The sequence below is a fragment of the Pantoea sp. X-Soil-ISGK-259 genome (assembly GCF_059730705.1).
Window position 1 is genome coordinate 634,152 of sequence record NZ_AP035986.1, and the last position, 57,671, is coordinate 691,822.

General features: G+C 55.4%; 46 protein-coding genes and 1 riboswitch (2 of these 47 cut by a window edge). Of the genes, 26 read left to right on the plus strand and 20 right to left on the minus strand.

What is annotated here, in order from left to right; all coding sequences use genetic code 11:
* Window positions 1-620, plus strand: partial view of an MFS transporter gene (locus tag AC6I77_RS02850; protein WP_039658808.1) — the 3' portion only. The gene continues 688 nt to the left of window position 1, outside the view; the window shows 620 of its 1,308 coding nt (coding positions 689-1,308); the start codon falls outside the window, past its left edge; it ends in the stop codon at window positions 618-620.
* Window positions 621-670: 50 nt separating this feature from the next.
* On the opposite strand, the gene satP is transcribed toward AC6I77_RS02850, so the two are convergent.
* Entirely contained in the window at window positions 671-1,240 is a 570-nt protein-coding gene (satP, locus tag AC6I77_RS02855) for an acetate uptake transporter (protein ID WP_497816707.1), read from the minus strand.
* Window positions 1,241-1,542: 302 nt separating this feature from the next.
* Here satP and dnaK point away from each other — a divergent pair, with 302 nt between their 5' ends.
* The 4 genes from dnaK to nhaR all read left to right on the plus strand — a co-directional run bounded on the left by dnaK (window position 1,543) and on the right by nhaR (window position 7,029).
* Window positions 1,543-3,453 carry a molecular chaperone DnaK gene (dnaK, locus tag AC6I77_RS02860; protein ID WP_003854836.1) on the plus strand — a complete coding sequence of 637 codons (1,911 nt, stop codon included), beginning with the start codon at window positions 1,543-1,545 and terminating at the stop codon, window positions 3,451-3,453.
* A 104-nt stretch (window positions 3,454-3,557) separates the two neighbouring features.
* A complete protein-coding gene (dnaJ, locus tag AC6I77_RS02865; protein WP_003854835.1) occupies window positions 3,558-4,703 on the plus strand; it encodes a molecular chaperone DnaJ in 1,146 nt (381 codons plus the stop codon).
* Between the two features lie 198 nt (window positions 4,704-4,901).
* Complete coding sequence (gene nhaA, locus AC6I77_RS02870) at window positions 4,902-6,080, plus strand: Na+/H+ antiporter NhaA (RefSeq protein WP_154926457.1); 1,179 nt, start codon at window positions 4,902-4,904, stop codon at window positions 6,078-6,080.
* Window positions 6,081-6,111: 31 nt separating this feature from the next.
* Window positions 6,112-7,029, plus strand: a complete 918-nt coding sequence (nhaR, locus tag AC6I77_RS02875; RefSeq protein ID WP_497816708.1) for a transcriptional activator NhaR — start codon at window positions 6,112-6,114, stop codon at window positions 7,027-7,029.
* Between the two features lie 36 nt (window positions 7,030-7,065).
* Here nhaR and rpsT read toward each other — a convergent pair whose 3' ends face one another.
* A complete protein-coding gene (gene rpsT / locus AC6I77_RS02880; RefSeq protein WP_008925553.1) occupies window positions 7,066-7,329 on the minus strand; it encodes a 30S ribosomal protein S20 in 264 nt (87 codons plus the stop codon).
* 306 nt (window positions 7,330-7,635) lie between these two features.
* Between rpsT and ribF the strand changes: the two genes are divergently transcribed.
* From ribF to AC6I77_RS02935, 11 genes are all read left to right on the plus strand, one after another.
* A complete protein-coding gene (gene ribF / locus AC6I77_RS02885) occupies window positions 7,636-8,565 on the plus strand; it encodes a bifunctional riboflavin kinase/FAD synthetase (RefSeq protein ID WP_033763252.1) in 930 nt (309 codons plus the stop codon).
* A gap of 29 nt (window positions 8,566-8,594) precedes the next feature.
* The gene (gene ileS / locus AC6I77_RS02890) at window positions 8,595-11,411 is read left to right on the plus strand and encodes an isoleucine--tRNA ligase (protein ID WP_003854829.1); all 2,817 of its coding nucleotides are present in this window, start codon (window positions 8,595-8,597) and stop codon (window positions 11,409-11,411) included.
* The gene (lspA, locus tag AC6I77_RS02895) at window positions 11,411-11,917 is read left to right on the plus strand and encodes a signal peptidase II (RefSeq protein WP_003854827.1); all 507 of its coding nucleotides are present in this window, start codon (window positions 11,411-11,413) and stop codon (window positions 11,915-11,917) included. Before ileS ends, lspA begins: the two co-directional genes overlap by 1 nt.
* Window positions 11,918-11,920: 3 nt before the next feature.
* Window positions 11,921-12,391 (plus strand): FKBP-type peptidyl-prolyl cis-trans isomerase, encoded by a 471-nt coding sequence (gene fkpB, locus AC6I77_RS02900; RefSeq protein WP_003854824.1) that lies wholly within the window; start codon window positions 11,921-11,923, stop codon window positions 12,389-12,391.
* On the plus strand, window positions 12,372-13,325 hold the full coding sequence (ispH, locus tag AC6I77_RS02905; RefSeq protein WP_003854823.1) for a 4-hydroxy-3-methylbut-2-enyl diphosphate reductase: 954 nt from the start codon (window positions 12,372-12,374) through the stop codon (window positions 13,323-13,325). Before fkpB ends, ispH begins: the two co-directional genes overlap by 20 nt.
* Window positions 13,326-13,547: 222 nt before the next feature.
* On the plus strand, window positions 13,548-14,363 hold the full coding sequence (gene dapB, locus AC6I77_RS02910) for a 4-hydroxy-tetrahydrodipicolinate reductase (protein ID WP_337028470.1): 816 nt from the start codon (window positions 13,548-13,550) through the stop codon (window positions 14,361-14,363).
* Between the two features lie 469 nt (window positions 14,364-14,832).
* Complete coding sequence (carA, locus tag AC6I77_RS02915) at window positions 14,833-15,981, plus strand: glutamine-hydrolyzing carbamoyl-phosphate synthase small subunit (RefSeq protein ID WP_033763250.1); 1,149 nt, start codon at window positions 14,833-14,835, stop codon at window positions 15,979-15,981.
* A gap of 14 nt (window positions 15,982-15,995) precedes the next feature.
* A complete protein-coding gene (carB, locus tag AC6I77_RS02920) occupies window positions 15,996-19,223 on the plus strand; it encodes a carbamoyl-phosphate synthase large subunit (RefSeq protein ID WP_003854816.1) in 3,228 nt (1,075 codons plus the stop codon).
* 242 nt (window positions 19,224-19,465) lie between these two features.
* Window positions 19,466-20,605, plus strand: a complete 1,140-nt coding sequence (locus AC6I77_RS02925) for a porin (protein WP_497816709.1) — start codon at window positions 19,466-19,468, stop codon at window positions 20,603-20,605.
* A gap of 497 nt (window positions 20,606-21,102) precedes the next feature.
* A complete protein-coding gene (gene folA, locus AC6I77_RS02930; protein WP_033763249.1) occupies window positions 21,103-21,585 on the plus strand; it encodes a type 3 dihydrofolate reductase in 483 nt (160 codons plus the stop codon).
* Between the two features lie 90 nt (window positions 21,586-21,675).
* Window positions 21,676-23,559, plus strand: a complete 1,884-nt coding sequence (locus AC6I77_RS02935) for a PhoX family protein (protein WP_497816710.1) — start codon at window positions 21,676-21,678, stop codon at window positions 23,557-23,559.
* Between the two features lie 34 nt (window positions 23,560-23,593).
* Here AC6I77_RS02935 and apaH read toward each other — a convergent pair whose 3' ends face one another.
* The 6 genes from apaH to lptD are packed head-to-tail and all read right to left on the minus strand — an operon-like array spanning window position 23,594 to window position 30,407.
* Entirely contained in the window at window positions 23,594-24,451 is an 858-nt protein-coding gene (gene apaH / locus AC6I77_RS02940) for a bis(5'-nucleosyl)-tetraphosphatase (symmetrical) ApaH (protein WP_008925561.1), read from the minus strand.
* 53 nt (window positions 24,452-24,504) lie between these two features.
* Window positions 24,505-24,882: a Co2+/Mg2+ efflux facilitator ApaG/CorD gene (gene apaG, locus AC6I77_RS02945; protein WP_003854807.1), complete on the minus strand. Its 378-nt coding sequence runs from the start codon at window positions 24,880-24,882 to the stop codon at window positions 24,505-24,507.
* A 3-nt stretch (window positions 24,883-24,885) separates the two neighbouring features.
* Window positions 24,886-25,707 carry a 16S rRNA (adenine(1518)-N(6)/adenine(1519)-N(6))-dimethyltransferase RsmA gene (gene rsmA, locus AC6I77_RS02950; protein ID WP_003854805.1) on the minus strand — a complete coding sequence of 274 codons (822 nt, stop codon included), beginning with the start codon at window positions 25,705-25,707 and terminating at the stop codon, window positions 24,886-24,888.
* On the minus strand, window positions 25,700-26,692 hold the full coding sequence (gene pdxA / locus AC6I77_RS02955; protein WP_497816711.1) for a 4-hydroxythreonine-4-phosphate dehydrogenase PdxA: 993 nt from the start codon (window positions 26,690-26,692) through the stop codon (window positions 25,700-25,702). The genes rsmA and pdxA overlap by 8 nt, the downstream gene beginning before the upstream one ends.
* Window positions 26,682-27,977 carry a peptidylprolyl isomerase SurA gene (gene surA / locus AC6I77_RS02960; protein WP_003854801.1) on the minus strand — a complete coding sequence of 432 codons (1,296 nt, stop codon included), beginning with the start codon at window positions 27,975-27,977 and terminating at the stop codon, window positions 26,682-26,684. The genes pdxA and surA overlap by 11 nt, the downstream gene beginning before the upstream one ends.
* Before the next feature lie 54 nt (window positions 27,978-28,031).
* A complete protein-coding gene (gene lptD / locus AC6I77_RS02965) occupies window positions 28,032-30,407 on the minus strand; it encodes an LPS assembly protein LptD (RefSeq protein ID WP_050540837.1) in 2,376 nt (791 codons plus the stop codon).
* 182 nt (window positions 30,408-30,589) lie between these two features.
* Between lptD and djlA the strand changes: the two genes are divergently transcribed.
* Window positions 30,590-31,399: a co-chaperone DjlA gene (gene djlA, locus AC6I77_RS02970; protein ID WP_003854797.1), complete on the plus strand. Its 810-nt coding sequence runs from the start codon at window positions 30,590-30,592 to the stop codon at window positions 31,397-31,399.
* Window positions 31,400-31,462: 63 nt separating this feature from the next.
* Here djlA and rluA read toward each other — a convergent pair whose 3' ends face one another.
* The 3 genes from rluA to polB form a co-directional block, all read right to left on the minus strand.
* On the minus strand, window positions 31,463-32,116 hold the full coding sequence (gene rluA, locus AC6I77_RS02975) for a bifunctional tRNA pseudouridine(32) synthase/23S rRNA pseudouridine(746) synthase RluA (protein ID WP_497816712.1): 654 nt from the start codon (window positions 32,114-32,116) through the stop codon (window positions 31,463-31,465).
* A gap of 39 nt (window positions 32,117-32,155) precedes the next feature.
* Window positions 32,156-35,062, minus strand: coding sequence for an RNA polymerase-associated protein RapA (gene rapA, locus AC6I77_RS02980; protein WP_003854794.1), 2,907 nt, complete (start codon window positions 35,060-35,062; stop codon window positions 32,156-32,158).
* Window positions 35,063-35,215: 153 nt separating this feature from the next.
* Window positions 35,216-37,576: a DNA polymerase II gene (gene polB, locus AC6I77_RS02985; RefSeq protein ID WP_497817212.1), complete on the minus strand. Its 2,361-nt coding sequence runs from the start codon at window positions 37,574-37,576 to the stop codon at window positions 35,216-35,218.
* 168 nt (window positions 37,577-37,744) lie between these two features.
* Between polB and AC6I77_RS02990 the strand changes: the two genes are divergently transcribed.
* Window positions 37,745-38,509, plus strand: coding sequence for a DedA family protein (locus AC6I77_RS02990; protein ID WP_003854790.1), 765 nt, complete (start codon window positions 37,745-37,747; stop codon window positions 38,507-38,509).
* Window positions 38,510-38,512: 3 nt separating this feature from the next.
* Here AC6I77_RS02990 and thiQ read toward each other — a convergent pair whose 3' ends face one another.
* From thiQ to sgrR, 4 genes are all read right to left on the minus strand, one after another.
* On the minus strand, window positions 38,513-39,214 hold the full coding sequence (thiQ, locus tag AC6I77_RS02995) for a thiamine ABC transporter ATP-binding protein ThiQ (protein ID WP_140033784.1): 702 nt from the start codon (window positions 39,212-39,214) through the stop codon (window positions 38,513-38,515).
* Window positions 39,201-40,808 (minus strand): thiamine/thiamine pyrophosphate ABC transporter permease ThiP, encoded by a 1,608-nt coding sequence (gene thiP / locus AC6I77_RS03000; protein ID WP_497816713.1) that lies wholly within the window; start codon window positions 40,806-40,808, stop codon window positions 39,201-39,203. Before thiP ends, thiQ begins: the two co-directional genes overlap by 14 nt.
* Complete coding sequence (gene thiB, locus AC6I77_RS03005; RefSeq protein ID WP_283543817.1) at window positions 40,784-41,770, minus strand: thiamine ABC transporter substrate binding subunit; 987 nt, start codon at window positions 41,768-41,770, stop codon at window positions 40,784-40,786. The genes thiP and thiB overlap by 25 nt, the downstream gene beginning before the upstream one ends.
* A gap of 46 nt (window positions 41,771-41,816) precedes the next feature.
* A riboswitch (TPP riboswitch) is annotated at window positions 41,817-41,919 on the minus strand.
* A 35-nt stretch (window positions 41,920-41,954) separates the two neighbouring features.
* Window positions 41,955-43,616, minus strand: a complete 1,662-nt coding sequence (gene sgrR / locus AC6I77_RS03010; protein ID WP_497816714.1) for an HTH-type transcriptional regulator SgrR — start codon at window positions 43,614-43,616, stop codon at window positions 41,955-41,957.
* Between the two features lie 253 nt (window positions 43,617-43,869).
* Here sgrR and AC6I77_RS03015 point away from each other — a divergent pair, with 253 nt between their 5' ends.
* Window positions 43,870-45,048: an MFS transporter gene (locus AC6I77_RS03015; RefSeq protein ID WP_003854780.1), complete on the plus strand. Its 1,179-nt coding sequence runs from the start codon at window positions 43,870-43,872 to the stop codon at window positions 45,046-45,048.
* Window positions 45,049-45,087: 39 nt separating this feature from the next.
* Here AC6I77_RS03015 and leuD read toward each other — a convergent pair whose 3' ends face one another.
* The 5 genes from leuD to leuL all read right to left on the minus strand — a co-directional run bounded on the left by leuD (window position 45,088) and on the right by leuL (window position 49,988).
* Window positions 45,088-45,693 carry a 3-isopropylmalate dehydratase small subunit gene (leuD, locus tag AC6I77_RS03020; protein ID WP_008925570.1) on the minus strand — a complete coding sequence of 202 codons (606 nt, stop codon included), beginning with the start codon at window positions 45,691-45,693 and terminating at the stop codon, window positions 45,088-45,090.
* Window positions 45,694-45,696: 3 nt separating this feature from the next.
* On the minus strand, window positions 45,697-47,103 hold the full coding sequence (leuC, locus tag AC6I77_RS03025; protein WP_013356753.1) for a 3-isopropylmalate dehydratase large subunit: 1,407 nt from the start codon (window positions 47,101-47,103) through the stop codon (window positions 45,697-45,699).
* A gap of 4 nt (window positions 47,104-47,107) precedes the next feature.
* Window positions 47,108-48,199 carry a 3-isopropylmalate dehydrogenase gene (leuB, locus tag AC6I77_RS03030; protein ID WP_003854775.1) on the minus strand — a complete coding sequence of 364 codons (1,092 nt, stop codon included), beginning with the start codon at window positions 48,197-48,199 and terminating at the stop codon, window positions 47,108-47,110.
* Window positions 48,200-48,201: 2 nt separating this feature from the next.
* The gene (leuA, locus tag AC6I77_RS03035) at window positions 48,202-49,764 is read right to left on the minus strand and encodes a 2-isopropylmalate synthase (protein WP_003854773.1); all 1,563 of its coding nucleotides are present in this window, start codon (window positions 49,762-49,764) and stop codon (window positions 48,202-48,204) included.
* Between the two features lie 89 nt (window positions 49,765-49,853).
* Window positions 49,854-49,988 carry a leu operon leader peptide gene (leuL, locus tag AC6I77_RS03040; protein ID WP_193555294.1) on the minus strand — a complete coding sequence of 45 codons (135 nt, stop codon included), beginning with the start codon at window positions 49,986-49,988 and terminating at the stop codon, window positions 49,854-49,856.
* Window positions 49,989-50,667: 679 nt separating this feature from the next.
* On the opposite strand from leuL, the gene ilvI reads away from it, so the two are divergent.
* The 7 genes from ilvI to AC6I77_RS03075 form a co-directional block, all read left to right on the plus strand.
* Complete coding sequence (gene ilvI, locus AC6I77_RS03045; protein ID WP_008925573.1) at window positions 50,668-52,392, plus strand: acetolactate synthase 3 large subunit; 1,725 nt, start codon at window positions 50,668-50,670, stop codon at window positions 52,390-52,392.
* Between the two features lie 2 nt (window positions 52,393-52,394).
* Window positions 52,395-52,886, plus strand: coding sequence for an acetolactate synthase small subunit (gene ilvN / locus AC6I77_RS03050; RefSeq protein WP_003854770.1), 492 nt, complete (start codon window positions 52,395-52,397; stop codon window positions 52,884-52,886).
* Window positions 52,887-53,082: 196 nt separating this feature from the next.
* Entirely contained in the window at window positions 53,083-54,093 is a 1,011-nt protein-coding gene (gene cra / locus AC6I77_RS03055; RefSeq protein ID WP_003854769.1) for a catabolite repressor/activator, read from the plus strand.
* A 489-nt stretch (window positions 54,094-54,582) separates the two neighbouring features.
* Window positions 54,583-55,041, plus strand: coding sequence for a division/cell wall cluster transcriptional repressor MraZ (mraZ, locus tag AC6I77_RS03060; protein ID WP_003854767.1), 459 nt, complete (start codon window positions 54,583-54,585; stop codon window positions 55,039-55,041).
* Window positions 55,042-55,043: 2 nt separating this feature from the next.
* On the plus strand, window positions 55,044-55,985 hold the full coding sequence (gene rsmH / locus AC6I77_RS03065) for a 16S rRNA (cytosine(1402)-N(4))-methyltransferase RsmH (protein ID WP_497816715.1): 942 nt from the start codon (window positions 55,044-55,046) through the stop codon (window positions 55,983-55,985).
* Complete coding sequence (gene ftsL, locus AC6I77_RS03070; RefSeq protein ID WP_003854764.1) at window positions 55,982-56,302, plus strand: cell division protein FtsL; 321 nt, start codon at window positions 55,982-55,984, stop codon at window positions 56,300-56,302. The genes rsmH and ftsL overlap by 4 nt, the downstream gene beginning before the upstream one ends.
* Window positions 56,303-56,318: 16 nt before the next feature.
* A protein-coding gene (locus AC6I77_RS03075) for a peptidoglycan glycosyltransferase FtsI (protein WP_003854762.1) crosses the window boundary here: on the plus strand, window positions 56,319-57,671 show its 5' portion. Its footprint extends 414 nt past the window's final position; only the first 1,353 of its 1,767 coding nucleotides appear in the window; it begins with the start codon at window positions 56,319-56,321; its stop codon lies beyond the right edge, outside the window.

Below are 57,671 nucleotides of genomic sequence, written 5' to 3' on the forward strand. Positions count from 1 at the left end.
CCCTGCCGCTGAAAACCGTGCTGGCGGAGCATAAAAAGTCGATTGTGATCTCCATGCTGCTGACCTGGCTGCTCTCCGCCTGCATCGTCGTGGTGATCCTGATGTCGCCGGTCTGGCTGCAGAAGCAGCAGGGCATCGCGCCCGCACTGACTCTGCAGGCCAACAGCATTGCCACCGTAATGCTCTGCATTGGCTGCATTATTGCCGGACTCGCTGCGGATCGCTTTGGTGCCAGTCGTACCCTGTGTGTCGGCAGCCTGCTGCTGGCGATCTGTAGCTGGCAGTTTTATCACCTGAGCGCCCTCTATCCGCAGCAGCTCTTCCTGCTCTATGGCGTGGCGGGGCTCAGCGTCGGTATCGTCGGCGTGGTGCCGTTTGTGATGGTGCGCGCCTTTCCGGCAGAGGTGCGTTTTACCGGACTCTCATTCTCCTACAATCTTTCCTACGCGATCTTTGGCGGCCTGACACCGATCCTGGTGTCGCTGCTGATGAATGTCTCCGTGATGGCACCGTGCTGGTATGTGATGGCGCTGGCGCTGGTGGGATTGCTGACAGGGATCTGGCTGCGGCGTGATGTCAGCCATGAGCCGGGACTGAATCAGGGGATTAAGTCGTTGTAAAGTAAGAACGCGGAGCCAGGCTCCGCGTTTTTTTATGGCTGAAAATATGCTTAACGTATTTTTGCGCCAATCGGCAAAAGGGTGCGGCCAAAGGTTTCATTCAGCACCTCGCCCATCGCCAGATAGCAGGCGCTGGCACCACAGATGATCCCGACCCAGCCCGCAGAGACCACCAGCGCAGGCAGGTGCATGAGATGAGCCACGGCCAGCAGCAGAAACAGCAGCGTAAGCGAGCCGAAAACAAACTGCAGCATCCGCGTACCTTTTAGTGTGCCGATAAACATGAACAGCGTGAAGATGCCCCACAGTGCCAGCCAGACACCCTGGAAGCGTTCATCAGGCGCGTTTGCCAGACCCATTTGCGGTAACAGCAGGATCGCCACGAAGCTTAACCAGAACATGCCGTATGAGGTAAAAGCCGTCAGCCCAAAGGTATTGTTCTTCTTAAACTCCAGCAGACCGGCCAGCACCTGCGCGATCCCGCCATAAAAAATCCCCATCGCTAAAATTGCGACATCCAGGGCAAACAGGCCCGTGTTGTGCAGGTTCAGCAAAATGGTTGTCATGCCAAAACCCATCAATCCCAGCGGGGCAGGGTTAGCCAGCGTTGAATTCGCCATAATTCCTCGGCAGTGAAAGAGTGTTGATTACATAAACGGATTCCATCCTGCTCCCCGGGAGGAGCAAGGGGACGCATCATATTCAGCGTTGTGTCAGCGTTCTTTGATCCCGGCAGGGCCAGCGATAAAAAATTTTTTTTGGTTTAACCCTTGATGCGCATCGAAGCGGCCCCATTTACTTGTCATCGAGCGTTGTGAACGTTGGAAAAAAAGCATGTGCTGGCAGGTTGAATGCAAACAACTCGCCCACATAAAAGGTTCACAACCCAAATTGGCAACGAATTTAAGTGGGAGATGTTTAGATGGGTAAGATTATTGGTATTGACCTGGGTACAACCAACTCTTGTGTTGCGATCATGGATGGCACCAAAGCACGCGTGCTGGAAAATGCCGAGGGCGATCGCACCACGCCTTCAATTATTGCGTATACACAGGATGGCGAAATTCTGGTCGGTCAACCGGCTAAACGTCAGGCAGTGACCAACCCGCAGAATACCCTGTTCGCAATTAAGCGTCTGATCGGTCGTCGCTTCCAGGACGAAGAAGTACAGCGTGACATTAAAATCATGCCGTACAAAATCACCGGCGCTGACAACGGCGACGCATGGCTGGAAGTAAAAGGTCAGAGAATGGCACCTCCGCAGATCTCTGCTGAAGTGCTGAAGAAAATGAAAAAGACCGCCGAAGATTACCTCGGTGAGCCAGTGACTGAAGCGGTTATTACCGTACCGGCCTACTTCAACGATGCGCAGCGTCAGGCGACCAAAGATGCCGGCCGTATCGCAGGTCTGGAAGTCAAACGTATCATTAACGAACCGACTGCAGCAGCACTGGCATACGGTCTGGATAAAGGCCAGGGCAACCGCACCATCGCGGTTTATGACCTGGGTGGCGGTACCTTCGATATCTCAATCATCGAGATCGACGAAGTTGACGGCGAAAAAACCTTTGAAGTTCTGGCGACCAACGGTGATACCCACCTGGGTGGTGAAGACTTCGATAGCCGCCTGATTAACTATCTGGTTGCTGAATTCAAAAAAGACCAGGGTATCGATCTGCACAACGATCCACTGGCGATGCAGCGTCTGAAAGAAGCCGCAGAGAAAGCAAAAATCGAGCTTTCTTCTGCACAGCAGACCGACGTTAACCTGCCATACATCACGGCAGATGCGACCGGTCCTAAGCACCTGAACATCAAAGTGACCCGTTCTAAACTGGAATCACTGGTTGAAGATCTGGTTGCACGCTCAATCGCGCCTCTGAAAGTTGCGCTGCAGGATGCCGGCCTGTCTGTTTCAGACATCAACGACGTTATCCTGGTCGGTGGTCAGACACGTATGCCACTGGTTCAGGCCAAAGTGACTGAGTTCTTCGGTAAAGAGCCACGTAAAGACGTGAACCCGGACGAAGCGGTTGCTGTGGGTGCTGCGGTTCAGGGTGGTGTACTGGGTGGCGACGTGAAAGACGTGCTGCTGCTGGACGTTACCCCGCTGTCACTGGGTATCGAAACGATGGGTGGCGTGATGACCTCGCTGATCAGCAAGAACACCACCATCCCAACCAAGCACAGCCAGGTCTTCTCGACGGCTGAAGATAACCAGTCAGCCGTGACCATTCACGTGCTGCAGGGTGAGCGTAAGCGTGCCAATGACAACAAGTCACTGGGCCAGTTCAACCTCGACGGTATCCAGAATGCGCCACGCGGTATGCCGCAGATCGAAGTGACTTTCGACATCGATGCCGACGGTATCCTGCACGTATCAGCGAAAGACAAGAACAGCGGTAAAGAGCAGAAAATCACCATCAAAGCCTCTTCAGGTCTGAGCGATGATGAGATCCAGAAAATGGTGCGTGATGCGGAAGCGAATGCTGAATCTGACCGTAAGTTCGAAGAGCTGGTTCAGACGCGTAACCAGGGTGACCAGATTGCCCACAGCACGCGTAAGCAGCTGGAAGAAGCAGGCGACAAACTGTCAGCTGATGACAAAGCGCCAATCGAAGCCGCACTGGCCGCGCTGGAAACTGCGCTGAAAGGCGAAGACAAAGCGGAAATCGACGCCAAAATGCAGGCGCTGATGGAAGTGTCTGGCAAACTGATGGAAGCAGCACAGCAGTCTCAGGCGGGTGCAGCAGATGCCGGTGACGCGTCAGCGAAGAAAGATGACGACGTTGTCGATGCTGAATTCGAAGAAGTGAAAGACAACAAGAAATAATTGCCCCTGACCGGGCGCGACGGTTGGCCTGACAGCCGTTGAAACCAGCACGGGCGTAGGAGATCTCTCCACGCCCGTGCGATCATGTTAAGGGCTAAATAAACATGGCGAAGAGTGATTACTACGAGATTTTAGGCGTCGCCAAATCCGCGGACGAGCGTGAAATCAAAAAGGCTTACAAACGCCTGGCAATGAAATTTCACCCGGACCGCAATCCAGGTGATAAAGAAGCCGAAGCTAAATTCAAAGAGGTCAAGGAAGCGTACGAAATCCTGACCGATGCGCAGAAGCGTGCGGCTTACGATCAGTATGGTCATGCAGCCTTTGAACAGGGCGGCATGGGTGGCGGTGGATTCGGCGGCGGCGGCTTTGGTGGTGGCGGTGCAGACTTCAGCGATATCTTTGGCGACGTGTTCGGTGACATCTTTGGTGGTGGACGCCGTCAGCGCGCATCCCGTGGCGCCGATTTACGCTACAACATGGAGCTGTCGCTGGAAGAAGCGGTACGCGGCGTGACCAAAGAGATCCGCATTCCAACGCTGGAAGAGTGTGATGTCTGCCACGGCAGCGGCGCGAAAGCGGGCACCCAGCCACAAACCTGTTCAACCTGTCACGGTGCAGGCCAGGTGCAGATGCGCCAGGGCTTCTTCACTGTTCAGCAGGCCTGTCCGACCTGTCATGGTCGTGGCTCGGTGATTAAAGATCCGTGCAACGCCTGTCATGGCCACGGCCGCGTTGAGAAGTCGAAAACGCTGTCAGTGAAAATCCCGGCAGGGGTCGACACCGGCGATCGCATCCGTCTGAGTGGCGAAGGTGAAGCGGGCGAGCAGGGCGCACCAGCGGGCGATCTCTACGTTCAGGTCTCGGTGAAGAAGCACCCGATCTTCGAACGTGAAGAGAACAACCTTTACTGTGAAGTGCCGATCAACTTTGCAATGGCGGCGCTGGGCGGTGAGATTGAAGTACCGACACTGGATGGTCGCGTGAAGCTGAAAGTGCCGTCAGAAACCCAGACCGGCAAGCTGTTCCGTATGCGCGGACGTGGCGTCAAATCTGTCCGTGGCGGCGCGGTCGGCGATCTGCTGTGCCGTGTTGTGGTGGAGACACCGGTCAGCCTGAACGAAAAACAGAAAACGCTGTTGCGTGAACTGGAAGAGAGTTTTGGCGGCCCAAGCGGCGAGCATAACAGCCCACGCTCAAAGAGCTTCTTTGACGGTGTGAAGAAATTCTTTGACGATCTGACACGCTAAACCATATCAGACTAAAAAACGGAGCCGCGGGCTCCGTTTTTTTTGCTGGATGCTATACGCCATCTGTTACTGGCATCAACCGGCGTTTCGCCCTTAATTCGGTTAAACCGAAGGAAAGGCGAGGCATAAGCTGCTTTTAACGAACTATATGAGCCGTTACACTCTTTATCTTTCTATCGCTGATCAGGAAGATAAACGTTGAATAAGCCTCGTAGTCTCAAAAACCTGCTTAAAAGCTTCATTGAAAGTGACGCCAGTAATGGCATGGTGTTAATCATGGCAGCTGTGGCGGCCATGATTCTCGCCAACTCTGCCGAAACCGCTCACGGCTATCAGGCGTTTCTCAATGAACCCGTTCAAATCCGCTTCGGTGCACTGGATATCAGTAAAAATCTGCTGTTATGGATCAATGATGCGCTGATGGCGCTGTTTTTCCTGCTGATTGGTCTGGAAGTGAAGCGTGAGCTGATAGTCGGCGAACTCGCAAGCCGTGACAAGGCGATCTTTCCCGTCATTGCGGCATTAGGCGGTATGGCACTGCCCGCGCTTGTTTTCCTCGGCTTCAACCATGGTGATGAGATAGCACGCAACGGCTGGGCTATCCCTACGGCGACCGATATCGCGTTTGCTCTGGGTGTCCTCGCCCTGCTTGGCAGCCGTGTTCCTGCTGCACTGAAAGTTTTCCTGATGGCGCTGGCGATTATCGATGATCTCGGGGCTATCGTTATTATCGCCCTGTTCTACACCAGTGGCCTCTCAATGCTCTCCCTGGGCGTTGCGGCAGGGGCGATTGTTGTGCTGGCACTGCTCAATTACTTTAATGTCCGTAAAATCTCGGTCTATATGCTGGTTGGGATCGTGCTCTGGACCGCCGTGCTTAAGTCTGGCGTCCATGCCACGCTGGCGGGCGTCATTGTGGGCTTCTTCATACCGCTGGAAAAGAGAGAAGGGCATTCGCCCGCAGAACATCTGGCGCACGGTCTGATGCCGTGGGTGAACTGGCTTATTCTGCCGCTGTTTGCCTTCGCGAACGCCGGTATTTCACTGAGCGGTATTACGCTGAGTGATGTCTTTTCACCGGAGCCGTCTGGCATCATCCTCGGCCTGTTAATCGGTAAACCTTTGGGCATTACCCTGTTCTGCTGGCTGGCTGTCAAACTGCGGCTGGCGGTATTACCTCACGGCACCACCATCCGCGATATCATGGCGATTGGCGTGCTGTGCGGCATCGGTTTTACGATGTCTATTTTCATCAGTTCGCTGGCCTTCGATTCGGCACATGAGCAGCTTGTGACCTTCTCTAAACTGGGGATCCTGACGGGTTCTGTGCTGTCAGCGGTTATTGGTTATACCCTGCTGCGGATTAAACTGCGTTAATGGAGAGGAGGCGAAAGCCTCCTTTTTTTCGATGAATCAGCTCAATTTTAACCATCTCTATTACTTCTGGCAGATCTGCAAAAGCGGCTCTGTGACAGCGGCAGCAGAGGTACTCTCTCTGACTCCCCAGACCATTACCGGGCAGATTAAGACGCTTGAGGAGCGCCTGCAGGGCAAGCTGTTCCGTCGTCAGGGCCGGGGACTGGTGCCGACTGAACTGGGGCAACTCGTGTTCCGCTATGCTGACCGCATGTTTATGCTGGGTCAGGAGATGCTGGATATCGTGAACTACCGCAAGGAGTCCCACCTGTTGCTGGATGTCGGAGTCGCCGATGCGCTCTCTAAGCAGCTGGTCAGTAAGGTGCTGGAAACGGCGGTGGTTGCAGAGGAGAAGACGCATCTGCGCTGTTTTGAGTCGACCCACGAAATGCTGCTGGAGCAGCTCAGTCAGCATAAGCTGGATATGATTATCTCTGACTGCTCCATCGACCCCACTCAACAGGAAGGGCTGTTTTCGGTGAAGCTGGGGGAGTGCCCGGTCAGTTTCTGGTCTGCTCAGCCGCTCACCGGTCTCACTTTTCCTGCCTGCCTGGAAGCGCGTCCGCTGCTGATTCCAGGACGCCGCTCAATGCTCGGCCGGAAAATCCTCAACTGGATTACGACTCAGGGGCTGCAGGTGGAGATTCTGGGGGAGTTTGATGATGCGGCACTGATGAAGGCGTTTGGTGCGCGTAAGAATGCCATATTTGTCGCGCCAGTGCTGGATGAGCAGGATAGCGGGCAGCGTGATGCGGTTACAGAGGTTGGTCGGCTTGATACCGTGTCAGAGGAGTACCATATCATCTTTGCCGAACGGATGATTCAGCATCCGGCGGTGCAGCGTCTCTGTCACGCAGACTTCAGCGGACTCTTTCCCAGCCAGAGTACAGACGAAAAAAAACCGGCGTAAGCCGGCTTTTTCAACAAAGCGATTAACAAGCGGCGATTAAGCCAGTTTGTTGATCTGTGCAGTCAGGTTAGATTTATAACGTGCAGCTTTGTTTTTGTGGATCAGACCTTTAGCGGCCTGACGATCCACAAGTGGTTGCATTTCATTGAATGCGTTCTGCGCAGCAGCTTTGTCGCCTGAAGCGATCGCCGCGTATACTTTCTTAACGAAGGTACGCATCATTGAGCGGCGGCTAGCGTTATGCTTACGGCGTTTCTCAGATGTTACGGCGCGTTTCTTAGCTGATTTGATATTAGCCAAGGTCCAACTCCCAAATGTGTTCTATAGAGACAAATCAAAGGCCGAGGACTATGCCCTTCTAACCTGATTTTGTCAATGGATTTGTGCAAATAAGCGTCGCTCTAAGAACGGCACTCGATTACGTATTTGATGGCGCAAGATTCTACCAGCTTCCCCTCACTGAATACAGTATTTAGCGACAAAATTCTTAACATGCACATCTGCAACAGGAAATGCAGCCGCTAAAGCATGAAAGGCGTGCAGACGGGTTAACCTGAGTCGCTTTCAAGGGTATAATCCGCCGATTTCCACCGGTTTGGGCCAGCCATGAAGTTTATCCGCGGTATTCATAATCTTAACGAGCAGCATCGCGGCTGCGTTCTGACCATTGGTAATTTCGATGGTGTACATCGCGGGCATCAGGCGCTGCTGTCGCGACTGTGTGAAGAGGGACGTAAGCGTCATCTGCCCGTCGTGGTGATGGTGTTTGAGCCACAGCCGCTGGAGCTGTTTGCCGGCGATAAAGCCCCGGCGCGCCTGACACGCCTGCGTGAAAAACTGCGCTATATGGCGGAAGCGGGTGTGGATAAAGTGTTGTGCGTGCGGTTTGATCGTCGCTTTGCGGCCTTGTCTGCACAGCGCTTTATCAGTGACCTGTTAGTCGACAAGCTGGATGTAAAGTACCTTGCGGTAGGTGATGATTTCCGCTTCGGCGCTGGTCGCCAGGGGGATTTCCTGTTATTACAGAAAGCCGGTGTGGAGTATGGCTTTGAGGTCGTCAGCACCGAAACCTTCTGTGACGGTGGTAAGCGAATCAGCAGCACTGCCGTGCGTCAGGCGCTGGCTGCGGATGATTTAGCACTGGCGCAGTCGCTGTTAGGTCATCCCTTCACTATTTCCGGCCGCGTCGTGCACGGTGATGCACTGGGACGCACGCTGGGTTTCCCGACTGCGAACCTCCCTTTACGCCGCAGCGTCACGCCGGTGAAAGGAGTGTATGCCGTGGAGGTACAGGGTCTGACGCCCGAGCCACTGCCGGGTGTTGCTAATATCGGCACCCGTCCGACCGTAAAAGGTTTACGCCAGCAGCTTGAAGTTCACCTGCTCGACATCAATATCGATCTCTATGGTCGTCACATTGATGTGGTGCTGAAACAGAAAATACGAAACGAGCAGCGCTTTGCCTCACTGGAGGCGTTGAAAGAACAAATTGCGAACGATGTGGTAACGGCCCGGCAGTTCTTTGGGCTGCTTTAACCTGAGCGAAAAACGGAATCGAGAATCTGATGAGTGACTATAAATCTACCCTGAATTTGCCGGAAACGGGATTCCCGATGCGTGGCGATCTGGCCAAACGCGAACCGGGAATGTTGCAACGCTGGTATGCCGACAACCTGTACGGCATCATCCGCGAAGCCAAAAAAGGGAAAAAAACCTTTATCCTGCATGATGGCCCTCCTTATGCGAACGGCAGCATTCATATTGGTCACTCCGTTAACAAGATTCTGAAAGACATTATCGTTAAGTCGAAAGGCATGGCGGGTTATGACTCGCCGTATGTGCCCGGCTGGGACTGCCACGGTCTGCCAATCGAACACAAAGTTGAGCAGATGATCGGCAAGCCAGGCGAGAAAGTCACCGCCGCGGAATTTCGTGCCGCATGCCGCAAATATGCTGCTGAACAGGTTGAAGGCCAGAAAGCGGACTTTATCCGTCTGGGCGTGCTGGGCGACTGGGATCGTCCTTACCTGACCATGGATTTTGGTACCGAAGCCAACATCATTCGTGCGCTGGGTAAAATCATCGGTAATGGCCATCTGCACAAAGGCGCGAAGCCGGTGCACTGGTGCCTGGATTGCCGTTCTGCCCTGGCAGAAGCGGAAGTGGAATATTACGACAAAACGTCACCGTCGATTGATGTGATGTTTAATGCCGTCGATACCGCCGCGGTGCGTGGGGCGTTCGGCGTATCCCAGGTTAATGGCCCGATCTCACTGGTTATCTGGACCACGACGCCGTGGACATTACCGGCTAACCGCGCGATCTCCCTGCATCCTGAATTTGAATACCAGCTGATCCAGATCGACGGCCGCGCCCTGATCCTGGCGAAAGAGCTGGTGGAAAGCGTCATGAAGCGCGCCGGTGTCAGCGAATGGCAGGTGCTGGGCGAATGTCAGGGCGCTGCGCTGGAGCTGCAGAAGTTCCAGCATCCGTTCCTGGCGCTTGAGTCGCTGGTCGTACTGGGCGAGCACGTGACCCTGGACGCGGGTACCGGTGCCGTTCACACCGCGCCAGGCCACGGCCCGGATGACTATGTTATTGGCCAGAAATATGGCATCGAAACCGCGAATCCGGTAGGACCGGATGGCGCCTATCTGCCAGGCACGTATCCGACGCTGGATGGGGTCAATGTCTTTAAAGCCAACGACATGATCGTTGAGCTGCTGAAAGAGAAAGGCGCGCTGCTGCACGTTGAGAAACTGCTGCACAGCTACCCGCACTGCTGGCGCCATAAAACGCCGATCATCTTCCGCGCCACGCCGCAGTGGTTCATCAGCATGGATCAGAAAGGATTGCGTGCGCAGTCGCTGAAAGAGATCAAAGGCGTGCAGTGGATCCCGGACTGGGGCCAGGCGCGTATCGAATCGATGGTGGCGAACCGTCCTGACTGGTGTATCTCTCGTCAGCGTACCTGGGGCGTACCGATGGCGCTGTTCGTTCACAAAGAGAGCGAAGAGCTGCACCCTGACACGCTGGCGCTGATGGAGAAAGTGGCGCAGCGTGTTGAGCAGGAAGGTATTCAGGCCTGGTGGGATCTTGACCCGCGTGAACTGATGGGCGACGACGCCGATCACTACGTTAAAGTGCCGGATACGCTGGATGTATGGTTTGACTCCGGCTCAACCAGCTATTCTGTAGTGGATGCGCGTCCGGAATTTGGCGGACATGCGCCAGACCTCTATCTGGAAGGATCCGATCAGCATCGCGGCTGGTTTATGTCCTCGCTGATGATCTCCACGGCAATGAAGGGCCAAGCGCCTTATCGTCAGGTACTGACGCACGGTTTCACCGTGGATGGTCAGGGCCGTAAAATGTCGAAATCAATCGGCAACACGGTCGCGCCGCAGGATGTGATGAACAAACTGGGCGCCGATATTCTGCGTCTGTGGGTGGCCTCAACCGACTACTCGGGTGAAATGGCGGTCTCCGATGAGATCCTCAAGCGCTCTGCCGATGCCTATCGTCGCATCCGTAACACCGCGCGTTTCCTGCTGGCTAACCTTAGCGGCTTCAACCCGGTCACCGATCTGGTGAAACCGGAAGAGATGGTCGTGGTCGATCGCTGGGCAGTGGGTCGCGCACAGGCGGCACAGGCTGATATCGTTGCCTCATACGAGAACTACGATTTCCATGAAGTGATCCAGCGTCTGATGCAGTTCTGTTCGATTGAGATGGGCAGCTTCTATCTCGATATTATCAAGGATCGTCAGTACACCGCGAAAGGTGATGGCCTGGCGCGTCGCAGCTGCCAGACCGCGCTGTGGCACATCGTCGAAGCGCTGGTGCGCTGGATGGCACCGATCATGTCCTTTACAGCGGATGAGATCTGGGGCTATCTGCCAGGCGAACGTGCGCAGTATGTCTTCACCGAAGAGTGGTATCAGGGTCTGTTTGGCCTGGCGGAAGATGAAGCGCTGAATGATGCCTACTGGGCCGAGCTGCTGAAAGTGCGTGGCGAAGTGAACAAGGTGATCGAGCAGGCACGTGCGGATAAACGTATCGGTGGTGCACTGGAAGCAACGGTCACGCTGTATGCCGATCCGGAGCTGGCCGCTAAACTGCATGCGCTGGGTAATGAGCTGCGTTTTGTGCTGCTGACTTCTGGCGCACAGGTGGCGGATTACGCGCTGGCGAACGATGAAGCGCAGCAGAGTGAACTGCTGAAAGGTCTGAAAATCGCGCTGCACAAGGCGGAAGGCGAGAAATGTCAGCGCTGCTGGCATTACACTACCGACGTCGGACAGAATCCTGAGCATGCTGAGGTCTGTGGTCGTTGTTACACTAACGTAGCCGGTGACGGCGAACAGCGTGAATTTGCCTGATGCGTAAACCTATTTTATCAACCGGATTGCGCTGGCTGTGGCTGGTGCTGGTGGTGATTGTTGTCGACTTCGCCAGTAAGCAGTGGGTGATGAACAACATGATGCTGCATGAAACCCAGCCGCTGATGCCCTACCTGAACCTGTTCTATGCGCACAACTATGGCGCGGCGTTCAGTTTCCTGGCGGACAAAGGCGGCTGGCAGCGCTGGTTCTTTGCGGGTATCGCGCTGGCTATCGTGATCTCACTGGTGGTGATGATGTATCGCAATCATGCCAGTCAGAAGATGGCCAATATCGCCTATGCTCTGATCATTGGCGGCGCGATCGGCAATTTGTTTGATCGCTCGTACCATGGCTTTGTGGTCGATTTTATCGATTTTTATGTCGGTAACTGGCACTTCGCTACATTTAATATCGCTGACTGCGGCATCTGTATTGGGGCTGCACTGGTGGTGCTGGAGGGCTTTTTCAGCCCGAACGGCAAACAGGCTAAACAGAAAGGGTAAGTGATGACTGAGTTCGTGCAGCGCGAAAGCGCGGTGTTGGTGCATTTTACGCTGAAGCTTGAAGATGGCTCGACGGCGGAATCGACCCGTGCAAACGGCAAGCCCGCGCTGTTCCGTCTTGGTGATGGCAGCCTCTCTGCAGCGCTTGAGCAGGCATTGCTGGGGCTGAAAGCGGGTCAGACTAAACAGTTTACTCTGGAACCGGAAGATGCCTTTGGTGGCGTCAGCCCTGACCTGATCCAGTATTTCTCGCGTCGGGACTTTATTGATGCAGGCGAACCGGAAGTGGGTGCCATCATGCTGTTCAGCGGCATGGGCGGCAGTGAAATGCCAGGCGTGATCCGCGAAGTCTCCGGTGATTCTATCACCGTCGATTTCAACCATCCGCTGGCGGGTCGCCGTATTCAGTTTGATGTAGAAGTGCTGGAAATCGATCCGGCACTGGAGACGAACGATGCAAATCCTGTTAGCTAATCCGCGCGGCTTCTGCGCTGGCGTTGATCGCGCCATCAGTATTGTTGAGCGCGCGCTGGAGATGTATGGCGCGCCCATCTATGTCCGTCACGAAGTGGTGCATAACCGTTACGTGGTGAACAGCCTGCGTGAGCGCGGTGCCATCTTTATTGAAGAGATCAGCGAAGTGCCGGATAACGCCATTCTGATCTTCTCCGCGCACGGGGTTTCACAGGCGGTGCGTGCCGAAGCTAAAGCGCGCAATCTGACCATGCTGTTCGATGCTACCTGTCCGCTGGTCACCAAAGTTCATATGGAAGTCGCACGCGCCAGCCGTAAAGGCGTGGAAGCGATTCTGATTGGTCACGCGGGTCATCCGGAAGTTGAAGGCACCATGGGGCAATACAACAACCCCAATGGTGGCATGTATCTGGTGGAGTCGCCGGAAGATGTCTTCAGACTGACCGTCAAAGACGAAAACAATCTGAGCTTCATGACGCAGACCACGCTTTCTGTGGATGACACTTCAGACATCATTGATGCCCTGCGTCAGCGTTTCCCGGCGATCATCGGGCCGCGTAAAGATGATATCTGCTACGCCACCACCAACCGTCAGGAAGCCGTTCGTACACTGGCGAAAGATGCGGAAGTGGTGCTGGTGGTGGGTTCGAAAAACTCCTCGAACTCTAACCGTCTGGCCGAGCTGGCACAGCGTGCCGGTAAACTGGCGAAGCTGATCGATTCTGCCGATGATATACAGGAAGAGTGGGTAAAAGGCGTGGCCTGCATCGGCGTTACCGCAGGTGCTTCAGCCCCCGATATTCTGGTGCAGCAGGTGATCCAGCGGTTACGTGAGCTGGGCGGCGAAGCGGCGATTGAGCTGATTGGCCGTGAAGAGAATATTGTTTTTGAAGTGCCTAAAGAGCTGCGCGTCGACGTACGTAACGTGCAGTAATGCTTCGATATGACTGCTAAAAAGGCCGACTCTGTTCGGTCTTTTTTGTTTTTATAGCCCGGCTGAAATGCCGTTGTTCACTGCGATGATTGCTTTTACTGATAATCACAGGCGGCTGGCATAAAATTCTTATTATCATGGATTATTAGTGGCGTGACTGTTAACTCACCGTTAACCTGATGACGCTTTGGATGCATAGTTTTGTTTTAGGAATGAATAAATATGAACACTATCCGCATTGCTATTGTGGGCGCGCCGGGCCGTATGGGCCGTAATCTGATTCTGGCGACGCAGCAGGCAGAAGGCGTTGAGCTGGGTGCGGCACTGGCACGTCCAGGCTCATCGCTGATCGGCAGCGACGCTGGTGAATTAGCGGGCATCGGAAAGAATGGCATCCTCATCGCTGACGATTTACTCGCGGTGACTAACGACTTTGATGTGCTGATCGACTTCACCCGTCCGGAAGGCACGCTGGAGTATATGGCGATCTGCCGTGAGCACGGAAAAGCGATGGTGATTGGCACCACCGGTTTTGATGAGGCAGGCAAAGCAGCCATTCGCGCGGCGGCGGAAGATATCGCCATTGTCTTTGCCGCTAACTTCAGCGTGGGGGTTAATCTGGTGCTGAAGCTGCTGGAGAAGGCTGCCAAAGTCATGGGTGAATATGCGGATATTGAAATTGTCGAAGCACATCATCGTCATAAAGTAGATGCGCCGTCTGGCACCGCACTGGCGATGGGTGAGGCGATAGCCGATGCCATGCAGTGGAAACTGGACGAGCATGCGGTTTATACGCGTGAAGGCTACACCGGTGAACGCCAGCCACAGACCATTGGTTTTGCTACGGTTCGCGCGGGTGACATCGTGGGTGAGCATACGGCGATGTTTGCAGATATCGGTGAGCGTGTAGAGATTACCCACAAGGCCTCAAGTCGCATGACCTTTGCAAATGGCGCCGTTAAGTCAGCTTTATGGCTAAAAGATAAGAGATCTGGTTTGTTTGATATGCGTGACGTGCTGGATTTGTCGATGTTGTGAGTGTTGTGAACCATCGTGATGTGGTTATTTCAATCGTTAATACCTTGATTGAAAAGGGGCAATGTTTTCATTGCCCTTAATTTTATCTTAAAATCGCCATTCTGATTTAAAATTACTTTCTGGTTGTTGTTTTTCTGTCTTTTCTTCATTTATTTTCCCTGATGGACGCCGTTTTTGACCATTTGGTCAAAAATAAGGGGCCGCTTACGCCGGTTTCGTTTTTATGTCGCCTGGCAAACGATTATTCTGCCGGGTTTTCCTCTCTTTTTGCCGCTCATACCTGTTTTTTACCTCATAAGGCAGATAAGTGTGAAAAAATCCCGCTGCAGGGTAGACAATGACCAGGGCTGTCATTAGAATGCGCGCAATTTGCCAAAAATCGACAATTCAGGCGGTTTTTGCATTGATTCAGGCGGCTATTTTGAATTAATATGCAGATATATTGACTGTTTATTCCCTGGAGGATGTTTTGATAAAGTCAGCAATCCTGGTTCTGGAAGACGGAACCCAATTCCACGGTCGGGCCATCGGGGCAACAGGATCGGCAGTGGGAGAAGTCGTTTTCAACACTTCAATGACCGGCTATCAAGAAATCCTCACTGATCCTTCCTATTCCCGCCAAATCGTTACTCTCACTTATCCCCATATCGGTAATGTCGGTGCCAATGCCGCCGACGAAGAATCCAGCCAGATTCATGCGCAGGGCCTGGTTATTCGTGACCTGCCGCTGATTGCCAGCAACTTCCGTAGCGAAGAAGGCCTGTCGGCCTACCTGCAGCGCAACAACATTGTGGCGATTGCCGATATCGATACCCGCAAGCTGACGCGCTTGCTGCGTGAGAAAGGGGCGCAGAACGGCTGCATTATTGCCGGCGACAATCCGGATGCCGCACTGGCGCTGCAAAAGGCCCAGGCATTCCCGGGACTGAAAGGAATGGATCTGGCGAAAGAGGTCTGCACCACTGAGACTTACAGCTGGCAGCAGGGCAGCTGGACACTGGACGCAGGTCTGCCAGAGCAGGCTGCTGCGGAGTCGCTGCCATATCACGTGGTGGCTTATGACTACGGCGCCAAGCGCAACATTCTGCGTATGCTGGTCGATCGCGGCTGCCGTCTGACTGTGGTTCCGGCACAGACGCCAGCTGAAGAGGTGCTGAAGCTGAATCCGGATGGCATTTTCCTCTCCAACGGTCCTGGTGACCCGGAGCCGTGCGACTACGCGATCAGCGCGATTCAGGACTTCCTGAAGACAGAGATTCCGGTGTTCGGTATCTGCCTGGGTCATCAGCTGCTGGCGCTGGCCAGCGGTGCTAAAACCGTGAAGATGAAACTCGGCCACCATGGTGGTAACCATCCGGTGAAAGATCTCGAAAATAACCGCGTGATGATCACCGCGCAGAACCACGGTTTTGCGGTCGACGAGAACAATCTGCCAGCGAACCTGCGTGTGACCCACATTTCGTTGTTCGATAAAACCGTGCAGGGCATCCATCGCACTGACAAGCCAGCATTCAGCTTCCAGGGTCACCCGGAAGCCAGCCCGGGTCCGGGTGATGCTGCGCCGCTGTTTGACCACTTTATTGAATTGATTGACGCATTCCGTCTGCAAGCGAAGTAATCAGGAGCTAATTCATGCCAAAACGTACAGACCTAAAATCCATCCTGATTCTTGGTGCCGGTCCGATTGTGATCGGCCAGGCCTGCGAATTTGACTATTCCGGTGCGCAGGCGTGTAAAGCGCTGCGTGAAGAGGGTTACCGCGTCATTCTGGTGAACTCCAACCCGGCGACGATCATGACTGACCCGGAAATGGCTGATGCGACCTACATTGAGCCGATTCACTGGGAAGTGGTGCGCAAAATCATCGAAAAAGAGCGCCCGGATGCAGTACTGCCCACCATGGGCGGACAGACGGCGCTGAACTGTGCGCTGGAGCTGGAACGTCATGGCGTGCTGGAAGAGTTTGGCGTCACCATGATTGGTGCGACTGCTGATGCGATCGACAAAGCAGAAGATCGTCGTCGTTTCGACGTGGCGATGAAAAGCATTGGTCTGGATACGGCGCGTTCCGGCATCGCACACACTATGGAAGAAGCGCTGGCCGTGGCAGAAGATGTTGGCTTCCCGTGCATTATCCGTCCTTCCTTTACCATGGGCGGCACCGGTGGCGGCATCGCTTACAACCGCGAAGAGTTTGAAGAGATTTGTGAACGCGGTCTCGACCTCTCTCCCACCAATGAGTTGCTGATTGATGAGTCGCTGATTGGCTGGAAAGAGTATGAGATGGAAGTGGTGCGCGATAAAAACGATAACTGCATCATCGTCTGCTCAATCGAAAACTTCGACGCAATGGGGATTCACACCGGTGACTCCATCACGGTAGCGCCTGCCCAGACGCTGACTGACAAAGAGTATCAGATCATGCGTAACGCCTCGCTGGCGGTACTGCGTGAGATCGGTGTTGAAACTGGCGGCTCCAACGTGCAGTTCTCCGTTAACCCGAAAGATGGCCGTCTGATTGTCATCGAGATGAACCCGCGCGTGTCACGCTCCTCAGCGCTGGCGTCAAAAGCGACCGGCTTCCCGATTGCTAAAGTGGCGGCCAAACTGGCGGTTGGCTATACCCTCGACGAGCTGATGAACGATATCACCGGCGGTTTAACGCCTGCCTCGTTCGAGCCTTCAATCGACTACGTTGTTACCAAGATCCCACGTTTCAACTTCGAAAAATTTGCCGGTGCCAACGATCGCCTGACCACGCAGATGAAGTCGGTCGGCGAAGTGATGGCGATTGGCCGTACCTTCCAGGAGTCCATGCAGAAAGCGCTGCGCGGCCTGGAAGTAGGCGCTAACGGCTTCGACCCGAAAGTGCACCTCGATGACCCGGAAGCGTTAACCCGCATCCGTCGTGAGCTGAAAGATGCCGGTTCAGACCGTATCTGGTATATCGCCGATGCTTTCCGTGCAGGCATGTCCGTCGATGGCGTGTTCAATCTGACCAACATTGACCGCTGGTTCCTGGTGCAGATTGAAGAGCTGGTTAAACTGGAAGATCAGGTCGCCCGCGAAGGCGTTAATAGCCTGGATGCGAATTTCCTGCGCACGCTGAAGCGTAAAGGCTTTGCCGATGCACGGCTGGCGACGCTGGCGGGTGTGGCGGAGAGCGAAATCCGCAAGCTGCGTCAGCAGTTTAATCTGCACCCGGTTTACAAGCGCGTAGATACCTGTGCCGCAGAGTTCGCGACGGACACGGCCTACATGTACTCCACCTATGAAGAAGAGTGCGAAGCCAATCCGAGTCCGGATCGTGAAAAAATCATGATTCTGGGTGGTGGACCCAACCGTATCGGGCAGGGTATTGAATTCGACTACTGCTGCGTTCACGCCGCACTGGCGCTGCGTGAAGATGGCTACCAGACCATTATGGTTAACTGTAACCCGGAAACCGTTTCGACCGACTACGACACCTCCGATCGCCTCTACTTCGAGCCGGTTACGCTGGAAGATGTGCTGGAGATTGTGCGCATCGAGCAGCCAAAAGGCGTGATCGTGCAGTATGGCGGTCAGACCCCGCTGAAACTGGCGCGTGCGCTGGAAGCCGCAGGCGTACCGGTTATCGGCACCAGCCCGGATTCCATTGACCGTGCTGAAGACCGTGAACGTTTCCAGCAGGCGGTTGATCGCCTGAATCTGAAGCAACCGGCTAACGCCACCGTCGCGACGCTGGAGCAGGCGGTGGAGAAAGCTGCTGGCCTGGGTTATCCGCTGGTGGTCCGTCCTTCTTATGTGCTGGGCGGCCGTGCCATGGAGATCGTCTACGATGAAATCGACCTGAAGCGCTACTTCCAGACGGCGGTTTCGGTTTCCAACGATGCGCCGGTGCTGCTGGATCGCTTCCTGGATGATGCGGTCGAAGTGGATGTGGATGCGATCTGCGACGGCGAGCGGGTGCTGATTGGTGGCATCATGGAACACATCGAGCAGGCTGGTGTTCACTCCGGTGACTCCGCCTGTTCACTGCCGGCCTATACGCTGAGTCAGGAGATTCAGAATGTGATGCGCCAGCAGGTTGAGAAGCTGGCATTCGAGCTGAATGTTCGCGGCCTGATGAACGTCCAGTTCGCGGTGAAAGACAACGAAGTCTACCTGATTGAAGTCAACCCACGTGCGGCGCGTACCGTTCCGTTCGTCTCTAAAGCGACGGGTGTACCGCTGGCGAAAGTGGCCGCGCGCGTGATGGCAGGTAAAACGCTGGCAGAGCAGGGCGTCACTGAAGAGGTGATTCCGCCTTACTACTCCGTTAAAGAAGTGGTGCTGCCGTTCAACAAGTTCCAGGGCGTTGACCCGATTCTGGGACCAGAAATGCGCTCTACCGGTGAAGTCATGGGTGTGGGCCGCACGTTCGCTGAGGCGTTCTCGAAAGCGATGCTGGGCGCACAGAGCAATATGAAGAAGTCGGGCCGTGCGCTGTTGTCGGTGCGTGAAGGCGACAAGAAACGTATCGTTGACCTGGCGGCTAAGCTGCAGAAGTTCGGTTTTGAACTGGATGCGACTCACGGCACGGCGGTGGTACTGGGCGAGGCGGGCATTAATCCGCGCCTGGTTAACAAGGTGCATGAAGGTCGTCCGCATATTCAGGACCGTCTGAAGAATGGCGAGTATAGCTACATCGTGAATACCACGGCGGGTCGTCAGGCGATTGAAGATTCGAAGCTGATTCGCCGTAGCGCACTGCAGTATAAAGTGCACTACGACACTACGCTGAACGGCGGTTTCGCGACTGCGATGGCGCTGAATGCAGATCCGACGGAACAGGTTATCTCCGTGCAGGAAATGCATGCCCAGATAAAGGCGATGTAATGTGAAAACGGCTCCTCCGGGAGCCGTTTTTTTTGGCCCTTTCACTGGCGATAATCTGAAAGTCAGGTCCGGGAAGGGGTTGGGATTTGTGTTAAAGTGACTGATTTGGCTTAATTTTTTAGCTTTAGGTGCGAATGGGGCTGGTTCGCACAAATTTATAATATAAACACTTCCTGTACGGATTTTTCGCCAGTACTATGCCTGCCGCTCATCACTGGAGCGTATCAGGACATAATTAAAAAATGAAAATGCGTACTTTTTCTCTGAGTGCAGTGGCTGCACTGATGGCTATTCTTCCTTTCGCCAGCCAGGCGGAAGTGACGTTGTTAAAGCAGGATCCGCAGGCGGGCGATCCGCTTAGCCGTCTTAATTTTAAGGTTGGCGGCAGCATTCGTGCTCAGTTCAATCATCAGACCGGCGTGGATGACAAATCTTACAAGCGTGACGGTTTTGATGGCGGCACCCGTTTCCGTTTCGGTGCTGACTATTACCTGTTTGATGACGTAAGCTGGATCAGCTATTACGAGCTGGGCGTTAACGTCCCGGCAGTTTTCGGCTGGGATCGCCACTATGCTGACGGTGCCAATAACACCACGCGTCGCCAGCTCTACACCGGTCTGAAAAGCAAAACCTGGGGTCAGCTTACCTTTGGTCAGCAGAACAGCGTGTATTATGACACTGTGGGCGCCAAGACCGATATCTGGGATTACGACATGATCGGCCAGGCACCGGGCAACGGAATCAACGGTGACTACGACGGATCTTACCGTTCACGCAAGCAGCTGAAATATAAAAACACCTTCGGCGATGCGGATATTTACGCCTCTTATCTGTTCGACGATAACGAATATCTGCCAGGCAATGGCCTGCGCTATAAGCGCAAAGGCGGCGGCTCGCTGGGCGTGGATTACCATATCTCTGATGAACTGAGCTGGGGCACGGCGTGGAACTACACGCGCGCGGCGATGCGTAACCCGAACAATGGCGACAGCCGCGATTACGATCAGAACATTTACGGCTCTGCATTAAACTGGACACCAGGCAACTGGACGCTGTCAGCCGGTGGTGGCTGGTATCAGAACTTCATGACGACCAAACGCAAAGACGCGCGTAACTACTTTGCTGGCGATGCGTGGGGCGTTGAATATTTCGCCGGTTACAAAATCCCGGTGGGGCAGTATGGTCTGAAAGCGGTTCAGCCTTATGTTATGGGTGATCGCATTGAGGTCATGACCGGTCGTGATTACCAGCGCATCGACAACGGTCTGGGTGTGGTGCTGTTCCTCGACTACGGTTTCCGTGTTGACTACGAACATGTCTTCACCTCCAGCACCGATAACCTGGGTGATATGAATCTGGTGCGTCTGCGCTACGACTTCTGATCATCCTGACGAGCCTTAATCAGGCTTGCAGCGATAAACGATCTTAACGGGCAGGGAGCACAGGCAGAGGAGGAAAGCGTCCCGCGCCATGGAAAAAAACGCCGGGAGCGTTTTTGAACAACGCAAAGCGTTGGCCCGTATACGGGCGCACCTCAGGGATGAGGTGCGTAATCGCGCGGGCCGAGCGGTCATGGATAACAGCTTTTGCGTCTTTCCGATCTGACTGCGTTCCCTGTGCTGCACCGATCTTACCGCTAGCCAGACCAGGCTTTACGGCTCCTCCGGGAGCCGTTTCCTTTTGCGCACGCTTTTTGTGCCAGCCTGAGGCCTGTCGCTGGCGCGCTGCGGCAAACTGACGCGATTACGCGGTGAAAAACGCTGCACAGGGCATGAAAAGCGGCATCATGAAAAGCTTTACGCAAATAGACCTTTTCCCCTATCGACGAAAGTTTCACCTTTACGTATCATGGCGCCAATTTTTTCAGTGAGTGGTTAACATGATTAGTCTTATCGCGGCATTAGCAGCAGATCGCATTATTGGAATGGAGAACGCCATGCCGTGGGACCTGCCTGCAGATCTGGCGTGGTTCAAACGCAATACGCTGAAGAAACCAGTCATTATGGGTCGACTGACCTTTGAATCTATTGGTCGTCCGTTACCTGGCCGACTGAACATCGTGGTCAGCAGCCAGCCGGGCACCACGGAAGGCGTCACCTGGGTCACCTCCCTGGATGAGGCGATACAGGCAGCCGGTGATGCTGAAGAGATCATGGTGATTGGCGGTGGACGCGTCTATGAGCAGATGCTGAAGCGCGCCGATCGTCTCTATCTGACGCACATTGATGCAGAAGTTGAAGGTGATACACAGTTCCCGGATTACGAGCCGGATGAGTGGCAGTCTACGTTCAGCGAGTTTCACGATGCTGACGAGCAGAACTCCCACAGCTACTGCTTTGAGATCCTTGACCGTCGTCGCTGATCCTCCCTTTGCCAGACTGTAACCTGGCTGTCATCTCTGTTCATTAGCATTGCTTCTTTTCTGGGATCTTCATGAAGGAAGCAATTAATAATGAAAACCGAACTCTCCGCATTAAGCACTGACCGTCTGCGCGATCCTCTGCGTCGTAAATTCATTGCCGGTTCCGGCGCTCTCGGGCTGACCGGCTTTCTCAGCGGCGGCCTCACACTCTCAGGAAGCGCACTGGCGCAGGAGAAGCCAGCGGGAAGCCCATTGCTGGGCTTTCAGGGGATTGCCGCATCCACCGCCGATGAGGTTGTGGTGGCCCCCGGCTATCGCGCAGACGTGCTGATCTCCTGGGGAGATCCGCTGGTGAATGGCGCCGTCGCATTTGATCCGCACGGCAATAACAGCGCGGAAGATCAGGAAAAGCAGTTCGGTGACAACAACGACGGTATGAGCTTCTTCGCCATTAATGACCAGCGTGGCGTCATGGCGATCAACAATGAATATGTGAATGAGCCGACGCTGTTCGCCCACGGCGGCAGCAAAGCGACCAGCCTGGAAGATGTGAAAAAGTCGCAGGCGGCGCATGGCATCTCCATCGTTGAAGTCAAACGGGGTGAGGACAATCGCTGGCAGGTGGTGCGTCCTTCTGAGTTCAACCGCCGTATTACCGCCAATACTCCGATGCGCTTTTCCGGTCCGGCAGCGGGCGATAAAGCGCTGCAGACCGCCGCCGATCCACAGGGAATGCATGTCCTTGGCACCTTTGGTAACTGCGCCAACGGTAAAACGCCGTGGGGGACTTATCTCACCTGTGAAGAGAACTACGACACCTACTTTGGTACCCATCAGGCGGACTTTACGCCAACGCCGCAGCAAAAGCGCTATACCCTGAATGCCGCCGAGCCAGAGCGTAACTGGGCCGACTTTGATCCCCGTTTCGACATCGCCAAAAACCCCAATGAATTTAACCGCCACGGCTGGATTGTCGAAATCGATCCCTTTGATCCTCACTCCATGCCGGTAAAACGCACTGCACTGGGGCGCTTCAAGCACGAAAATGCCGCCGTTACGGTCGCTAAAACCGGTCAGCTGGTGGTTTACATGGGCGACGATGAGCGCGGCGAGTATATCTATAAATATGTCTCAGACGACAAAGTCATCCCGGATGATGCCAAAGCCAATCACGGACTGCTGGATAAAGGCACGCTCTATGTGGCGCAGTTCAATGGCGATGCGCAGGGCACGCCGCTGAAAGGTACCGGCCGCTGGCTGGCGCTGAAGTGGGGTGAAAATGGACTCACCGCTGAAAAGGGGTTTAACAGTCAGGCCGATATTCTGATTAATGCGCGTGCGGCGGCTGATGTGGTTAACGCCACGCGGATGGACCGGCCAGAGTGGATTGCTGTTAATCCGCATGATGGTCGTGCTTACTGCACGCTGACCAACAATAACAAACGTGGCAATGAAGGCATGCCGGTTAATGCGGCGAATCCGCGTCCTAAAAATATCTACGGCCAGATTATCCGCTGGGATGAAAAGGGCGATGCCACGGCGCAGGCGTTTGAGTGGGATATCTATGCGTTGTGCGGCAATCCGATCGCGCATCCTGAAGGGATCTATCGCGGTACACCTAACATCACCGCTGAAAACACCTTTAACAGTCCCGATGGTCTGGGGTTTGATGCGCACGGGCGGTTATGGATCCTGACCGATGGCAAGTACAGTAATAAAGAGGATTATCAGGGGCAGGGGAACAATCAGATGCTGGTAGGGGATCCGGATAGTGGGGAGATCCGCCGGTTCATGGTTGGCCCCAAATCATGCGAGCTGACGGGCATCACCTTCACGCCAGATTACAAAACGCTGTTCGTCAATGTGCAGCATCCCGGCGAAGAGGGTGACTCGCACTTTCCCGATAACAGTCCGCGTCCCCGGTCGTCAGTGATCATGATCACCCGCGAAGATGGCGGCATTATCGGCGCATAAGAGAGGATGCTGGCCTTGCCGGCCAGCATCGCCGTTATAGCGCGGGCGGTGCCAGACTTTCGCTGGAGGCCAGCGCTTTTTCGCGATTGGAGGGCTGCACCATATAGCGCTGCGTTTCCCAGTGCAGCAGCGTCAGCGTTCCGCCCCAGCAGCAACCGGTATCCAGACCGATGATTCCCTCAGGCGTCCCTTTGCCTTCCAGCGAGGCCCAGTGACCGAACACAATGGTGTAGTCACGTGCGACCGGACCTGCAATGTTAAACCAGGGTTTTAGCGGAGGAAGGGCAGATTCAGGGGCATCTTTGCAGATCATATCCAGCTGACCATTGGGAAAGCAGTAACGCATGCGGGTCAGCGCGTTGGTGCTGAAGCGCAGACGTGCCAGACCAGTCAGATCTTCACTCCAGTTATTCGGCATGTCGCCATACATCGCATCCAGAAACAGCGGATAACTGTCACTGGCAAGTACCGCTTCAACTTCACGCGCACACTTTTTCGCGGTCTCGATATCCCATTGCGGCGTGATACCGGCGTGTCCCATCACCAGCTTTTTCTCTTCATCAACCTGTAACAGCGGCTGACGACGCAGCCAGTTGATCAGCTCATCCGCATCGTCCGCTTCCAGCAACGGTGTCAGGCGATCTTTGGGCTTATTACGGCTGATTCCAGCGTAGACCGCCAGCAGATGTAAATCGTGATTGCCCAGCACCAGACGCACTGCGTCGCCCAGCGATTTTACGTAGCGCAGAACCTCAAGTGAGCCCGGACCCCGCGCCACTAAGTCGCCGGTCAGCCACAGGGTATCCTGCTCAGGATTGAAATCAACCTGTTGCAGCAAGGCACGTAATTCGTCGTAGCAACCGTGAACGTCGCCAATCAGGTATGTGCTCATAAGGTTTTATCCATCAGGAAGCTGCCCGACTAAACGGGCAAAAAGCGTATGAATTAATGAATGTGGGTCTGAATGGCGAGGCGGAACACCGGGATCTCGACATGGAAGGTGTCACCCTGTTCGTCGACCATCACATAGTGTCCCTGCATGGTGCCCATCGGTGTTTCGATCACGGCTCCGCTGGTGTACTGAAACTCATTGCCTGGCGCGATAAGCGGTTGTTCACCCACCACGCCTTCGCCCTGAACTTCCGTTTCGCGGCCGTTACCGTTGGTAATCAGCCAGTAACGTCCCAGCAGTTGCACTGAGGAACGGCCCAGATTGCGAATCGTAATGGTATAGGCGAAGACGTAACGATCATCATCCGGTGAGGATTGTGAGGCAACGTACTGGCTTTGCACATGGACGGAGACGCGGGCCGTTTCACTCATGACTTACTCCTGCGATTTTCCCTGATGATTCGCCAGCCAGTTCGCCAGCTGACAATATTGCGCGACGGAGACGTTCTCGGCACGCAGGGTTGGATCTATGGATAACTCCTCCAGCGCGCCGGCAGCCACCATGTGGCTCAGGCTGTTGCGCAGCGTTTTACGACGCTGGCCGAACGCTTCAGTGGTAATACGGCTCAAAATACGCACATCGCTGACCGGATACGGCGGCTCGGCATACGGCACCAGACGCACCACGGCAGAGTCCACTTTCGGTGGCGGCGTAAAGGAGTGCGGAGGCACTTCCAGCACCGGAATGATCTGGCAGTAGTACTGCGCCATTACCGTCAGACGACCGTAGGTTTTATTACCCGGACCGGCGACCAGACGATTAACCACCTCTTTCTGCAGCATGAAGTGCATATCTTTGATCGAACCAGTATAGCTGAAAAGGTGGAACATCAGCGGGGTCGAAATATTGTATGGCAGGTTACCAAATACCCGCAGCGGCTGGCCTCTCTCCTGCGCCAGTGCGGCGAAGTCGAACGTCATGGCATCCTGCTGGAAGATAGTCAGTTTTGGGCCAAGGAACGGATGCGTTTCCAGACGCGCAGCGAGATCGCGGTCCAGTTCTATCACCGTTAATTTATCGAGGCGTTCGCCTACTGGCTCGGTCAAGGCACCCAGGCCTGGGCCGATCTCTACCAGCGCTTCATCGCGCTGCGGATGGATGGCGGAGACAATGCTGTCGATAATGTACTGATCGTTCAGGAAGTTCTGCCCGAAACGTTTACGGGCGTAGTGCCCCTGATGGACGCGATTATTCATTACTGCTCTTGATCATAGTGATGGCGAGGTTAAGCGCCGTGATGAAGCTGCCCGGTTCAGCCTGACCCAGACCGGCGAGTTCAAGCGCGGTGCCGTGGTCAACTGAAGTCCGGATAAAGGGCAGGCCCAGGGTGATATTTACCGCCCGGCCAAACCCCTGAAATTTGAGTACCGGCAGACCCTGGTCGTGATACATCGCCAGCACCGCATCGGCATGTTGCAGATATTTAGGCTGGAAAAGGGTATCCGCAGGCAGCGGGCCGGTCAGTTTAATGCCCTGCTGACGCAGTTCATTAAGTGCTGGTGTGATGGTCTCAATCTCTTCCCGACCCATGTGGCCGCTTTCCCCCGCATGAGGGTTAAGACCACAGACGTAGATATGCGGCTCGGCAATGGCAAACTTCTGCTGCAAATCACGATGAAGAATCGTGATCACTTCATGCAGACAGTCGCGGGTCACCGCCGCGGAGACATCTTTCAGCGGCAGATGGGTAGTAGCCAGCGCGACGCGTAGCTGCTCTGTCGCCAGCATCATGACGACCCGATGGCCGCCTGCGCGATCGGCGAAGAATTCGGTATGGCCAGTAAAGGCGATGCCGGCATCATTAATGACGCCTTTGTGCACCGGGCCGGTAATCAGGGCCGCGAATTCACCGTCGAGACAACCGTCACAGGCACGCGCCAGCGTGGCCAGCACGTAGTCACTGTTGGCGACGCAAAGCTCGCCGGGCGTGACCGTCGCGGCCGTTTCGACTGGCAGGATAGTCAGCGTTCCCGCCTGCTGTGGCTCAGCGGCCACGCCAGGCTGATAGGGACGCAGGGTCAGCGGTAAACCGAGTTGCGCCGCACGCTGCTGCAACAGGGCAGGCGAGGCGCAGACGACCAGTTCAACCGGCCAGGAGTGCTGGGCCAGCTGAACGGTGAGATCGGGACCAATCCCGGCAGGTTCGCCGGGCGTGATCACCACACGGGGATTACTGCGCATTGCCATCCAGAATCTTCACGTAGGCGCTGGCACGTTGTTCCTGCATCCAGGTCTGTGCTTCTTCCGCAAACTTACGGTTAAACAGCATACGGTAAGCACGCTCTTTCTGGGCCGCATCGGTTTTGTCCACCTGACGGGTATCCAGCAACTGAATCAGATGCCAGCCGAAAGAGGAGTGAACCGGCTGGCTGGTCTGGCCTTTTTTCAGGCGCAGCAGCGCGTCACGGAAGGCCGGATCAAAGACTTCCGGAGAGGTCCAGCCAAGATCGCCGCCCTGGTTCGCTGAACCCGGATCATCAGAGTACTGCTTAGCCGCCGCCGCGAAGGTGGTTTTACCACTGCGGATATCGTTAGCAATCTGCTCCAGCTGTGCGCGTGCCTGCTCATCTGTCAGGATTGGCGATGGCTTCAGCAGAATGTGACGTGAATGAACTTCAGTGACTGAGACATTTTTGTTCTCGCCACGCAGATCGTTCACTTTCAGGATGTGGAAGCCCACACCCGAGCGAATCGGACCGACGATATCGCCTTTTTTGGCGCTCGACAGGGCCTGAGCAAACAGGGTCGGTAACTCTTCGATTTTACCCCAGCCCATGTTGCCGCCTTTCAGCGCCTGCGAATCGGCAGAGTAGGTCACGGCCATTTTGCCGAAGTCAGCGCCATTTTTCAGTTCGCCAACCAGCTGTTTCGCCAGCGTTTCCTGCTCATCAACCTGCTGTTGTGTCGGGTTTTCCGGCAGTGGCAGCAGAATATGGCTGACGTTCAGTTCGGTGCCCTGACTGTTCTGAGAGCCAATCTGTTTCGCCAGCGTATCGACTTCCTGCGGCAGAATCGTGATGCGACGACGCACTTCGTTGTTGCGCACTTCAGCAATGGTCATCTCTTTACGAATCTGAGAACGATAAACGCTGTAGTTCATGCCGTCATAAGCCAGACGGCTGCGCAGCTGATCAAGGCTCATCTTATTCTGCGCCGCGATGTTCTGAATCGCCTGGTCCAGCTGCTCATCGCTGATCTGAACCCCGGCTTTATCACCCATCTGCAGAATGATGTTATCCATGATCTGACGTTCCAGAATCTGATGGCGCAACGTTTTATCATCCGGCAACTGCTGACCAGCCTGCTGGGCCTGAGATTTAACGGTGCTCATCATGCCATCCACGTCACTCTCAAGAACCACGCCGTTATTGACCACGGCTGCAACTTTATCAACGACTTGTGGTGCTGCGAACGCGGTGTTAGCACTGATTGCCACACCAAGAATCAGCATTCTCCAGTTCTTCATACTTTATCCATTGTTGGTTCCGCACTGCGGGATTGCCTGTCAAACATCACAACATCAGAAAGCAGGCTGGTAAGGGATAATGCCCTGACGCAGCATATCGTTGGTGCCTAAGCCATAGTTAGGACTCAGACCACGCAGCTCAATGTTGAATGAGATTTGGTTGTCGTACTTACTGTCGTCGTTTTCCCAACCGTTAATTTTGCGCTCGTAACCGACCCGGAGAGCGTAACAGCATGAGCTGTATTGCAGGCCAACCAGCTGCGACGCCGGACGCTTGTTGCGGGTATCGTAGTAGTAAGCACCTACCACAGACCATGCATCGGCAATCGGCCAGCTGGCCGTGGTGCCCACCTGTGAAATCCCATTTTTGTAGATAGGATTGGTCACCAGGTTGCTGTCATTTAACGCTGCCGCGATATATTCCGGGCTGCTGTAGCGGTAGCTCAACTGCACCATACGGTCGGCATCACGACGGTACTCCAGAACAGTATTGCCCTGGGAGACGTTGTCGAGTTTGGTGTCATATTGCAGCCCGCCCCGAACACCCCAGCGATCGCTGATTTTCCAGTATGTATCGCCAGCCCAAATCAGACTGCCGGTATCATCTTCTTTATTGGTTTGATTCACACCAGTACGAGAAGGGGTAAACGAGTAGATTTGACCCACAGAAACGTTAAAACGTTCAACCAGATCGTTATCATAAATACGCGAGGTAACACCGGTTGCCACTTCATTGGCTGAAGCGATGCGATCCAGGCCGCTATAGGTACGATCGCGGAACAGACCGGTGTAGTCGGTTTGCAGCAGCGTAGAGTCGTACGGATAGATATTGCTTTGGTCGCGGTACGGGATATAAAGATACTGCACGCGTGGTTCCAGCGTCTGGGTATAACCCACTGCGGAGTCCATATCGCGGTCAAACACCAGCCGGCCATCCACTTTAAACTGCGGCAGGGTGCGGTTTACCGATTCATCCAGTTCGCCGCTATTGCTTCCTCTGAAACCATTGGCCGTATTGTTATAATAATCAACGTCAGTCTGCTGATAGTGGGTCGCCAGGAACTTCGCTTCGGTATCCAGGCTGGCCCAGCCGTTGGAGAGCGGCAGGTTCAGGGTTGGCTCAACGTGTAAACGGGTCGCTTCAGGAAGACGACTGTTGACGTTGGTGAATTTCACCGCCTGAGCATAAACCCGGCCATCAAACGGCCCGATATCATTCTGATAAAGGTTAACATCCAGCTGCGGCATTGCGCGGTAGACGTTATTGCTGGTGGTACTGCCAAACACCTGGAAATCTTTGGCCGAGAGTGTGGCGTCCCAGTTGGTGTCCGCATAACCAACGCTGAATTTCTGCGTGGCGTAGTTGTCGGTGGAGCTGTAGTACTTCGAGTCGAGATCGTTGAAGTAATACTGATCGCTGACTTTGGTGTAGTTGGCGTTGAAACGCCAGTGCTGTTCATAGACACCGGCATGCTGCCAGTAGAACAACCAGCGGTCGGAGCTGGAATCCTCGGCGATGCCACGAAGTGCTTTGTCGTTATCGTACTGTTTATCGGAGCCAAGGTAGTCGAATTCGACCAGACCGGCACCCAGCGTCGTCAGATAACGGAATTCGTTTTCAAATTTCATGCCGCGCTTACTGATGTAGTGCGGCGTGATGGTCGCATCGGCCTGCGGCGCAATGTTCCAGTAATAAGGCAGCACGAACTCAAAGCCGTTGTTGCTGCCAAATTTTGCATTCGGGATCAGGAAACCGGATCGACGACGATCGCCAATCGGTAACTGCAGATAGGGACTGTAGAACACCGGAACCGGACCCAGCTTAAAGCGGGCGTTCCAGATCTCCGCCACTTCCTCTTCGCGATCCTGGATGACTTGTGAACCGACCACGCTCCAGCTGTTGGAACCGGGCAGACAGGACGTAAAGGTGCCGTTCTCCAGAATGGTGTAGCGGTTATCGCCGCGCAGCTTCATCTGGTCGGCGGTGCCGCGTCCCTGACGATCCACCATCTGATAATCACCGTTCCAGACATTGGTATCTTTGCTGTTGAGGTTTGACCAGGCTTTCGGACCTTTCAGGATGACCTGGTTGTCATCGTAGTGCACATTACCCAGGGCATCGACGGTACGTACTGGCGCCGTCTGGCCTTCCTGCTGACGCTGATGAAGCTGAACTTCATCCGCCTGCATACGGCTGTTGCCCTGCTCAATATTCACATTGCCGGTAAAGACCGCATCATTGGGATAGTTCCCTTTGGCGGCGTCGGAGTGAATAGTGACAGGCAGCTGGTTGGTATCACCGTTGACCAGCGGGCGGTTATAACTCGGCACGCCTAACATACACTGCGACATCAAATCGTCGGCAAAGGCTTGCTGGCTAATGGCTGCGCCGATCAGTGTGGCCAGCAGGGTAGGTATATGTTTTTTCATACGCGGTATCGAGAATTCCATGAAAACTGGCATCATGCCGACAATCGGGTCAGAGACTAACTTACTGCCCGGCGTTGCGCCAGTGTTAATCCTGGTCTGTCAGCGTTGCCGTTAGGCGCTGAGATAAATGACAGGTATGATAATGCAATTTTCAGCCGCAAGCATGGCGAATTGAGGAGTTTATGCGCTACTGGGGAAAAGTTATGGGTCTGGCGGTGGGATTACTTTCCGGCGCAGGCTTTTGGGGTATTGTGATCGGTTTGATCATTGGCCATATGATTGACAAAGTACGTGGCGCACAAGGCAAGGCTTACTTCTCAAATAATCAGACCCGGCAGACGCTGTTTTTCAGCACCACCTTTCAGGTGATGGGCCATCTGACCAAGTCAAAAGGGCGGGTTACGGAAGCGGATATCCAGATTGCTTCACTGCTCATGGAGCGGATGCAGCTGCACGGTGACTCACGCACGGCTGCTCAGCGCGCGTTCCGCGAAGGTAAGCAGGCGGATTACCCGTTGCGCAGCAAGCTGCGAGAACTGCGCAGCGCCTGTTTTGGCCGGTTCGACCTGATTCGGATGTTCCTGGAGATTCAGATCCAGGCCGCCTTTGCCGACGGCTCACTGCACCCCAATGAGCGACAGGTACTCTACGTGATTGCCGAAGAGCTGGGCATTTCGCGTGGTCAGTTCGATCAGTTCCTGCGCATGATGGAGGGCGGCCAGCAGTTTGGCGGCGGGCAGCGCAGTTCAGGCGGCTTTCAGCAGGCGCAACGCGGTCCAACGCTGGAAGATGCCTGTAGCGTTTTGGGCGTGAAGAGCAGTGATGACGCCACCACGATTAAACGTGCTTACCGCAAGCTCATGAGTGAGCATCATCCTGATAAGCTGGTGGCGAAAGGGTTACCGCCAGAGATGATGGAGATGGCGAAGCAGAAAGCGCAGGAAATTCAGGCGGCTTACGATCTGATTCGCAAAGAGAAAGGCTTCAAGTAATGCGTCGCTCCTGTGGCCTCTTCTGCAACAGAGGAGGCCACGGCGACAGTCCTGCCGTAAACCTTAAAAGTCCGCGGGCTGACGAAACGTCATGGCATTACCAAATGCCGGATGGGTAATGGTAAGTGACTCCGCATGCAGCAGTAAACGGGGCGCCATCGCTTTCGCCTCCGGATGTGCATAGAAGTTGTCCCCCAGAATCGGGTGGCCCAGCGCCAGCATATGCACCCTTAGCTGGTGCGAGCGGCCAGTAATCGGCTTAAGCGAAATCCGCGTACTGTTGTCCGCCCGATACTCCAGCACCTGATATTCTGTCTGTGCGGCTTTGCCGTTCTCGAAGCAAACCATCTGCTTTGGACGATTTGGCCAGTCGCAAATCAGCGGCAGATCAACCAGCCCCTCTTCCTTCTCCGGATGACCCCAGATGCAGGCCACATACGTTTTGGAAGGCTCCCGCTCACGGAATTGTCGTTTCAGCTCACGCTCCGCCGCCTTGGTCAGCGCCACGACCATCACGCCACTGGTCGCCATGTCAAGTCGGTGCACAGATTCCGCCTGCGGGAAATCACGCTGTATCCGCTTCATCACGCTATCTTTGTGCTCATCCAGACGACCGGGTACCGAGAGCAGACCGCTGGGTTTGTTCACCACCATGATATGCGCATCCTGATAAAGGATGTGCAGCCAGGGTTCACGCGGTGGGTTGTAAGGTTCCATGGGGCTTTCCAAAAATAAGGGGCCATGCGGCCCCTGAGCTTACTGGTGTGTCACCACAATCAGGCGCAGCGCGTCAAGACGCCAGTTGGCCTCATCCAGACTTTGCAGCACCTGTTCACGATTGCTTTCCAGCGCCTCAACTTCGTCGTCGCGGATGTTCGGGTTGACGGCTTTCAGCGCGTTAAGACGCGAAAGCTCGGCACCCAGCTTCTCATTCGCCTCGGTCCGTGCCGCCTCAATCACGGCACGCGCTTCGCTGACGACGCTCTCTTCGGCCTGAGTCAGAATCGCATGGACATCCTGCTGCACCGCATTCACCAGTTTACTGGCGGTGTGACGGTTAACGGCATTCAACTGACGGTTAAAGCTTTCGAACTCCACTTTGCCTGCCAGGTTAGTGCCTTTCGTATCCATCAGCAGACGGATTGGCGTTGGCGGCAGGAAGCGGGTCAGTTGCAGATGCTTCGGTGCCTGGGCTTCAACCACATAGATCAGCTCGACCAGCAGCGTCCCCACCGGCAGAGCCTTGTTCTTCAGCAGTGACAGGGCGCTGCTGCCGGTGTCGCCCGACAGAATCAGATCCAGTCCGTTGCGAATCAGCGGATGCTCCCAGGTAATGAACTGAGTATCTTCACGTGACAGCGCCTGATCGCGGTTAAAGGTGATGGTGCAGCCATCTTCCGGCAGGCCAGGGAAATCGGGCACCAGCATGTGATCGGAAGGGGTCAGCACAATGAGGTTATCGCTGCGATCTTCCTGATTGATACCGACAATATCAAACAGGTTAAGCGCGAAGTTCACCAGGCCGGTGTCGTTATCCTGCTCGCTGATAGCGTTAGCCAGCAACTGAGCCGATTCACCGCCGTTTGAATTCAGCTCCAGCAGGCGATCGCGACCCTGTTCCAGCTGCAGTTTCAGCGCGTCATGCTGTTTGCGGCAGTCGGTGATAAAGGCATCAAAGCCTTCGCTGTTTTCTGGTGCGGCCAGATAGCCGATGAGCTGTGAATGGACGCTGTCATAGATTGTCCGGCCGGTCGGGCAGGTGTGTTCAAATGCGTCCAGCCCTTCGTGATACCAGCGCAGCAGCACGGCCTGTGCGGTCTGCTCCAGCCACGGCACCAGAATCTGAATATCGTGTGCCTGACCGATACGATCCAGACGACCTATACGCTGCTCCAGCAGGTCCGGGTTAAACGGCAGATCGAACATCACCAGACGGCTGGCAAACTGGAAATTACGGCCTTCTGAACCAATCTCAGAGCACAACAGCACCTGCGCGCCATTCTCTTCTGAGGCGAACCAGGCGGCAGCACGGTCACGTTCAATGATCGACAGACCTTCGTGGAACACCGCTGCACGAATACCTTCGCGCTCGCGCAGTACCTGCTCCAGCTGCAGCGCGGTGGCCGCTTTGGCGCAGATCACCAGCACTTTCTCTTTACGGTTAGTGGTGAGATAGCCCATCAGCCATTCCACGCGCGGATCGAAGTTCCACCAGGTGCCGCTGTCGCCTTCAAATTCCTGATAAATCTGCTCCGGATAGAGCAGGTCGCGCGCCCGCTCTTCTGCGCTTTTGCGCGCGCCCATAATGCCGGAGACTTTAATTGCCGTCTGATACTGCGCAGGCAGCGGCAGGCGGATCTGATGCAGTTCGCGTTTCGGGAAACCTTTAACCCCATTACGGGTGTTACGGAACAGCACGCGGCTGGTGCCGTGGCGATCCATCAGCATGGAGATCAGTTCCTGACGCGCTTCCAGCTTGCCTTCACGGTCGCTGTTGGCAACCTGCAGCAGCGGCTCGATGTCCTGCTCGCCGACCAGATCGTTGATCCGGTTCATCTCCGCCTGGGAGATCGCTTTATCCGCCAGCAGCGCGGTAACGGCATCGGCGATGGGGCGGAAATGCTGCTGCTCTTCAACAAAGGCGGCAAAGTCATGGAAACGGTCCGGGTCAAGCAGGCGCAGACGGGCGAAGTGACTCTCCATGCCCAGCTGCTCTGGCGTCGCGGTCAGCAGCAGAACCCCGGCAGTTTTTTCAGCCAGCTGTTCAATAACCTGATATTCACGGCTTGGCTCGCCTTCTGACCAGGCCAGATGGTGCGCTTCATCGACCACCAGCAGATCCCATTCGGCATCGGCCAGCATTTCAAGACGCTGTTTGTTGCGACGCACGAAGTCGAGTGAGCAGATAATCAGCTGCTCAGTTTCAAACGGATTGTCGCTGTCGTGTTGCGCTTCGGTGTAGCGGTCGTCGTCAAACAGCGCAAAGCGCAGGTTGAAGCGGCGCAGCATCTCAACAAGCCATTGATGCTGCAGGGTTTCAGGCACCACGATAAGTACGCGCTCGGCACGGCCAGCCAGCAGTTGCTGCTGGATGATCATCCCGGCTTCAATGGTTTTACCCAAGCCAACTTCATCGGCCAGCAGCACGCGCGGCGCATGGCGGCGGCCCACATCATGGGCGATGTGCAACTGGTGAGGGATCAGGTTAGTACGCATACCGCGTAAGCCGCTAATCGGCAGGCGGTATTGCTCACTCTGGTATTTACGGGCGCGGAAGCGCAGGGCAAAACGGTCCATCCGGTCGAGCTGGCCGGCAAACAGACGATCCTGCGGCTTACTGAATACCAGCTTGCTGTCGAGCATCACTTCGCGCAGCATCACGTCGCTTTCTTCGGTATCCAGACGGGTACCGATATAGGTCATCAGGTCATTTTCGTTGCGTACTTCATCAACGCGCATCTGCCAGCCTTCGTGGCTGGTGATGGTATCACCCGGATTAAAGATGACGCGGGTAACCGGCGAATCGTTGCGGGCGTAAAGGCGGTTTTCTCCCGTAGCGGGGAACAGCAGGGTGATCATACGTGTATCGATCGCCACCACGGTGCCCAGTCCCAGTTCACTTTCCGTATCACTAATCCAGCGCTGACCTAATGTAAAAACCATATATTGTTTGCTCGAATTTTAACGTTTTTAAAGGTGTTCCCAAAGCTCAGGCAATAGCGCTACCACCAGACAACAAGGTCTGGAGCGGGCTTTAAGAGCGGTGAGTTTCAGGAAGGGCGCTATGGTACTGGATGGCAGGGCATTCGTCACCTGTCAAAAAAGCCCCAGTTGCCCGGTAATAAGTGTAGCAAAGTCCCCTTCGACAAAGGGCAGAATCCCCTCCGCGACCGGTTGAAGTTGCTTCGTAACGTAGTGGTCGTAATCCAGCGGCGTGCTGCGTGCCTCCAGTGGCTCGGGGCCTGCCGTGGCAATCACGTAACGAATCCGGCCTCCATTCTGATACTGCAAAGGCCGGTTTAATTTACGATTCTGCTCATCCGCCAGCCTGGCGGCACGCACGTGCGGGGGCACGTTTCGTTCATATTCTTTTAACGGACGTCGCAGACGCTTTTTGTAGATCAGCTGATCGTCGAGTTCACCCGCCAGCAGCTGCGCGACGGTGGTGCGAATGTAATCCTGCCACGGCTCACGGTGGAAGATACGGTGGTAGAGCTGCTGCTGAAATGCTTTTGCCAGTGGCGTCCAGTCCGTTCGCACCGACTCCAGCCCCTTGAAAACCATGCGTTCACCGGCGGCGTCACGAATCAGTCCGGCATAGCGTTTCTTGCTGCCCTGTTCCGCGCCGCGAATGGTCGGCATCAGAAAACGACAAAAATGGTTTTCATACTCCAGCTCCAGTGCGCTCGTCAGCCCGTGGGTCTGCTGCAGGTGGTCGCGCCACCAGGCATTCACTTTCTGCACCAGTTGGTGACCAATCGCGGCGGCCTGCTCTTCATTGTGGGCGGACTTCAGCCAGACAAAAGTGGAGTCGGTGTCGCCATAGATCACGTCATAGCCTTCCGCCTCGATCAGCGCGCGTGTCTGCTGCATGATGGCGTGACCGCGCAGGGTAATTGAGGAGGCGAGGCGCGGATCAAAGAAGCGGCAGGCGCTGGTGCCCAGCACACCGTAAAAGGCGTTCATGATAATCTTTAGCGCCTGCGACAGCGGCTGGTTTTTCTGCTTTTTCGCCGCTTCACGACCCAGCCAGATCTGCTCGACGATCGCAGGCAGGCAGTGAGTGTGCCGGGAGAAACGCGCTTCGCGAAAACCTTCGACCGAATCGGCATCATCAGGATGGGCCAGTCCTTCTACCAGACCCACCGGGTCGATCAGGAAGGTGCGGATAATGGACGGATAGAGACTTTTATAATCCAGCACCAGCACCGAGTCATACAGACCAGGGCGCGAATCCATCACATAGCCACCCGGACTGGCTTCCGGAGCCACATCACCCAGGTTCGGGGCAACAAATCCCGCGCGATGCATCCGCGGAATATAAAGATGACCAAAGGCCGCCACCGAGCCGCCGTGGCGATCGACTGCCAGGCCATTCACCGCCGCGCGTTCCAGCAGAAACGGCATTATCGCCGTTTTATGAAAAATGCGCGTCACCAGCTCGCAGTCTTTGAGGTTGTAGCGTGCCAGCGCCGGTTTATCGTTGGCAAAACGCCAGTTGATCTCCTCCATGCGCTGCCAGGGATTATCGATTGCTTTACCTTCACCCAGCAGTTGTTGCGATACCGACTCCAGGCTGAATGAGGGAAAATCCCAGAACGCTGATTTCAGCGCGTCAATGCCATCAATAATCAACCGCCCGCTGGCCTGCGCAAAATAAACGCCGGGCTTAAAGCCATGTTCACGCCACTCCAGCGCGGCCTGCTGGCGACCAAGACGAAGTGGAATGCCGTAACGATCGGCATGCTTTTGCAACACCCGCAGGTCAAACTGCACCACGTTCCAGCCAATCAACACATCCGGATCGTGATCTGCAAACCACTGGTTCAGCGCTTCAAGCAGCTGTGGTCGGCTGTCGAGATAGATCAGCTCGAAATCCAGCGTGCTGGCATCACCGTTGGCCGGGCCGAGCATATAAACCTGACGCTGACCGCAGCCCTCCAGCCCGATGCAGTAGAGCTCGCCATGCTGTGTGGTTTCAATATCCAGCGAGACCCACTTCAGTGGCGGGCGATAGTCGGGATGGGGTTTGAGCCGCGCATTGACCACGCTATCACCGCGCTGCTCGCCGTCAAACCAGACCGGCGCGGTAATAAAACGCTCCATCAGGTAGCGCTCCGGCGGGCGAATATCCGCTTCATACACCGGAATGCCCTGTTCACGCAGCCGTTTTTCAATGCGCTGCAGCTGACGATGCTGCGGACAGTAGAGGCCAAAAACCGGGCGGCGGCGGAAATCTTTCAGCGCCAGCGACTGAATCCGAAACTGACGTTCATCCTTGAGGAGTTCGCTCACCTGCGCCTGAAATTCTTCGGGAATAAATGCGACAGACTCCTGCACCGGCAGCACCACGCGCTGCGCACCGGCATCAGTGGCGAGCCAGAGGATAATTTCGGTGCCATGCGGGCTGTCGCGCCAGTGGCGGGTGAGCAGAAAACCTGCGCGGGGCATATTCAGATGTTCTCCGGACTCAGTATTTCAGGGGTGAGAAAACGGCTTAAGTATAACATGGATATTTATACAGTTCTCGTCACCGGTTTTGTCAACATTGTCCTACAATTCTTGCCTTGACGCTGTGTGGCTGGCTCTGGACAATCCAGCCTTCTGCTTTTACTTAGGATGATTATGGAAGCCTGGATTCAACAACTGATTACGCAGTCTCTGGAATGGGCTCTGTTTGCCGTTGCGCTGGTGACGTTTCTGGAGTCGCTGGCGCTGGTCGGCCTGTTGCTGCCAGGTACAGTGATGATGGCCAGCCTGGGCGCGCTGATCGGCAGTGGCGAGCTGGGCCTTTACCCGGCCTGGGCCGCGGGTTTTGCGGGCTGCCTGATTGGTGACTGGGTTTCTTACGGTATCGGCTGGAAATTCCAGGGGCCGCTGCACCGCTGGAAGTATCTGCAAAAGTACAAAGGCTTGCTGGATAAAACCGAGCACGCCCTGCATCAGCACAGCATGTTTACGATTCTGGTCGGGCGCTTTGTGGGACCTACGCGTCCGCTGATCCCGCTGGCGGCCGGTATGCTGGAGCTGCCGGTGCGTAAATTTCTGCCGCCGAACCTTATCGGCTGCATCCTCTGGCCACCGCTCTATCTGCTGCCTGGTATTCTGGCAGGCGTGGCGATCGATGTGCCGAAAGCCGCGCAGGGCGGCAGCTTTAAATGGCTGTTACTTGGCGCAGCACTGTTGATCTGGCTGGGGGGCTGGTTATGCTGGCGCTGGTGGCGCAGCGGCAAGAGTCGTGACTGGGCGACAGCCTGGCTGCCGCCGGAGCGTTTGCGCTGGGCAGGTCCGCTGGGGCTGGTGATCGCCGTCGCGGCATTTGTCGGCATTCAGTTCCATCCGATGATGCCGATTTTCCGTCATCTGCTGTGGCAGGTTTTCTTCGCGTAACGCTTAACGGCGCGGGATGCCGAGGACCTCGGCCTCCCGCGTGTCACCCGACAGCAGCTGTCGGGTCTCGCCATCCCAGTAAACCCGTCCATCCACAATCACTACGCTGCGCGGCGCAATCTGCTGGGCATCTTCCAGACTGTGCGACACCATCAGCAGTGTAATGCTGCGCGCTTCGCACACTGAACGCACCAGTTGCAGCATCTCGCCGCGCAACGCGGGATCCAGTGCAGAAAAAGGCTCATCCAGCAGCAGCACCGGACGATCACGCAGCAGACAGCGCGCCAGCGCCACACGCTGTCGCTGTCCGCCCGACAGCTCGCCCGGCAAACGGTTTAGCAGATCGCCTAATCCCACCTGATCGGCCAGTGCAGCCAGTTGCTGACGCTGCTCAGCGCTGAGTTTTAATCCCGGATGCAGCCCCAGCGCCATGTTCTGCTGCACGCTGAGGTGCGGAAACAGGTTGTTCTCCTGAAACAGCATCGAAACCGGTCGTCTGGCTGGCACGCTGTGGGTGTGATCCTGCCCGTCAATCATCAGGGTGCCCTGTTTCACCGGCAGGAAACCGGCAATCAGGCTCAGCAGGGTACTCTTCCCGGCTCCGCTGGGGCCGAGAATGGCGATGCGCTCGCCACGTGTGGCCTTGAGGCTGAAGCGCATCGGCAGATGCTGATAAAGGTAAGTGAGGTTATCAAGAGTCAGCATGGCGGCCTGGTAATTTTTCCATTAGCGTGAACAGCAATAAGCAGAGCAGCAGTAATAGCAGGGCGGTGACCGCGCCATCTGCGCCGCGATAGGCACCAATCTGCTGATAAAGGTAGAACGGCAGTGTGCGGAAGTCAGCGTTGCCAAACAGTGCCACCACGCCGAAATCACCAATCGACAGTACGCAGGCAAAGGCCAGCGCCTGGGCAAGCGGACGTTTCAGCGCCCGCAGCTCGATCAGCCGCAGCCGGTTCCAGCCGTGGATATCCAGCGAATCGCAGAGCCTGCCGTAACGCTCTGCGACATCCCGCATCGGGTTTACCAGTACTTTCAGCGCATAGGGAATGGCGATCAGCGCATTGGTAAAGATCACCAGCCCTTCTGCCGAATCAGGCAGGCCAATAGTGGCATTGAACAGCAGGAAAAAGCCGGTGGCGAGCACAATGCCTGGCATCGCCAGAATCAGCATGCCGCTGGTGTCGATCAACTGTGCCGCCGCCGGACGCTGGCGCAGACGCAGTTCCCGACTGCTCCACAGCAGCATCATGGTCAGCACCACACAGATCAGACCGGCACCGATGGCGATACGCAATGACGTCAAGGTGGCCTGCCACAGTGCAGGCTGCGCCAGCGCGCCGCGCAGTCCGCCGTGCAGACCATCGACGATGACCGCCGCCAGCGGCGGCAACAGCAGGAGGAGTGCCAGCAGGATCAGCAGTGCATCGATCAGCTGTGCTCCACGCGAATCCTGCGGATCACGCCAGCCATGCAACTGGCTGGTTCCGGCAGGAATCGCCTTGCTGAAACGCTGGCTGAGCAGCACCAGCGTCAGACAGCAGCCGAGCTGGATGAGCGCCAGTAGCGCTGCGCGTCCGGGATCGTAGTCATAACTCAGCGCCTGGAAGATCGCCAGCTCAATGGTAGTGGCCTGCGGACCGCCGCCGAGTGACAGTACGGTGGCAAAGCTGGCGAAACAGAGCATGAAGATCAGCGCACCGGTCGGCAACAGCTGACGCCGCAGCCATGGCCACTCCAGCAGACGAAAATGATGCCAGCCGCGCAGGTCAAGCTGTGCCGCCAGCTGACGCTGTTCCGCCGGAATACTCTCCAGCGCCTGCAGCATCAGGCGGGTCGCCAGCGGCAGGTTAAAGAAGACGTGCGCCAGCAAAATGCCCGGCAGGCCATAGGGAGAGAAGTGATAACCGATGCCTGCCAGCTGGCACAGCTTCGCCAGCCAGCCGTTGCTACCATAGACGGTCAGCAGGCCAAACACCGCGACCAGCACTGGCAGCACCAGCGTCATGGCGCACAGGCGCAGCAGCAGCAGACGACCCGGAAAACGGCGTCGATAGAGCGCCCGCGCCAGCGGAACCGCAGGCAGCAGCGACAGCAGGGCGGAGAGCAGCGCCTGACCAAAAGTGAACGCGATAACGTGATGCAGGTAGTCATCCTGCAGCACGCTACGTAAGTCCGTGTCCGGTGCGGCGCTCCAGAGTGCACCGAACGCCATAAATGCCACGATGGTCAGCAATATCGTGGCGAGCGAACCGGGAATCAGCCAGCGCGGCATCAGCGGCTGACGGCGCGTTGCCACTGGCTAATCCAGCCTGAACGCTGGCTGGCCACCTCTTCCGGTGAGAACTGCAGAGCGGTGGAAGGCACGTTGAGCGCCGCGAAACCTGCTGGCAGCGGCGTATCAATCACCGGATACATCCAGTTGCCGGTGGGGATGGTGCGCTGGAAGTCAGGTGAGACCATAAACTTCATAAACTGCTGTGCCAGCGCCGGCTGTTTGCTGCTGGCTAGCTGCGCGGCAACTTCGACCTGCAGATAATGACCCTCTGCAAAGGGTGCAGCGGCGTAATTCTCTTTCTTCTCTTCGATGATGTGGTAAGCCGGAGAGGTGGTGTAGCTCAGCACCAGATCGCCTTCGCCCTTGAGGAACAGGCCATAGGCTTCACTCCAGCCTTTGGTGACCGTCACGGTTTTCTGCGCCAGCTTTTGCCACGCCTGCGGAGCCTGATCGCCATAGACTTTCTGCATCCAGAGCAGCAGACCTAAGCCGGGCGTGCTGGTGCGGGGATCTTCGTAGATCACCCGCCACTTCTCCGGGCTGTCGACCAGCTCTTTCAGGCTTTTTGGCGGATTTTTCAGCCGCGTTTTGTCATAAACAAACGCGAAGTAGCCATAATCGAACGGCACGAAGGTGGTGTTGTGCCAGCCATCGGGCAGTTTTAATGTCGATGTGTCGACCTGACTTTCGGCAAACAGACCTGTTTTCTGCGCGGCCTGCACCAGATTGTTATCCAGCCCCAGCACCACATCGGCTTTACTGTTTTTGCCTTCCATCCGCACGCGGTTCAGCAGCGACACGCCATCTTCCAGCGTGACGAATTTCAGCTCGCAGTCGCACTGTGCTTCAAAGGCTTTTTTAACCGCCGGGCCAGGGCCCCAGTCGGCGGAGAAGGAGTCGTAGGTGTAGACCGTGAGAACCGGCTTAGCCGCCAGAACGGGGGCGGAGAGTAACAGCAGCACCGGCAGAACTTTGTTTAACACTTTGCGCTCCTTCAGGAGAATAGGGGATGAGTCGCAAAGGATCTGAGCACAGAGGCCTCTCAAATCCCTACGTCGGTATTAACCGAATCAGGTTCGACGGGTCTCTCTCAGCGGCTTGCTTGTGGCAGGCCGCACCCCGTTGAGAACGTCACATTCTAGTCATTTCAGCGCCGGGGCGAAAGCGTCACAGCGCGGGTGGGGCGAACCAGGCCGATTTAAAATCAAACCAGCCCAGCGTATTCATCCGGACGCCGCGCATACTGCGCTGCCCTTCAAGCAACAGCCAGTGATGAAACAGCGGATGCAGGCCGGCTTCGTCGACCAGCTGTTTGCTCCATTCGGCCAGCGGCAGCGCTTTCTCGCGCCAGCGGGCCGCATCGCCGTGCCAGTCGATAGCAAGGCAGTGATGCAGCAGCGGGATCTCATAAAGCTGTGCGAACAGCGAATAATTCAGCGGCAGGGTAAAGTTCACGCTTCCCAACCAGATATCACTCTCCGTTTCGCCCTGATACCAGCTTTCGTAGCTGATCTCACGGGTCTCCAGCGTGACGCCATGCTCTGCCAGCAGCGGACGCAGCGCATTCGCGATGCCTTCATGCTCCACGTGCTGGCTGTACCAGGTCAGCGTCAGATGGGTTAAGTCGGGCGGTTTTTCTACTGGCGTCAGGTCACGGCGATGATGCCAGCGTGGCAGCAGATCATACGCCGGAAACCAGTAGCGCTGATAGCCGACACCAGCGTGATTGAGCAGGGCGATGGGGTTAAACAGGTAGCTGACCCAGCGCCGGACCGCTTCGTTGCGACCCTGCTCTGAACGCTGGTCGAACAAAAGATAGTAGCAGCCCTCTTCAAGGCGGCTCTCCTCCTGAACTTCATCGGTGCTGCCGCCCTGCAGACGGACACCCGCATAGACCAGCTCATCGCTGATGTCGGGCAGTACCCAGATAGAGACATCATCAATCAGCGCGCGAAAACCGAAGTAGTCATCAAACGCTTCGATCTTCAGCTGGCTCTCCTGATTGCGGATCACCCGGTAAGGACCGGTGCCAACTGGCTGGCGAGCAAAGTCTTGCAGCGTCGGCCATTCGCGCGGCAGGATCATCGCACTGACGCTGCCCAGCAGCCAGGGCAAGCCCTCGTCGGGCTGGCTTAAACGGATATCCAGCGTCCAGGGGGCAGGTGAGTCGATTTGCGCAATATGGGAAAAGAGCGGATGGGGGCGCTGACGCTCCAGCGTGGCGAGCACATCCTCCATCTCCAGTTCTCTGCCGTGATGGAAGCGAATCGCCGGACGCAGGAAGAAGCGCCAGTGAAGTGGAGACGTCTGCTGCCAGTGGTGCGCAATATCGGGTTCGATTTCCCCGTTTTCCTCATTTATCCGCGTCAGACCGTTGAAAATCTGTCGGGCAATGTGGGTTTCCGAGCGCCGCAGCGGCGAGCCGGGCAAAAGGTTGAGCAGCGGACGATAGTAGAGCACCCGCAGGATATGCTTGCCCTGCCGGAAACTGCGCCCCAGGTGCGCGCTGATCATCTGCCGCACCTGGTTTTTATCGCCTACCAGCTGGACCAGCTGATCGATGCGATCCTGTTCCAGCAAATCCTCGGCACGCTGCTGCTGCAGGGCCAGGCCCGTGTAGCAGAAGATAAGCTGCGATCGCTTGCCGCGTCCGGCTTCAGCCTGCCAGGTCAGCCAGCCTGCGGCCTGCATCCGGTTGAGCAGATTGCGCATATGGCGGCGCGAGCAGTGCAGCAGATCAGCCAGTTCGCTGAGCGTAATCTCCTGCGTCTGGCCCTGACAACTCTGCCACAGGCGGATGAACTGCTGCTTCAGACGTGATGAGGACATAAAAGGGGAACTCCCTGTGAAAAGCGCTCTGTTTTTCCTGCCCCATTTTAAGAGCAAACTTTACGCTATGGGAAGAGCGGGAGGCATTCAGCAGTGAATGGCGTTCGACCCTCACTTCGCTGTTCAGCGGAGTGCTTTTCTGAGTAGGGTGCATTTACACCGCCAGCAGATGATCTCTGCTGGCTTTTTTCATGTTGCGCGGTATCGTCTACCCTTCTTTTTTCCCCTCTGTTTGTTCTGTAAGGGATTTCGAATGAAATCGCTGTTAACGCGGCAGCGCCGCATCAACCCGGTTTACCTCGCTTTTATGGTCGCCTCGTTCATGCTGGGCATCGCGGGTGCTCTGCAGGCACCGACGCTCAGCCTGTTTCTGACGCGCGAGGTACAGGCGCGGCCCTTCTGGGTCGGGCTGTTTTTCACCATTAATGCGGTGGCCGGTATCGTAGTGAGTATGCTGGTGGCAAAGCGCTCAGACAGCGTCGGCGATCGTCGTCATATCATTCTTTTCTGCTGCCTGATGGCGCTGGTGAATGCGCTACTGTTTGCCTTTACCCGCGACTATCTGACTCTGCTGACACTGGGTGTACTGCTGTCAGCGCTGGCCAGTGTTTCTATGCCGCAGCTGTTTGCGCTGGCACGAGAGTATGCCGATCAGTCGGCGCGTGAAGCAGTGATGTTCAGTTCTGTGATGCGTGCGCAACTGTCGCTGGCGTGGGTGATCGGGCCGCCGTTATCGTTCGCGCTGGCGCTGAACTACGGCTTTGTGACGCTGTTTATGGTGGCCGCGGTGCTGTTTCTGCTCTGCATTCTGCTGGTCTGGTTTACCCTGCCGTCGGTGCCACGTTCGCAACCACTGATGCAAAGCGGCGGGCTGCCGTTGAGCGGCTGGCGCGATCGCGATGTGCGTTTGCTGTTCCTCGCCTCGGTGGCGATGTGGACCTGCAACACGATGTATATCATTGATATGCCGCTCTATATCAGCACCACGCTGGGTCTGCCGGAGAAACTGGCCGGTCTGCTGATGGGAACGGCGGCCGGGCTGGAAATCCCGGTGATGCTGCTGGCGGGCCATTACGCGCGTCGCATCGGCAAGCGGCGGTTAATGCTGATCGCGGTGGCGGCGGGCGTCCTGTTTTATCTGGGGCTGGTGCTCTTCAATTCCCGCACCTCGCTGATGGTGTTACAGCTGTTTAATGCGGTATTTGTCGGGATTATTGCTGGCATAGGGATGCTGTGGTTCCAGGATCTGATGCCAGGACGACCCGGTGCGGCGACCACCATGTTCACCAATTCGATCTCAACGGGCATGATTCTGGCTGGGGTGATTCAGGGAACACTGAGTGAGCGGCTTGGGCATGAGGCGGTTTACTGGCTGGCATTCGGGCTGGCGATAGTGGCGCTGGTGATGTCGGCGCGGGTGCGCGACGTATAAAGAAGAAGGGCGACGGGATGTCGCCCTGCTTTAACGCAATCAGCGCAGGAAGGCGGGCTGATTCTGCTCATACTGCGAAATCGACGCTTCATGCTGCAGCGTCAGGCCGATGCTGTCGAGGCCATTAATCATGCAGTGGCGACGGAAGCTATCGAGTTCAAACGAATAGACTTTGTCGCCTGCCGTCACCGTCTGTGCTTCCAGATCGACTGTGAAGCTGATGCCTGGCTGGGCCGCTACCAGTCTGAACAGCTCATCCACTTCCTCTTCGCTTAATTTCACCGGCAGCAGCTGGTTATTGAAACTGTTGCCGTAAAAGATATCCGCGAAGCTCGGCGCAATCACCACGTGGAAACCGAAATCGGTCAGCGCCCACGGGGCATGCTCACGTGAGGAGCCGCAGCCAAAGTTTTCGCGCGCCAGCAGGATGCTGGTGCCTTTAAACTCCGGCTTATTCAGCACAAAGCCAGGCGTCGGCACCGTACCAGCGTCATCTTCAAAGCGCCAGTCATGGAACAGATGCTGACCGAAACCGGTACGGGTCACCTTCTGCAAAAACTGCTTGGGAATGATCGCGTCCGTATCGACGTTCGCGGCATCCAGCGGTGCAACAATGCCAGTGTGCTGAGTAAATTTATTCGCCATGACTTAAGCTCCTGTCGTCAGTTCACGGATGTCGGCAAAGTGGCCGGTCACGGCAGCCGCCGCGGCCATCGCCGGGCTGACCAGATGGGTACGTCCACCACGGCCCTGGCGACCTTCAAAGTTACGGTTGCTGGTAGATGCGCAACGCTCGCCCGGATTCAGGCGGTCATTGTTCATCGCCAGGCACATTGAGCAGCCAGGCAGACGCCATTCAAAGCCCGCTTCCAGGAAGATTTTATCCAGACCTTCCGCTTCAGCCTGCGCTTTGACCGGGCCGGAACCCGGCACCACCATCGCGACCACGCCAGGCGCGACTTTGCGGCCTTTGGCGATAGCGGCGGCGGCACGCAGATCTTCAATACGTGAGTTGGTGCAGGAGCCGATAAACACTTTATCAATCGCAACATCGGTCAGTTTAATGCCCGGCTGCAGGTTCATGTAGGCCAGCGCTTTTTCCGCTGAGGCGCGCTCAACCGGATCGGCGAATGAGGCCGGGTTCGGGATCAACTGATCAACGGCAATCACCTGGCCCGGGTTGGTGCCCCAGGTGACCTGCGGTGCAATCTCTTCAGCATGCAGCGTCACTACCGCATCATACTTCGCGCCTTCATCAGATTTCAGGGTGCGCCAGTATTCAACGGCCTGCTCCCATTTCTCGCCCTGTGGGGAGAACTGACGACCTTTCAGGTAGTTGAAAGTAGTGTCATCCGGTGCTACCAGGCCCGCTTTCGCGCCCATCTCAATCGCCATGTTGCACAGGGTCATACGACCTTCCATGCTCAGCGCCTGAATGGCCGGGCCGCAGAATTCAACCACATAACCAGTACCGCCTGCGCTGCCGGTTTTACCGATGATCGCCAGCACGATATCTTTGGCGGTAATGCCGGTGGACGCCTGGCCCAGTACTTCAATCTTCATGGTTTTCGCCCGACCCTGTTTCAGGGTCTGAGTGGCAAATACATGTTCCACTTCAGAGGTGCCGATACCAAACGCCAGCGAGCCGAACGCGCCGTGGGTGGCGGTGTGCGAGTCGCCGCACACAATGGTCATGCCCGGCAGCGTCATACCCTGCTCAGGACCGATAACGTGGACGATGCCCTGGAATGGGTGATTCAGGTCATACAGCTGTACGCCAAATTCTTCGCAGTTCTTCATCAGCTCCTGCATCTGAATACGCGCCATCTCGCCCGACGCATTAATGTCTTTGGTCTGGGTAGAGACGTTGTGATCCATCGTGGCAAAGGTTTTGCCCGGCTGACGGACTTTACGTCCGTGTGCGCGCAGGCCATCAAAGGCCTGGGGCGAGGTCACTTCATGGATCAGGTGACGATCGATGTAGAGTAACGGCGTTTCGTTTGGCGCTTCGTGGACGACATGTGCATCAAATAACTTCTGGTATAAGGTTTTCATTTTTTTATTTTTCCTCGGCGATAAAGCGGGCAATGATGCTGCCCATCTCATCTGTGCTGACCGCTGGGCCATCACCGGCTAAATCTTTGGTGCGGTAGCCCTGTTCCAGTGCACGACTGATGGCGCGTTCGATACTGTCGGCTGCCGCATCGGCATTCAGGCTGTAACGCAGCAGCAATGACAGCGACAGAATCTGGGCGACCGGGTTGGCAATATTCTGTCCGGCGATATCCGGCGCTGATCCCCCCGCCGGTTCGAACAGGCCAAAGCCCGCTTCATTCAGGCTGGCTGACGGCAGCATACCCATCGAGCCGGTGATCATGGCGCACTCATCAGACAGAATGTCACCAAACAGGTTGGAGCAGAGCAGCACGTCAAACTGCGACGGGTCTTTGATCAACTGCATGGTCGCGTTGTCGATGTAGATGTGGCTCAGTTGCACGTCCGGGTACTCTTTAGCCACTTCGTTGACGATTTCGCGCCACATCACCGAGGTCTGCAGCACGTTAGCTTTATCAACCGAGGTGACTTTGTTGCGACGTTTGCGCGCCGATTCAAACGCGATACGGGCAATGCGCTCGATTTCGAAACGGTGATAGACCTCGGTATCAAAAGCACGCTCTTCCGGGCCGCTGCCTTCGCGTCCTTTCGGCTGGCCAAAATAGATGCCGCCAGTCAGTTCACGCACGCACAGAATGTCGAAGCCTTTAGCCGCGATGTCGGCGCGCAACGGGCAAAATGCTTCCAGACCGCTGTAGAGCGCAGCCGGACGCAGGTTACTGAACAGCTTAAAATGTTTGCGCAGCGGCAGTAGCGCACCGCGCTCCGGCTGTGATGCGGGCGGTAAGTGCTCCCACTTCGGACCGCCAACGGAACCAAACAGGATCGCGTCGGCCTGCTCGCAGCCTGCAACCGTTGCCGGTGGCAGAGGCTCTCCATGCTGATCGATAGCGATGCCGCCGACCGCATATTCCTGAGTAGTGATCTGCATATCAAAGCGCTGACGAATGGCATCAAGCACCTTCATCGCCTGCGCCATCACTTCCGGGCCGATACCATCACCGGGTAAAACTGCGATATGAGATGAACTGGACATGGTTATACGGTTTCCTTCTGGTCTTTAAATTTGCGCTGCAATTCTTGTTCAACCTGACGGGCACGCCAGATATTGTTCAGGGCGTTGACCATCGCTTTAGCGGAGGACTCCACAATATCGGTCGCCAGACCAATTCCGTGGAATTTGCGGCCGTTGTAGCTTACGACGATATCGACCTGGCCCAGCGCATTCTCGCCGTGGCCTTTAGCGGTCAGTTTGTAGTTAACCAACTCAGCGTCAAACTGGGTAATGCGGTTAATCGCCTGGTAAACCGCGTCAACCGGGCCGTTACCGGTAGCCGCATCAGATTTAGCAACATCGCCGCAACCCAGATTAACCGAGGCGGTGGCAGTCATGCTGGAACCGGTCTGGACGTTAAATTCGTGCAGCTGGAAATGCTCCGGCTCTTCATTCTGTTTGTTGATGAAGGCCAGCGCTTCCAGGTCGTAATCAAAGACCTGACCTTTTTTGTCGGCCAGTTTCAGGAAAGCGTCATACAGCGTATCCAGATTGTAATCCTGCTCGGCATAACCCATCTCTTCCATACGATGTTTTACCGCCGCACGGCCGGAACGAGAAGTCAGATTGAGCTGAATTTTATGTAAGCCGATCGATTCCGGCGTCAGGATTTCGTAGTTCTCGCGATTCTTCAGCACGCCATCCTGATGAATACCGGAAGAGTGGGCGAAAGCATTGGAGCCGACCACGGCTTTATTCGCTGGGATCGGCATGTTGCAGATCTGGCTGACCATCTGGCTGGTACGGTAAATTTCCTGATGATTGATATTGGTGTGTACGTTCATGATCTGCTGGCGGGTTTTAATCGCCATGATCACCTCTTCCAGCGCACAGTTACCGGCACGTTCACCCAGACCATTCATCGTGCCTTCAACCTGACGCGCGCCTGCCTGGACAGCAGCCAGGGCATTACCGGATGCCATACCCAGGTCATCGTGGGTATGCACAGAGATAATCGCTTTATCGATGTTAGGAACGCGGTTCATCAGTTCACTGATAATGTGCGCATATTCGCCTGGCAGGGTGTAACCAACGGTATCCGGGATGTTGATGGTGGTCGCACCGGCGTTAATCGTGGCTTCCACCATACGGCACAGGTCATCAATCGGGGTACGGCCGCCATCTTCACAGGAGAACTCAACGTCACTGGTGTAGTTACGCGCACGCTTCACCATATGTACCGCACGCTCAATCACTTCTGGCAGCGTGCTGCGCAGTTTGGTTGCGATGTGCATTGGGGAAGTGGCGATGAAGGTATGAATACGGAAGGCTTCGGCAACACGCAGTGACTCATAAGCTGCGTCGATATCTTTTTCTACACAGCGCGCCAGTCCACAGACGCGGCTGTTTTTGATGGTGCGCGCAATGGTCTGAACAGACTCAAAGTCGCCCGGTGAGGAGACCGGGAAACCGACTTCCATCACATCCACGCCCATGCGCTCCAGCGCTAACGCAATCTGCAATTTTTCTTTCACACTCAGGCTGGCCTGTAATGCCTGCTCACCGTCGCGCAGAGTGGTATCGAAAATAATGACTTGCTGGCTCATCGTATTCATCCTTATGCTTTTTCTGGCCTGGCAACGAGCATAAAAAAACCCGCGACAGGCGCGGGTTTTTAACTTTCAGCAGGTTTGAATCAGTGTTTGATTCCGCCCACAAGTCTACCGCGCAAGCTGAGTGCGTTTAGTAGTAGACCGAGAAGGCGAACAGAACGAAACATGGATTCAAACCTTATAAAATGTTGTGCTGTACATATTGGTACTGGAATCATTCAGGGATGTCAACCTTCAATGCAGGGGTATTCTCCTGGGCGCCAGAGGAAGATATTCTGTTATTTATCGGTCAGGCAGCGTAATGAACAGCGCGACCCTCACTGTGGACGCAATCAGCGCGGGAATGCGGGGCGCTGGGGCGCGATTTAAATTCTATTTAATTGAATTATAAGTATTTTGTTTGCATGGTGTTATGCGGGAACACAGCATTTATCACCTGCTGGTTAGCATAATCCAATGTGCTTTAGTGATTTCCTGGTTAATTACGCCAGAAAAGAAAAATGTCAGACGATAGTGGGCTATTGCAGCCGGTAATAAGTTTTCGTTATTTCTTAGATCACGCTGAAAATAATTTCATACCCAGCATTTTCCTCTGCGGTTCTGCCGCGTAATTAGTTTAATCCGCGTAGCCAATTCTTATCGGCCAGAGGCTTTACGTCCCTGCCTTTTAATTTACGCGGGTTTGCGGTTTGCCTGCCCGTGTAACTGCGGTTATGGTAATCGACCTACTCTCAGAAAAATAAACGCAACAGATTTCTCTGTAACCGGACAGCGGCTGACGTTTCCGCTGTCGTGCATAAACATAAGATTTTGATTGGCAAAGCAGGCACCGGGGCAACGTGATACGCATAAACGGGCGCATTCACAGAGCCGGGTCCGCAAGCCTGGAGGCAGAAGATGGAGATGTTGTCAGGAGCCGAAATGGTCGTCCGTTCGTTAATCGATCAGGGCGTGAAGCAGGTATTCGGTTATCCGGGTGGCGCAGTCTTAGATATCTATGATGCGCTGCAAACCGTCGGAGGTATCGATCACATTCTGGTGCGCCATGAGCAGGGTGCGGTGCATATGGCTGATGGCCTGGCGCGCGCGACGGGTGAAGTCGGCGTGGTGCTGGTCACCTCCGGACCTGGTGCAACCAATGCGATTACCGGTATCGCCACCGCCTATATGGACTCGATTCCGCTGGTGATTCTGTCGGGTCAGGTTCCGTCGTCGCTAATTGGCTATGACGCCTTTCAGGAATGCGACATGGTCGGCATCTCTCGTCCGGTGGTGAAGCACAGCTTCCTGGTGAAAAACACCGAAGAGATCCCAAGCGTGCTGAAAAAGGCATTCTGGCTGGCCTCCAGCGGCCGTCCGGGACCCGTGGTGATTGACCTGCCAAAAGATATCCTGAACCCGGCGAACAAATTGCCTTATCACTGGCCGGAGTCAGTGAGCATGCGCTCTTACAATCCCACTATTCAGGGTCATAAAGGGCAGATTAAGCGCGCGCTGACAACATTGCTGGCGGCGAAGAAGCCGGTGATCTATGCGGGTGGCGGTGCCATTACCGCAGGCTGTGAAGCGGAGCTGTTACAGCTGGCAGAAAGCCTGAATATTCCGGTGACGACCTCGCTGATGGGCCTGGGCGCGTTTCCTGGCACCCATCGTCAGTGTGTCGGCATGCTGGGTATGCACGGCACCTATGAAGCTAATATGACGATGCACAACACCGACCTGATTTTTGGGATCGGTGTTCGCTTTGATGATCGCACCACCAACAATCTGGCGAAATATTGCCCCAATGCCACGGTGATGCACATCGATATCGACCCGACCTCTATTTCCAAAACGGTGTCGGCGGATATCCCGATTGTCGGCGATGCAAAACAGGTGCTGCAGCAGATGCTGGAGTTACTGACGCAAAGCGACACGCCATCACGTGCTGAAAGCCTGCACGACTGGTGGCAGGAGATTGAAGGCTGGCGCAGTCGTCACTGTCTGGAATTTGATCGCACCAGCGACAAAATTAAGCCGCAGGCCGTGATTGAAACCATCAGCCGGCTGACCAAAGGCGATGCCTATGTCACGTCAGATGTAGGTCAGCACCAGATGTTTGCTGCGCTCTATTATCCTTTCGATAAACCGCGCCGCTGGATCAACTCTGGCGGTCTGGGCACCATGGGCTTTGGCCTGCCCGCGGCGCTGGGTGTGAAAATGGCGCTGCCGGAAGAGACCGTCATCTGCGTAACGGGCGATGGCAGTATCCAGATGAATATTCAGGAGCTTTCAACAGCATTGCAGTACGATCTGCCGGTGCTGGTACTGAACCTGAATAACCGGGTGCTGGGCATGGTGAAACAGTGGCAGGATATGATCTACTCGGGTCGCCACTCCCAGTCTTATATGGAATCGCTGCCTGACTTCGTGCGTCTGGCGGAAGCCTACGGTCACGTCGGGATCGCGATTGAGCATCCGGCTGAGCTGGAAGAGAAGCTGACGCTGGCGCTGGAAACCCTGGCGAAGGGGCGTCTGGTCTTTGTGGATGTCACCGTTGACGGTAGCGAACATGTCTACCCAATGCAGATTCGCGGTGGCAGCATGGATGAGATGTGGTTGAGCAAAACGGAGAGGACATAATTATGCGTCGTATTTTATCAGTTCTGCTGGAGAACGAATCCGGCGCATTATCCCGTGTCGTCGGCCTGTTCTCACAGCGCGGCTATAACATTGAAAGCCTGACCGTGGCGCCAACCGACGATCCCACACTGTCGCGGATGACCATTCAGACGGTGGGCGATCAGAAGGTACTGGAGCAGATTGAAAAGCAACTGCACAAGCTGGTGGATGTCCTGCGCGTCACCGAGCTGGGGCAGGGCGCCTATGTTGAGCGCGAAATCATGCTGGTGAAGATTCAGGCCAGTGGTTATGGTCGCGAAGAGGTGAAGCGTAACGCCGAGATCTTCCGTGGTCAGATCATCGATGTAACGCCGACGCTGTACACGGTTCAGCTGGCAGGCACCAGCGACAAACTGGACGCCTTCCTGAGCACCGTCCGCGATGTCGCTGAAATTGTTGAAGTGGCGCGCTCCGGTATCGTCGGCGTTTCACGCGGCGATCGCATCATGCGTTAATCACGCTGCGTCATCATCAATCCTCACCTAACCCGGCGAAATGCCGGGTTTTTTTATTTTTTATGCGCCAGGCGGATTACATTCAGAAAAGCGGTTGCTCCGCGCACTTTTCTGCTGTTAGATGATAGACATGAGTTATCCATAGCTTAACTGCGGCTATTTCTGCCGTAAAAGCGGATTTGATGGTGGGGTTATTGTGAAACTGGATGAAATTGCGCGTTTGGCAGGCGTGTCGCGCACCACGGCCAGTTATGTGATCAACGGCAAAGCGCGGCAGTATCGTGTCAGCGACAAGACCGTTGAAAAAGTCATGGCAGTGGTACGTGAACATAATTATCACCCTAATGCGGTGGCTGCGGGGCTGCGCGCCGGGCGTACGCGATCCATTGGGTTAGTGATCCCTGATCTGGAAAATACCAGTTATACGCGTATTGCAAACTATCTTGAGCGACAGGCACGTCAGCGCGGCTATCAGCTTCTGATCGCCTGTTCTGAAGATCAGCCTGAAAACGAGATGCGCTGCATTGAACATCTGCTGCAGCGCCAGGTCGATGCAATTATCGTTTCCACCTCATTACCGCCAGAGCATCCCTTTTATCAGCGCTGGATCAACGATTCTCTGCCAATAATTGCGCTGGACCGTGCGCTGGATCGTGAACATTTTACCAGTGTCGTCGGGGCCGATCAGGACGATGCCCAGACACTGGCTGCTGAACTGCGTCAGCTCGACGTTAAAAATGTGCTGTTCCTCGGTGCGTTACCCGAACTGTCAGTGAGCTTCCTGCGCGAAATGGGTTTCCGCGATGCCTGGAAAGACGATCCCCGTCCGATTGATTATATCTACTGCAACAGCTTCGAACGCACTGCTGCTGCTGCACTGTTTGAGAAATACCTTGAAGATCATCCGATGCCAGAGGCGCTTTTCACCACCTCTTTTGGGCTGCTGCAGGGTGTGATGGATGTGACGCTGAAACGAAACGGCCGCCTGCCGACGGAGCTGGCGATTGCCACCTTTGGCGACCACGAATTACTGGACTTTCTTGAGTGTCCGGTCCTGGCCGTTGGTCAGCGTCATCGTGACGTGGCAGAGCGCGTGCTGGAATTAGTTTTAGCCTCACTGGACGAACCCCGAAAACCAAAACCAGGCTTAACCCGTATCCGGCGTAATTTATACCGGCGCGGACAATTAAGCCGAAGAGTTAAATGAGTAACGGGCAGTATTATACTGCCCCTTTTATTTCGCGATTTACTGATTAAATAAACAGGTCGACGTAAAAAAGGGTAAATTCTGCTCATCAAATCTAACAAAGCAGAAAGCCCGATACCTATTATTTGCTTACAACTTCAACAAACCTTCTTTCCCGTCTGCCCTGAAGCCGCTGGGCTTCCATTCAGAAATCCCCTAAAATGCCGCCGCTGTCTCAGAAATCAGGATAAATATTTAACCCTTTACATTGTTTCATTTTTAGTCTTTTTTCCCCGAGCCATTTTTTTTATTCAGTTATTCATTGGCTTAATTTTTAGTTTCTCCTTTTATTCGATTATATCGTCGCCAGACTTTAATTTTGCGCCTTGTAAAGAGTGATATTCAACTGCCGCTCCGGCTTGACAAGGATTTCATGGGATCCTTAAACTCGTTTCGTGGTAAAAAGTGGGATAAAGTGGCGTAAATGGGTGATGAGGAGAAGAGACTGGCATGTTCCGCGGAGCAACGTTAGTCAATCTCGACAGCAAAGGGCGGCTCGCCGTACCCACGCGATATCGCGAATTGCTGATTGGGGAGTCTCAGGGGCAGATGGTCTGTACCATCGACCTCCACCAGCCATGCCTGTTGCTTTACACCCTGCCCGAATGGGAAATCATTGAAAAAAAGCTGGCACGCCTTTCCAGTATGAATCCACTTGAGCGCCGCGTGCAGCGTTTGCTGCTGGGACATGCCAGTGAATGTCAGATGGACAATGCAGGCCGCCTGCTGCTGGCGAATACGCTTCGGCAGCACGCAAAATTAACCAAAGAAGTGATGCTGGTTGGACAGTTCAATAAGTTTGAGCTGTGGGATGAACAGACCTGGTATCAACAAGTCAGGGACGATATTGACGCAGAACAGTCGGCTCAGGAACCTTTATCTGAGCGGTTGCAGGACTTGTCGCTATAGCTATGCAGGAAAATTTCAAACATACCACCGTGCTGTTGGATGAGGCGGTTAACGGCCTCAATATCAGGGAAGACGGTATTTACATCGACGGCACATTTGGTCGTGGTGGCCACTCACGCCTGATTCTTTCGCAACTGGGAGAGAAGGGAAAACTGATCGCCATCGATCGTGATCCGCAAGCTATCGCCGCTGCTGCTGAGATTACCGACCCGCGTTTTTCAATTATTCATGGCCCTTTTTCTGCGCTGGCAGAGTATGTTTCTGAACGGGATCTGGTCGGAAAAATTGACGGGATTTTGCTGGACCTGGGGGTTTCATCGCCGCAACTGGATGACGCTGAACGCGGCTTCTCCTTTATGCGTGACGGACCGCTGGACATGCGAATGGACCCGTCGCGTGGTCACTCAGCCGCAGAATGGTTGCTGCACGCGGAAGAGGCAGATATCGCTTTCGTCCTGAAGACTTACGGTGAAGAGCGATTCGCTAAACGTATTGCCCGGGCCATTGTCGAGCGCAATCGCGAGCAGCCGATGACCCGCACCCGTGAACTGGCTGAAGTCATCTCCGTCGCTATGCCAGTGAAAGATAAGTTTAAACATCCGGCTACACGCAGCTTCCAGGCCATTCGCATCTGGATTAACAGTGAACTGGAAGAGATCGATATCGCACTGAAAGGCGCGGTTCAGGTACTCGCACCGCAGGGCCGTCTCTCTGTGATCAGCTTCCATTCACTGGAAGATCGGCTGGTTAAGCGCTTTATGCGCGATCAGAGTCGTGGACCACAGGTGCCGGCCGGAATACCGATGACTGAACATCAGCTGCGAGCCCTGGGTGGCCGTGAACTGAAGTTGCTCGGCAAAATGTCGCCGGGTGACGCTGAAGTCTCTGAGAACCCACGTGCGCGCAGCTCGGTTTTACGTATCGCGGAGAAAACCGACGCATGATCGGTAACGAGCGTCACAGTCTGCCTGCCGTTATCGGCGGGGATCTGCTGCGAAAGGGCAAGATTCCGGTGCTGTTGCTTATCGCTGTCGTGGTTTCTGCCGTGCTGGTGGTCACCACCACGCATAAAACACGACTGTTAACGGCACAGCGTGAACAGCTGGTGCTGGAGCGTGACGCGCTGGATATCGAGTGGCGCAACCTGATTCTGGAAGAGAATGCGCTGGGCGATCACAGCCGTGTTGAACGCATCGCCACCGAGAAGCTGCAGCTGCAGCACGTTGATCCTTCACAAGAAAATATCGTGGTGCAGAAATAAGGACTTAAGTTAGCGAATGAGCGGCACAGGCAGAACGCTGAAATTGAAGAAACCGGAAGATAAAGCCAGCTTTGTAAGCTGGCGTTTTGCGTTGCTGTGCGGCTGTATTTTACTGGCGCTGGGTGGATTGCTGTCACGTGTTGCCTGGCTCCAGGTGATCAATCCTGGCAAGCTGGTCAAAGAGGGCGATCTGCGCTCGCTGCGCGTTCAGGCGGTGCCAACCTCGCGCGGGATGATCAGCGATCGTGCCGGACGACCGCTGGCAGTGAGTGTCCCGGTTAATGCCATCTGGGCGGATCCAAAAGAGCTGCATGCCGGTGGCGGCGTCACGCTGGACAGCCGCTGGAAGGCACTCTCTGATGCGCTCTCTATCCCCCTTGATCAGTTGGCCGCGCGCGTGAATGCCAATCCTAAAGGCCGCTTTGTCTATCTGGCGCGTCAGGTCAATCCGGCCATCGGCGACTACGTCAAAAAACTCAAACTTCCCGGTATTCATCTGCGCGAAGAGTCGCGCCGTTACTATCCTGCCGGGCAGGTTACCTCTCATCTGATTGGCTTTACCAACATCGACGGGCAGGGCATTGAAGGCATTGAGAAGAGTTTTGATAAATGGCTGACCGGTGCGCCGGGCGAGCGGACGGTGCGTAAAGATCGCTACGGTCGCGTCATCGAAGATATCTCCTCTGTGGACAGCCGGGCCGCGCATAACCTGACTCTCAGCATCGATGAGCGCTTACAGGCGCTGGTCTACCGTGAACTGAATAACGCCGTGGCCTTTAACAAAGCGGAATCGGGCACGGCAGTACTGGTGGATGTGAATACCGGCGAAGTACTGGCGATGGCCAACAGCCCGGCTTACAACCCGAATAATCTTGGCAACACGCCGAAAGATCTGATGCGTAACCGCGCCATCACCGACATTTTCGAACCTGGCTCGACCGTGAAGCCGATGGTGGTCATGGCGGCGCTGCAACGCGGCGTGGTCAGAGAGAACAGTGTCCTGAATACCGTGCCATATCGCGTCAATGGTCATGAGATCAAGGATGTGGCGCGCTACAACGAATTGACCCTGACAGGGGTTTTACAGAAATCGAGTAACGTCGGTGTTTCACGTCTGGCGTTAGCGATGCCTTCCTCAGCGCTTGTAGAAACTTATGCGCGCTTTGGACTGGGCAAACCGACCAATTTGGGGCTGGTCGGGGAAAGCAGTGGCTTATACCCTAAAAAACAACGGTGGTCTGACATAGAGAGGGCCACCTTCTCTTTCGGCTACGGGCTAATGGTAACGCCGTTACAGTTAGCGCGAGTCTACGCAACAATTGGCAGCTATGGCATTAATCGCCCGCTGTCGATTACCAAAGTGGATCCG

What these genes read in the sequence shown, in the direction of transcription:
- thiQ (WP_140033784.1), bottom strand. Translation starts at nt 39,214, where the DNA reads ATGCTGACTCTTGATAACCTCACTTACCTTTATCAGCATCTGCCGATG.
- AC6I77_RS02990 (WP_003854790.1), top strand. Translation starts at nt 37,745, where the DNA reads ATGGAAGCCTGGATTCAACAACTGATTACGCAGTCTCTGGAATGGGCT.
- AC6I77_RS03015 (WP_003854780.1), top strand. Translation starts at nt 43,870, where the DNA reads ATGAAATCGCTGTTAACGCGGCAGCGCCGCATCAACCCGGTTTACCTC.
- ribF (WP_033763252.1), top strand. Translation starts at nt 7,636, where the DNA reads ATGAAGTTTATCCGCGGTATTCATAATCTTAACGAGCAGCATCGCGGC.
- dnaK (WP_003854836.1), top strand. Translation starts at nt 1,543, where the DNA reads ATGGGTAAGATTATTGGTATTGACCTGGGTACAACCAACTCTTGTGTT.
- sgrR (WP_497816714.1), bottom strand. Translation starts at nt 43,616, where the DNA reads ATGTCCTCATCACGTCTGAAGCAGCAGTTCATCCGCCTGTGGCAGAGT.
- dnaJ (WP_003854835.1), top strand. Translation starts at nt 3,558, where the DNA reads ATGGCGAAGAGTGATTACTACGAGATTTTAGGCGTCGCCAAATCCGCG.
- rluA (WP_497816712.1), bottom strand. Translation starts at nt 32,116, where the DNA reads ATGGAACCTTACAACCCACCGCGTGAACCCTGGCTGCACATCCTTTAT.
- leuL (WP_193555294.1), bottom strand. Translation starts at nt 49,988, where the DNA reads ATGATTCCAGTACCAATATGTACAGCACAACATTTTATAAGGTTTGAA.
- dapB (WP_337028470.1), top strand. Translation starts at nt 13,548, where the DNA reads ATGAACACTATCCGCATTGCTATTGTGGGCGCGCCGGGCCGTATGGGC.
- mraZ (WP_003854767.1), top strand. Translation starts at nt 54,583, where the DNA reads ATGTTCCGCGGAGCAACGTTAGTCAATCTCGACAGCAAAGGGCGGCTC.
- lspA (WP_003854827.1), top strand. Translation starts at nt 11,411, where the DNA reads ATGCGTAAACCTATTTTATCAACCGGATTGCGCTGGCTGTGGCTGGTG.
- rsmA (WP_003854805.1), bottom strand. Translation starts at nt 25,707, where the DNA reads ATGAATAATCGCGTCCATCAGGGGCACTACGCCCGTAAACGTTTCGGG.
- lptD (WP_050540837.1), bottom strand. Translation starts at nt 30,407, where the DNA reads ATGAAAAAACATATACCTACCCTGCTGGCCACACTGATCGGCGCAGCC.
- rsmH (WP_497816715.1), top strand. Translation starts at nt 55,044, where the DNA reads ATGCAGGAAAATTTCAAACATACCACCGTGCTGTTGGATGAGGCGGTT.
- rapA (WP_003854794.1), bottom strand. Translation starts at nt 35,062, where the DNA reads ATGGTTTTTACATTAGGTCAGCGCTGGATTAGTGATACGGAAAGTGAA.
- ileS (WP_003854829.1), top strand. Translation starts at nt 8,595, where the DNA reads ATGAGTGACTATAAATCTACCCTGAATTTGCCGGAAACGGGATTCCCG.
- leuA (WP_003854773.1), bottom strand. Translation starts at nt 49,764, where the DNA reads ATGAGCCAGCAAGTCATTATTTTCGATACCACTCTGCGCGACGGTGAG.
- leuC (WP_013356753.1), bottom strand. Translation starts at nt 47,103, where the DNA reads ATGAAAACCTTATACCAGAAGTTATTTGATGCACATGTCGTCCACGAA.
- ilvN (WP_003854770.1), top strand. Translation starts at nt 52,395, where the DNA reads ATGCGTCGTATTTTATCAGTTCTGCTGGAGAACGAATCCGGCGCATTA.
- surA (WP_003854801.1), bottom strand. Translation starts at nt 27,977, where the DNA reads ATGAAGAACTGGAGAATGCTGATTCTTGGTGTGGCAATCAGTGCTAAC.
- ilvI (WP_008925573.1), top strand. Translation starts at nt 50,668, where the DNA reads ATGGAGATGTTGTCAGGAGCCGAAATGGTCGTCCGTTCGTTAATCGAT.
- apaG (WP_003854807.1), bottom strand. Translation starts at nt 24,882, where the DNA reads ATGAGTGAAACGGCCCGCGTCTCCGTCCATGTGCAAAGCCAGTACGTT.
- apaH (WP_008925561.1), bottom strand. Translation starts at nt 24,451, where the DNA reads ATGAGCACATACCTGATTGGCGACGTTCACGGTTGCTACGACGAATTA.
- fkpB (WP_003854824.1), top strand. Translation starts at nt 11,921, where the DNA reads ATGACTGAGTTCGTGCAGCGCGAAAGCGCGGTGTTGGTGCATTTTACG.
- leuD (WP_008925570.1), bottom strand. Translation starts at nt 45,693, where the DNA reads ATGGCGAATAAATTTACTCAGCACACTGGCATTGTTGCACCGCTGGAT.
- AC6I77_RS02935 (WP_497816710.1), top strand. Translation starts at nt 21,676, where the DNA reads ATGAAAACCGAACTCTCCGCATTAAGCACTGACCGTCTGCGCGATCCT.
- pdxA (WP_497816711.1), bottom strand. Translation starts at nt 26,692, where the DNA reads ATGCGCAGTAATCCCCGTGTGGTGATCACGCCCGGCGAACCTGCCGGG.
- satP (WP_497816707.1), bottom strand. Translation starts at nt 1,240, where the DNA reads ATGGCGAATTCAACGCTGGCTAACCCTGCCCCGCTGGGATTGATGGGT.
- carB (WP_003854816.1), top strand. Translation starts at nt 15,996, where the DNA reads ATGCCAAAACGTACAGACCTAAAATCCATCCTGATTCTTGGTGCCGGT.
- leuB (WP_003854775.1), bottom strand. Translation starts at nt 48,199, where the DNA reads ATGTCCAGTTCATCTCATATCGCAGTTTTACCCGGTGATGGTATCGGC.
- ispH (WP_003854823.1), top strand. Translation starts at nt 12,372, where the DNA reads ATGCAAATCCTGTTAGCTAATCCGCGCGGCTTCTGCGCTGGCGTTGAT.
- nhaR (WP_497816708.1), top strand. Translation starts at nt 6,112, where the DNA reads ATGAATCAGCTCAATTTTAACCATCTCTATTACTTCTGGCAGATCTGC.
- ftsL (WP_003854764.1), top strand. Translation starts at nt 55,982, where the DNA reads ATGATCGGTAACGAGCGTCACAGTCTGCCTGCCGTTATCGGCGGGGAT.
- AC6I77_RS02925 (WP_497816709.1), top strand. Translation starts at nt 19,466, where the DNA reads ATGAAAATGCGTACTTTTTCTCTGAGTGCAGTGGCTGCACTGATGGCT.
- djlA (WP_003854797.1), top strand. Translation starts at nt 30,590, where the DNA reads ATGCGCTACTGGGGAAAAGTTATGGGTCTGGCGGTGGGATTACTTTCC.
- folA (WP_033763249.1), top strand. Translation starts at nt 21,103, where the DNA reads ATGATTAGTCTTATCGCGGCATTAGCAGCAGATCGCATTATTGGAATG.